Source organism: Flavobacterium sp. W21_SRS_FM3, from assembly GCF_052113625.1.
Lineage (GTDB): Bacteria > Bacteroidota > Bacteroidia > Flavobacteriales > Flavobacteriaceae > Flavobacterium.
Genome location: NZ_JBGQOD010000007.1, coordinates 57672 through 115342, shown reverse-complemented (window position 1 = coordinate 115342; position 57671 = coordinate 57672). Strand labels below are relative to the sequence as shown.

Below are 57671 nucleotides of genomic sequence, written 5' to 3'. Positions count from 1 at the left end.
ATGGAAATTCCTGAGGATGCACCAAAATCAGTTGTAGAAATGGTATTTATTTACAATGTAAATGGTGTCAATAAAGAATTCAAAGAAGCAGATTTGATGGCCATTCCAGAGGGAGCAACATTTGTTGATCGAAAAGATAATGTAATAACTGAGGGCTATGTTCCACCCATCCATGATTTCACAATGATGAAAGATGGTTCAGATTACAAAGATGAGTTACTACAAGAACCTAAGTTAATCATGGCGGTGAGTTATGATCTGTCTATTGCCGATGAGGCAGGTATGTCTAAACTGAAAAAGCTATACGGTGAGGCTACGGCCAAAGGCTATAAAATGATTGGAATGACAAATTCATCACAAGAACAAATTACAAAAGCCAAGAAAAAATATGGACTTAATTTTGATTATTATACTTGTGACGCGATTGCTTTAAAAACTATTGAGCGAGCAAATCCAAGTATTGTAGTCCTTGAAAAAGGGACGATCAAACAAAAGGTACATAATAACGATATTGAAGATTTGAAATTGTAAATTCCAGTCTATTGTAAGTCTTACCATTTGAGAATTATTTAAGGCAAGGCTTTAAAATCCATTATTACACCCCAACTAAAATGTTAAAATACTTTTTTAATAAACTAGGCTACGCATTACTTACTCTTTATGGCGTAATTACGGTGATTTTCTTTTTATTTAATGTTTTGCCGGGTGATCCTGCGAGAATGATGCTGGATCAAAATGAAAATTCAGAGCAATTAGCTCTCATTAAGAAAAAGTATGGTTTTGATCAACCTATTGCTACTCAGTATTTGTATTATCTTAATGACTTATCTCCTATTTCATTTCACAGTAATGACATCGAAGATTATACTTATTTAAGCGAGGGAAAGTACAACGCTAGCACGCTCTTCACCATTGCTAATACAACTGTGGTTATAAAGACTCCGTATTTGAGAGAAAGTTTTCAGAAAAGCGGAAAAAAAGTTTCTGAAATAATTGGAAATACCTTACCAAGTACTGCAATATTAGCGCTATTTGCAATTGTCATTGCAATTGTTTTTGGCGTAATTTTAGGTATCATATCTGCATTGCATAAAGACAGTTGGATTGATCGTACCATTGCGCTGATTAGTACATTAGGAATGAGTATTCCTTCCTTTTTTAGTGCCATTTTGTTTGCATGGCTGTTTGGTTTTGTATTACAAAAATACACCCACCTTAATATGACTGGGAGTTTATATGAAGTAGACGATTTTGGGAACGGCAGTTATATTCAATGGAAAAATATTATTTTGCCGGCAGTAGTCTTAGGAATTCGTCCGCTAGCAGTAGTTATTCAGCTAATGCGTAATTCACTTTTGGAGACTTTTGGACAAGATTATATTCGTACAGCCAGAGCCAAGGGATTATCAGAATTTCAAATCATTCGCAAACATGCTTTAAAGAATTCCTTAAATCCTGTAGTTACGGCAATATCTGGTTGGTTTGCTTCAATGTTAGCTGGAGCAGTATTTGTAGAGTTTATCTTCGGCTGGAATGGTTTAGGAAAAGAAATTGTAGAAGCATTGAATAATTTAGACCTTCCTGTAATTATGGGGTCAGTTTTAATCATTGCTACTACCTTTGTGGTTATCAATATCCTAGTTGACGTAATTTATGCTTATTTAGACCCTAAAATCAGACTTTCATAGTTAAAAAACAAGTCAAATTCCGACTCATTAAACTGCAAATTAGATCTTTTATTAAGAATAGCATTAGTTATAATTTATACTATTACGTTTTCATTTTAACGTATCTGCATCAAAACTCCTATTTTCTTTCAAAATATTGCTTAAATTCAAAAAAAAACAATCTTTGATAACCATTCAAATTGTTTGTTTAACTTTGTTAAAAATAAAAAAAATGAAAAAATTACTAGCTATCGTAGTTGCTTTCGTAGCCATATCTTGTGCTAAATCTAACGCACAAAAAACTTCTTTTTCTAAAGAAGCTTTATCAGAAACACTCTTGGACACTCAAGACCAACAAATCGCTTTTCAGGATATTCTTAAAAAGTATGAGGGAAAAACATTAGTAATTGAAGTTTGGGCTTCTTGGTGTGGGGATTGTGTGAAAGCAATGCCTAAAATAAAAGAATTACAAGCTAAAAATCCAGATGTGGCTTATGTATTTATCTCTATGGATAAAACGGCTGACAAATGGAAGTCTGGAATTGAAAAACACGATTTACAAGGAGAGCACTTTATGGCTAATGACCAAATGAAAGGTGTGTTTGCTAATGCAATAGATCTAGACTGGATCCCAAGATACATTATCGTTGATAAAACAGGTAAAATTGCTTTGTATAGAGCTATAGAAACTGATTTTGATAAAATCAATGAAACTTTAAGTAATTTAAAGTAACCCATTAAATAGAACTAAAAACGAATACCCACCATATTAAAAAAACTAAAATGAGAAAGAAAATAGTAGCTGGAAACTGGAAAATGCACAAAAATGCTGAACAGACTGAGGATTTATTAAATGATTTAATTGGTAAAATTCCAACTGATTCTGATACACAAATAATAGTTGCACCTACCTTCGTAAACCTAGCCTCTGCTGTTGATCACTTAGAGTTTATCAATATTGATGTTGCTGCTCAAAATATGCATCAAGCGGAAAGTGGTGCTTTCACAGGTGAAATTTCAGCTGATATGTTAAAAAGTATTGGTGTTGACATTGTAATCCTTGGGCACTCTGAGCGTAGAGCAATTTTTAATGAAACGGATGCTTTGATAGCAAGCAAAGTAGACACGGCGCTTACTCATGATATGAAAGTTATTTTCTGTTTTGGAGAAGAATTAAAAGACAGACAAGATAAGCAGCATTTTAATGTAGTACAAAATCAATTGAAAGATGGATTGTTTCACATCGACAAATCAGCTTGGAAAAACATCATTTTAGCTTACGAGCCTGTTTGGGCTATCGGAACTGGAGAAACAGCTTCACCAGAACAAGCACAGGAAATGCATGCGTTCATTAGAGAAATCATTCGTATGAACTTTGGAAATGAAATCTCTGATGAAATTTCAATCCTTTATGGTGGAAGTGTTAAGCCTGAAAATGCAAATGAAATCTTCTCTAAACCAGATGTTGACGGTGGTTTAATAGGTGGAGCAGCATTAAAAGCTGATGATTTTGTGGCAATTATCAACGCAATCTAAAAAGAATCTTAAGTACAGAATATAAAAGCGGTAATTCATTTTACCGCTTTTTTTATTTTTATAATATTCCATAAAAGAGAAATGCTACCTTTGCAAAAAAATTACACATGTCAAATATTTATATCGGATACCATTTTAACATTGATCCAAAAGAGGCAAGCAATCGTGAACAAGCCATAACTTTAGGATCAGAAATATTAATCGCAGAATTAGGAGAGACCGCTTTTGAAAGTTTTACAGAAACAGAAAGTGGCGTTTCGGCCTTCGTACAAAAAGAGTTTTGGAATGAAAACATCCTAGAAAATGTACAAATTCTAAATTCTGAAGAGTTTAAAATTGACTATACTTTTGAAGAGATTGATCAAGTAAACTGGAATGAAGAATGGGAAAAAAACTTTGAGCCAATTGATGTAGATGGAAACTGTCATGTACGTGCCCCTTTCCACCCTAAAACTGATGCCGAATTTGACATTGTAATTGAGCCAAAAATGAGTTTTGGAACAGGTCATCACGAGACGACACATATGATGATTCAGCATTTATTAGAAATGGATGTTAATGGAATGAAAACCTTAGACATGGGATGTGGAACAGCGATTCTAGCTATTCTTGCCGAAATGAAAGGTGCGCAACCTATAGATGCTATTGACATTGACAACTGGTGTTATTTAAATTCAATTGAAAATGCTGAACGTAATAACTGTAAACACATTACTGTTTATGAAGGTGAGGCAGCTTTATTGAAAGACAAAAAGTACGATTTAATAATTGCTAACATCAACAGAAATATTTTGTTAAATGATATGCAAAGTTATGTGGACTGTTTAAATCCAAAAGGCACCTTATTACTAAGCGGATTTTATGAAGAAGATATCCCTTATATTGACGCCTCTTGTAATGAAAAAGGCTTAACATATGTTAAAAAATTTCAAAGAAACAACTGGGTTTCATTAAAATACGTAAATTAGTATCTATAATTTATTAATTACGAAATCTAAAACGTACAACTATGAGTACTAAAGAAAAAGTAAGAGAAAAAGTTAGTCGAAAAGAAGCGCCCACTTTAAACAATGAAATAGTAGTTTATAACGATGACGTGAATACTTTTGACCATGTAATTGAAACCTTAATACGGGTTTGTGATCATACAGCTGAACAAGCAGAACAATGTTCTCTTATTGTTCATTACAACGGAAAATGTACCGTAAAAACAGGACCATTAGACAAATTAACGCCTCAATGTACGCAATTGTTAGAAGCAGGCATTAGCGCTGAAATTGTTTAATACCTTACAATACCGTCAATAATTTGTAATTATTTTATTGATAATTTAAAAAACAATCTAATTTATTCTATATTTGAATAAATTAGATTGTTTTTTTTTATGGAAGAATATGGTAAAATATTGATTATTGCAATGCCTCTATTTTTAGTACTTATTATCATTGAAAAAATATATGGTATGTACAAAGGTGAGGACAATGTACCGCTAATGGATGGGGTTTCCAGCGTAAGTTCAGGGATAACTAATGCTGTAAAAGATGTGTTAGGTTTGAGCCTGACTTTTATTTCGTACGATTGGATGGTTTCTAAAATTGCTTTATTTGAAATGGAGGCAAATATTATCACTTATCTAGTCGCTTTTGTTATTATAGATTTTTATGGCTACTGGAATCATCGGATAGCACACCAGGTTAATTTTTTCTGGAATAAACATGCCGTCCACCATAGTAGTGAAGAGTTTAATTTAGCTTGCGCATTACGACAATCAATATCTACCTTTATCAATTTATTCACCTTTATCTTAATCCCTGCAGCACTAATAGGTGTTCCAGCCAAAGTAATTATAATAACGCTACCTATTCAATTATTCTTGCAATTTTGGTACCACACAAAACACATTAAAAAAATGGGGTTTTTAGAAAAAATCCTTGTTACACCTTCGCATCACAGAGTTCATCATGCGATTAATCCACAATATATTGATAAAAATCATTCACAAATATTTATTATATGGGATAAATGGTTTGGAACTTTCCAAGAAGAATTAGAGTCTGTACCTCCTGTCTTTGGAATTACAAGACCAGCAGAAACTTGGAATCCTATCAAAATAAACTTTCAACATCTTAATTTACTGATTGCCGATGCGTGGCGATCTAAGAACTGGAAAGATAAATTTACAATATGGTTCAAGCCTACAGGTTGGAGACCAGAAAATTTTGAAGAACTTTATCCTGTCAATAAAATCACAGATGTTTATAATTTTGAAAAATACGGAATGGATAATTCGGTAAAAATGAAATACTGGGCGGTAGCCCAAGTATTAATCACACTACTTTTTGTAAGTTATTTATTTGACAACATAGGGACCATTGGTCTTCCCAATATCTTTGTATATGGTGCCTTTATATTTGTAACCATATACAGCTACACAGAATTAATGGATAAAAGTAAATTCTCAGTGTACTGGGAAGCGTTACGTTTATTTTTTGGAATGGGAATACTTATTTATTTTGGCGGTTGGTTTGCTTTAGAAACTGCTTTCCCCATTATTACCTATCTTATTATTTCTTATTTTCTTTTTTCACTAGCGATGTCAATTTATTTTACCCTTTTTGAATTTAAAACGACAAAATCAATGCTTATCAATTCTTAACAAACCACTATGAAAACTGCCACATTATTAAAGAGCTACCTTGCCGTAAGTAGTATCTATCTTCTTATCATTCTTTTAGGACAAGAAAATATTGCTTGGCACATAAAGCCTTTTTTATTGCCATTTTTAATTACGGCAGTTTATGTTACTGAACATTTTTCATCTAAAAAATTTCTAATAGCAGCGCTTACATTTTCATGGATAGGCGATATTATTTTACTTTTTACAGATAAAGGCGAGTTGTATTTTATTTTTGGATTAATTGCTTTTTTAATTTCGCATCTTATTTATATAGTGTTGTTCAACAAACAAATAAAACCTAAAAACACTCGAAACAAAGCTGTTTATTGGGTAGGTGTAACAATTATTATCGTTTACTTGATGGTCATGCTCTCTGTATTGTTGCCCAGTCTTGGTGATTTAAAAATCCCTGTTTTTGTATATGCTATGGTAATTTCTACAATGCTCTTATTTGCGTTTAAAGGATTTTTAATTTGGCATAAACCTGCTAATTGGTACATTTTAACAGGAGCAATCGTATTTGTAAGTTCTGATAGTATTTTGGCATTTGACAAATTTTATAGCCCTATAGTAATGAGTTCCTTTTTTATTATGGTCACTTATTTACTTGCCCAATATTTAATTGTAACTGGTATATTGAAATTAAACCAAAAAAAATAGCATCCCCTATTAAGAGAATGCTATAAATCATCTAAAAACATATCCTTTTAATGAGGTAGTTTGTCTTTAAAAACACCATATAGATAGGTACCAAATAACGCACCAAAAAACACAATAAATATACTCCAGAAACCAGCACCTAGCAATATAAAAATAGGTCCAGGACAGGCTCCTACTAATGCCCAGCCCAGTCCAAAAAATATACCACCAATCCAATATCTTGCATTGCCCTGTTCTTTATCAGCAATTGCGATTGGTGTACCATCGATGTCTTTAATATTTTTTCTCTTTATAATTTGGATGCCAATCACACCCGTTATTACGGCCGTCATTATAATACCGTACATGTGAAAAGATTGAAATTGAAACATCTCATAGATGCGGTACCATGAAACAGCCTCCGACTTTGTTAAGACAATTCCGAAAACAAAACCTACTAGTAAATATTTTATTACATTCATCATTTAAAAAATTAAGGGGAAGATTAAATAAGCCATTATCAAGCCACCAATGAAGAAACCTACAACTGCTTTTAAAGAAGGAATTTGTAAGTTACTTAAACCAGAAATGGCATGTCCTGATGTACAACCACCAGCGTATCGCGTACCAAAACCAATTAATATACCACCAATAAGTAAAATTGCAATCCCTTTTGGGGACTGAAAAACAGAGGGACCAAAAAGCGCGTCAGGTGCTAATTTACCATTTGGTGCATCAATTCCTAAGGCTGCTAGTTGATAAATTGTTTCTGGGTTAATCGTAACGTTTGAAGGATCGCTCATAAAATTCACTGCAACAAATCCACCAAGCATCGCACCTAGAACCACAACTAAATTCCAGCGTTGTGATTTCCAATCAAAATCGAAGAAAGATACTCGCTTACCTAAGCCCACAATGGAACACATAGAACGCAAGTTAGAAGACATACCAAATGTTTTACCAAAATAAGTTAAGCAAAGCATAATTGCACCAATAAGTAACCCGGATATGTACCAAGGCCAAGTTTGAAAAAAAACGGTCATAATTTATGTATTTGCCGCAAAAATAAGGATTCTTATATTTAATAGTATACCATTTTCATCACAAATATTTATTATAGTAGTATTCTCCTTTATAGTTCTCATTATCTTTGTACATAAATTAGGAAAAAAAATTTCAAACCAAAATAATCATGAAAAAAGCAGTGCTTTGTTTTACCGTACTTTTATTTATGAATTCTTGTGTAAGTACTAAATCTACACTAAAAAATGTAGATGATAATGCGCCTACTCCTAGACTTTCTTCAGAAAACACATTCATTATTACAGAATACAGTACCGATAAAAAATATGGTTATGATAAAGATTACCCTATCAATGTTTTTTACTACAGTACTCGAAATGAAACAATCAATCAAGAACGTTATTTAAATGCATTGACGGGACCTAAAGGACAAAAAATTAGCTTTAAAAAATTAGAAAGTTGCTGTCCCTTCCCTACAAAAAGAAGTGAAATGGGTGCTGGCTTTTTAGATATTTATGAAGTACAATGGGCAGGTTTAAACAAACCTATTCTATTGTATCTGAACATTTATGAAAAAGGGCATTTAAAAGTCCCAGTGGGTTTTGGCTTAAAAAAAATCGCTCAATAAATTTTTGATAGCCCTGATAGCAGCGGTATCCTTATTGTTTTTTCTTTAAAAACAATAAGATACAAGTGGATAGCAGGAAAAAGCTACTGAAAACAGCTACAATTCATTCTATAAAAAATGTTAAATCGTAAAGGCTACATGATAAATCATAGTTACCTTTGCAACTTTAAAAATACAAGTTTATGAACATACAACATATACCCCAGATTAAACACACCAATAGCGGTAATTTCTTTTTATTAGCAGGACCATGTGCTATTGAAGGAGAAGAAATGGCTCTGAGAATTGCTGAGAAATTAGTTGGAATCACTGACAAATTAGCAATTCCTTACATATTTAAAGGTTCATTTAAGAAAGCTAACCGTTCTAGAATTGATAGTTTCTCAGGAATTGGAGATGAAAAGGCGTTAAAAATCCTTAGGAAAGTATCGGAAACTTTTGGAGTACCTACGGTCACCGATATTCATACTAATGAGGATGCTGATATGGCTGCTCAATATGTAGATGTGTTACAAATTCCAGCTTTTTTAGTGCGTCAAACTGATTTAGTTGTGGCTGCTGCCAATACGGGAAAAGTAGTCAACTTAAAGAAAGGACAATTTATGAGTCCCGAAAGTATGAAACATGCCGTTCAAAAAGTTCTTGACTGCAATAATCAAAAGGTTATGGTTACAGATCGCGGAACAATGTTTGGATACCAAGATATGATTGTTGATTATAGAGGAATTCCTACTATGCAGCAATATGCCACTACTGTGCTTGATGTAACACACTCACTACAACAACCAAATCAAACGGCTGGTGTTACAGGTGGAAGACCCGATATGATTGAAACTGTTGCAAAAGCAGGAATTGCTGTTGGTGTTGATGGTATTTTTATCGAAACGCACTTTGACCCTGCTAATGCAAAAAGTGATGGCGCTAACATGTTACATTTAGATTATTTTGAATCTTTAATGACAAAATTAGTTGCTATTAGACAAACCGTTAATCAATTTTAAAATTTTATAATACGTTCTTTGAAAAATATATTTTTTTACATGGCATTTGTAACATTGCTTATTACAAATGTTGGACAGGCTCAAGAAGTCATTAAAGTACAAGATAATTATACAGCTCACAATAAAGGGAAATTCTTTGTATCGTGGGGAGGAAATAGAGAAAGTTATAGCAAGTCTGATGTGACATTTAAAGGGGATGATTACAACTTTACGTTAGATAATATTACTGCACATGACAAACCAAAGGGCTGGCACGTAGATTATATTAATCCTACTAAGATGACGATTCCTCAAACTAATTTTAGAATGGGGTATTTTATAAGTGACCATTATAGTATTGCTATAGGTGTTGACCATATGAAATATGTAATGACACAAAATCAAACGGCCAATATCACAGGAACTATTGCAGCTAATACAGGATACGATGGGATTTACAATAACAATCCTATACAACTTACAGAAGATTTCTTGATGTATGAACATACTGATGGTTTGAATTATGTTAATACAGAATTCTCCAGACATGATGATATTTCTTCTTTATTTAAAATAACTAACACAGATAAAATACAAGTTAATTTGACTGAAGGTTTAGGTATTGGAATGTTGTATCCAAAAACAAACACAACATTATTAGGAAAAGATCGTCATGATGATTTTCATATATCAGGATATGGAACTTCACTGAAAGCAGGATTAAACCTTACTTTCTTTAAACATTTTTACATTCAAGGAGAGTTAAAAGGTGGTTACATAAATATGCAAGATATTCGCACTACTCAAAGTACTGCTGATAGTGCTTCTCAAGACTTTTTCTTTTTTCAAAGAATTATCGCTTTTGGAGGAATATTTAGAATTTAGTCCACAAATACTTACTGATATCAAAAGGAGGTTGTTTAATGAACAACCTCCTTTTTTTTTTATTATGTTAGCATACAACTAGTAAACTCTAAAAAAATGCAATTAGTTTGTTACTGTGTTTGTATTATATACTAATTTATACCTAATTTAGTATTTACATCAAATTATTCATTTGCAATGTCGTAAATTACTGATTTAAATTTAAAATTTTAATCATTAGCTATTGCGAAAAAAATAATTTAAGAGGGGGCAACAATGATAAGAGGTGATCAAAAAATTACTGTAGCTGTGTGTGAAGCATTCAATAAATTTGAAAAATTTTTTGATGCTACTCCCGATCTGTTATGTGTTGCTGGTTTTGATGGTTATTTTAAAAGGATAAATCCTGCCGTGTCAGAATTATTAGGTTATAGTAATGATGAGTTGCTGTCCCGCCCCATAAATGATTTTGTACATGATGATGATAAAAAAAGCACCTCTAATGCACGAAACGATCTCAGGAGTAAAATACCGTTATTTAATTTTGAAAACAGGTATTTAACTAAAAATGGCGCTATAGTTTGGTTATTATGGACCTCACTACCTATAGAAGATGATCAACATGTTTATGCTATTGCAAAAAATATAACTTACAAAAAAGAATTAGAAGAAGAGCGCAATTTGAATCTCGCTGAATTGACTAAAATAAATAGTGATTATAAGCAGTTAACCTACACCTCTGCTCACGATTTAAGATCACCTGTTAACAATTTACTCTCTGTCTTTGAACTATTAGATACATCTACAATTAAAGATAGCGAAACACTCGAATTTATTGCCATCCTAAAGTCTACATCAGAAAGTTTAAAGCAAACTTTAAATGAACATGTTGCTTTACTAAATAAAAAAAATGATGATAATGCACATCTTGAAGATGTAAGTTTAAATGCTGTTGTAAATGAAGTTTTATTATCTATTAATGCTTTAGTTCAAAATTCGCAAGCACAGATTCGGATTAATTTTGAAGCTTTAAAAATAATTCGTTTCAATAAATCGTATTTAAAAAGCATCTTTTTAAATTTAATAACCAACGCTATAAAGTATTCTAAATCAGATGTTTTGCCCGTAATTTCTATTTACACAGAAATAAAAGATGGCCGTAAACAATTGATTGTCTCTGATAACGGAATTGGGTTTGATATGGAGAAAGTAAAAGATAAAATATTTGGTTTACATCAAAAATTCCATAATCATGTTGACAGCAATGGAATAGGTTTGTATTTGGTTTATAACCACATTACTAGTCTAGGAGGTCACATAACAGTAAAAAGTAAAGTGAATCAAGGAGCTAAATTCATCATAACATTTAAGGATTGAGAAAAGATTAGCCCGATAGTTTTTAAGTTTCCATAAAGTTAGAGGCAAGGCAAAATAAATATAAACGGAGCTAATAACTTTAAAAGTTTAAAATAAGTATGATACCATTTTCCAAAATACCAAAACAAGTTCCTGTCAGTAAAAAGTTTTCACCAATCGTGGTACTTCAATATATTGTATTGCTGTCCCTCATTCTTTATTTTGGAAAAATTCTTTTAATTCCGCTTAGTTTTTCACTTCTAATCAGTTTTATACTCTATCCAGTATGTAAGTGGCTGGAAAAAAAAGGATTTAGCCAGGGATTATCTATATTCATTTCATTATTTATTATTCTGCTTTTGAGCGGGGGCTTGCTATATTTACTCTTTAATCAAATGAGTGAGTTTTCAAATGAATGGGAGCCTTTTAAAATTAAGCTTCTAGAAAGCCTGAATCAATTAAGTAGCTATGTTACAGAACGATTTGAAATCAGTTTAGACGAGCAACTTCTATTTTTTAAAAATGCCATCAACAACTCGGGAGCAGAAGCTTTCTCTTTGCTACGAAGTTTAATCTACTCCGTATCTGAGTCTGTTTTTTTTATTTTAATCATCCCGGTTTTCTCAGCATTAATTCTGTACCATCGTCAAATGCTGGCTAATGTACTGTACCATTTGTTTCCTGCAGAAAGAAAAGAAACAATACATGAGATTTTGGTAGAAACTATTAATGCCTACTACAATTTCATAAAAGGCATGCTTGTTGTTTATTTGATCGTCGGACTCTTAAACAGTATTGGTCTTGCCATAGTTGGTGTTCCACATCCGTTTATGTTTGGATTCATCGCATCAATACTGACCTTTATTCCTTATATCGGGATTATGATTTCCTCCCTTTTACCTATAGCTATTTCTTGGATAACGTATAACTCTATATGGTATCCGTTAGGAGTAATTATCGTATTTTCAATTGTACAATTACTAGAAGCTTATGTAATTTTTCCATTTGCTGTGGGTAACCGCTTAAAAATAAATACGCTTGTCATCATTATCATGATAACCGTAGGCGGCATATTATGGGGCGCTGCAGGAATGATTTTGTTTATTCCGTTCGTGAGTATCATAAAGCTAATTGCTGATCGTACAGACCGCCTAAAATCGTTGTCGGTTTTACTAGGAGATGGAAAACACTAACCTAACTATTGATTATTTAAATTTTAAAAGCATGCTTTTATCACACAAGAAAGCCACAAGTTTATACTTGTGGCTTTCTTGTATCTTAGTTGCGCTATAGTTCTTTATTTTAGAATACCGTTTTGATCAATTAGATACATTAGCGATGCCATTGTAGCAGCTCCTAATTCTAATTCTCTTTTATCCACTGCATCAAATTTGTCGTTTGCAGCATGATGGTAATCAAAATAACGTTGTGAATCTGGTTTTAAACCAGCTTTAACGATGTTTTTTGACGTTAACGGACCTATATCAGAACCACTATGGCCTTCTACAAAACTGTGAATTAAATACGGTTCAAATAATTTACTAAAGCCAGTAATTTTATTAAAATTAGCCTCATTACATTCTAACGAAAATCCTCTAGGACTAAAACCTCCTGAATCACTTTCTAGAGCAAATATGTGATTTTCATTATTAGCTTGAGCTAACTCTTCATATTTTTTTCCGCCTCTAAGACCGTTTTCCTCATTCATAAAAAGCACAACACGAATAGTATTTTTAGGTTTGTACCCAAGGTTTTTAAAAATATTCACCACTTCCATACTCTGTACTACTCCTGCCCCATCATCATGTGAACCATCTGCTAAATCCCAAGAATCTAGATGTCCACCCACGACCATAATATTATTAGGTGTTTCTGATCCTTTAATTTCTCCAACTACATTATAGGACAATACATCGTCAAATTGCTGACACGATTGTTTGAAGTAAAATTTCAAACTTGGATTTGCTGCTAATTTTTTACTTAGTAATTCGGCACCATTAGTACTTATCGCTGCTGTAGGAATGTATTTTGATTTAGGAAGATCACCATAACTTTGTGCTCCAGTGTGTGGGAAATCATCGAGTCGTAAATTCATAGAACGTACAATTGTTCCCACTGCTCCTAGTTCAGCTGCTTTTTGTGCACCAGCATAGCGTTGGTCTACTGCACCCGAATAGGCATGGAAAGATTCTATTTGTGCATTATCCATTGGTCGATTGTAAAAAACAATTTTCCCTTTTACCTTAGCTGCACCTAAAGCTGTTAATTCATCAAAACTTTGTACTTCAACCACTTCTGCTGTGAGGCCATTTTTATTCGTTGCAATTGAGCCACCCAAAGCACATATGGGAACAGTAACCTTAACTTTCCCATCCAGGATATAGGCTGTTTCTTTCTCTCCTCTTACCCATTTTGGCACCATAACTTCTTGCAAATACACTTTGTCAAAACCCAACTTTTCCATTTCCGCTTTAGTGTATTGTACTGCCTTTTCAGCATTTGCTGAACCTGAGAGACGGGAACCAATGTCATTTGAAAGATGGTCAAGCCATGCATAACATTTAGAATTAGTTAATGAAGCGTTATAAATATCTTTTAGTCTTTGCTCCTCTTTATTTTGAGCAAAAATAGTTGTTCCGCTTAAAAGCAATAGTGCTAAAAATGTGGTTTTTCTCATCGTTTATTATAGTTAGTATTATTCAGATTTTTTAATAGCTGTACGTGCGCTAATTCCGTTATTGTTAAAAGCTTCTATTTGAAAATAATAGGCATCTGTACGATCTAAACCGTTAAAATAGTATTCGTTCTTCCCGTATACCATTATAGAACCGTACATTTTATCAGGTGATTTTCCAAAATAGATCACATAACCATCGGCCAAAGGTTCTTGCTGCCATTTGAACCAAACATTACGTCTTTCTCCTTTTTTTCGCGGTTCTGCTCGTAAAGGAACAAAATTATTTACAGTATTCGGAATTTTACCACTCCCTTTTCCAAAAGCTCTAAAACCTGAAAGAGCAAATTTACCTGTTGGCATTCCTCTATTTTCAATTTTTAAATAACGAGCACTAATTGGACTTTCTAATTCGATATAATCATGTGGCACATCTTTGTCATTCTTGCTTTTGTCCACAGCAACTTTCCAGTCTTTATTATTGTCCGAATAATATAAGACGTATTGATGTCCAGTAGTTTTTTCTGGTTTCCCCATTAACTCCACATCTTGATCGGCAAAGTTAATTTGAATAGCGTTAACAGTACTTTTTTCTCCTAAGTCTGAAATCAGCCACTCGACTTTTGCTGCTGTTTTTGCGGACCAATACGTTTTTATATCTTCATTTACAGCATTATTCGCTTGATACCCTCCTAAGGTTGAAGAAACCTGAACTGGCTTATTATAGTTCAGTAACATCCAGCCAGAAAAATTATCGTTTAAATGGTTTTTATTTTGCGAGGGCAAAAAAGTAGGATAATCGCCGTAAGCAGTATTTGAGTATAAAATTCCGTCTTTATCAAAACCCGCTGGCCAAATTCCGATACGTCTTTCAAAATTGTTCTTGGTACCAATAACCATTGTAGAAACATGCCAGAAAGCATCCTTGTCATCTTGATAGGTTGCTCCATGCCCTGCTCCTCTAGCAAAACCTCCTGGTTTATAAGAGAAAGGATTGTGAGACTGATACTCAAAAGGACCTAACGGTTTATCACTGACATAAACACCATCACCGTAACCACTAAACTCAGTTCCTGGACCACCATATTGCAGGTAATATTTATTATTGTATTTGGTCATAAATGCACCTTCCATGAAAGGCTGCATAAAAGTGTTGTCATTATTTTCACCAAAGCGCTCCCAACCATGTTCATCATCATTTAGCGCAATTAAAGGGATGACTTCTCCTTCTGGCTGAAACGTTTTTCTATTTAATTTGACACCATAAAGTGGGTATAGATTACTAGAACCATAATACTCATACAATTCATCTTTCTCTTTATCCCAGAAAATAGAGGGATCCCAAGCCGCGGCTTCTGATTTGTGAACTAATTCTTTCCAGTCATCTTTAGAAGGGTTGGTACTCATCCAGATTGGAAATTCCTTACCATGTGTTGAACCTACAACAAGCAGAGTATCATTGACAAATGATAGTGAAGGCGCGCAAAGTTCGTCGTAAACGTCATGCTCTGGTCTTAGAAACTTTCTAGAAATAAATTTCCAATCAAGCATGTCTTTACTGTGCCAATACCCCCATTGATTTGTCGAAAAAAGATAGTATTCTCCCTTAAAAAAAGTAATCACCGGATCAGCAGTAGCGCGGTGTTTTCCCTGCGTAACAAAATTAGGAATTGGACAATAACCATAATCAATATTAATTGGGTTACAATAGGTTTTTTGTTGGGCTTCAGCCTGAACAGAAAGAAAAAGTAAGCCTACAAGCAGTAATTTTAAAAAAGTAATCTTAGTGTTTTTCATAATTAAATAGCATTTTTTAATCTGAATAACTCCAATTGGATTTCCAATAGTCCAAAAAAAATCCTGCAAGAAGTACATTACTTGCAGGAGTTAAAGGATAAGTTAGTGGTCATTAACAAATCAATAAAGTACGCTAAGGCACATTACTAAAACTTCTAATAACTATTTAACTGGTTCGAAACTAATTGCTGTTCCTCCTCCTGGTGCCAAGTTCAGATTGATTTTAGATTTATTCGTTACTTCTATCGTTTTGATTTTATAAGCGATAGGATTCTTTTGCCAATCGGCATTTTTTGCATCTTCATAGATGATCGCTTTATACTTTTGCCCTTTAGTCAAGAAATCCAATTTGATTTCAGATTTTCTAGCGTTTTCATCTGTAATTGCCCCTAGGAACCAAGATTCTGATCCTTTGGCTTTTCTAACTACTGTTAAATAATCTCCTGGTTCTGCTTCAAGGTATCTACTCTCATCCCAGTCAGCAGCTACATCTTTAATAAATTGGAAAGCATCACTGTATTTTTCATAGTTTTCCGGCAAATCAGCTGCCATTTGTAATGGCGAGTACATCGTTACATATAATGCCAATTGCTTTGCTAAAGTAGTATGAACCTGCTCAGTCTTAGTTTTATCGTAATAACTCATTTTGATTTCGAAAATACCTGGGGTATAATCCATTGGTCCTCCCAATTGTCTTGTGAAGGGCAATATAGTCTCATGCATTGGTGGATTTCCCACACTCCAAGCATTAAATTCATTCCCACGCGCAGCTTCAGCAGCGATGTAGTTAGGGTAGGTTCTTCCATAACCTGTAGGTCTTGTAGACTCATGAGAATTAAGCATTATCTTATAATCTGCAGCACGTCTGGCAACAAAATTGAAATGGTTTACCATCGTTTGTCCATCATGAAATTCTCCTCTTGGGATGATCTTACCTACATATCCTGATTTTACCGCTGGATAATCATATTTAACCATGTTTTCGAAAGCACGATCCAAATGACGCTCATAATTAGCAACCGAACCTGAAGTTTCATGATGCATGATCATTTTTACTCCTTTTGATTTGGCGTAAGCCGAAATAGCTGCAATATCAAAATCTGGGTAAGGTGTTACAAAGTCAAAAACTTCTTCTTTCCAATTCCCAAACCAGTCTTCCCAACCTACATTCCAACCTTCGACAAGCACACCATCAAAACCATTTTTGGCTGCAAAATCAATATACCTTTTGGTGTTTTCAGTTGTTGCACCGTGCTTACCAGACGGAATTAAATCTTGTGTTAAGGAGTTTTGAGCGTTTTGAGAACCTGCAAAATCCCAAGTGGACTTCCCAACGTGCATTTCCCACCAAATTCCAACGTATTTCATAGGTTTAATCCAAGAAGTATCTTCTATTTTAGAAGGCTCATTTAAATTCAAAATCATTTTTGAACTAACGATATCTCGCGCATCATCGCTAATCATAATTGTTCTCCAAGGGGAAACACAAGGCGCTTGTAAATAAGCCTTATCACCAATAGCGTTAGGAACTAACTGAGCATTTAAATGGTAATTAGCCACATCAACATTAAGGTGCATCACGGGATAGTTAACCACTGCTGCTTCAAAAATATTAACATATAACCCAGCTGGCGATTTCATCATCAATGGCGACTGAACAATGTATTTACCCGGAATTGATTTGACACCAATACCATTGTTCATGTCAATTTTAGAATTATCAATTTCTGACAATTTTGTTTCATTGTACTCATATTCATTACTATCAAAATCTCCTGGAATCCAAAAAGTTTTGTAGTTTTCTGTCAAATTAAATTGCGTTACTTCATCTGAAATAATAAAATAGTTCAGTTCAGCTTGTTTTGGGAAATCATATCTAAAAGCAATTCCTTCATCAAAAACTCTAAAAATAATATTCATTTTTACTTTAGTGTCTTTTTGAATAAGCGAAACTATTAATTCATTATAATGATTAACAATCGAAGCCTGCTCTCCTAAAACTGGTTTCCATGATTCGTTAAATGTGGTATTTTTTGATCCTTGAATACTGAAATTTGCATCAAGAGCTGGTTTTTCTTTTAACTTGATTCCCATTGCACTTTCTTGAACAACGGCTTTGTTTTTAAAATTAACATTATAACTCGGTTGCCCACTAGCAGTAAGACTAAAGTCTACAGTAATTTTTTTGGAAGGTGATGCTACACTCTGAGCTTGCAGTAAGCTCAAAGTAAAAAATAGAATACCTGATAAAAAATGTTTCATGTTTTTAATTTTTTTGTTTTTAGAGAAGCTAAAATAGTAAAACCATATTAAATAACGGCGGGCACACTACTAGACTTTCCTTTTTAAAAAGCCCTTCGGTATTCAAACCGAAGGGCCAACCAAGTTGAAATAAAAACCAAACTATTTATTTAACTCAAAACCAACTTTACTTTCTGTATCAGAGCTTCCACCAATGAAAACTTCAAATTGTCCTGGTTCAGCTGCAAATTCCAAATCAGAATTATAAAATTGCAAATCTTCAGATGAAATTTGAAAAGTCACTGTTTTTTTCTCCCTTTTTTTAAGGGCTATTTTTTGAAATCCTTTTAACTCTTTTACTGGTCTTGTAACAGAACCAACTACATCTCTTAAATACAATTGAACTACTTCTTTTCCGTCATAATTTCCAGTATTTGTAACGTCAACACTAACATTGATCTTGTCGTTAAAATTCATCTTCTCAGAAGAAATTTTTAGATTAGAATAGTTAAATGTGGTGTAACTCAACCCAAAACCAAAAGGATATAATGGTTCGTTTCTTTCATCAATATAATTAGATTTGAATTTTTCGAATTTCCCTTCTTTATTTCCTAGTGGTCTACCGGTATTTTTGTGACTGTAATAAATAGGTACTTGACCTACACTTCTCGGGAAAGTCGTTGTCAATTTTCCAGAAGGGTTTTCATCACCAAATAAAACATCTGCGATTGCGCTTCCCGCTTCACTTCCTGCAAACCAAGTATTCAAAATTGCGGGTACCGTTTCATTCTCTTGTACTAAAACTAAAGGTCGCCCAGTAAACAAAACTAATACAACCGGTTTTCCTGTTTTTAGTAATTCTTGCAATAAGTCTTTTTGCGCTTGTGGAATTTCGATATTCGTTCTGCTACTGCTTTCTCCACTCATTTCAGCAGATTCTCCAAGCGCTGCCACGATAACATCAGATTGATTCGCAATTTTTAATGCTTCTGCTAATAATGCCTCTTTTGTTCTATCATCACGATGTAATGTTTTTCCGAACATAGTCGCTTTTTCTTCAAATGCAGCATCATAATCTAGATTACTTCCTTTGGCGTAAAGCACATTTGCATTAGCTGCAACTTCTTTAATTCCGGCTATCAAGGAAATTGATTTATCCATATTAGTAGCCACACTCCAGGTACCAGCCATATTTTCTTTGGCATCAGCCAAGGGCCCTATAACAGCAATAGTTCCAGACTTTTTTAAAGGCAATACTTGTTTTTCATTTTTAAGTAAGACTAATGATTGAGCAGCGATATTTCTAGCTTCTGCTCTATTTGATGTTGTGAAAACTTCGGTTTTAGCTCTTTTTACATCGCAGTATTTGTAAGGGTCTTGAAAAAGTCCAAGATCATATTTAGCATTTAAAATAAGACGAACCGCATTATCAATTTGCTCCATAGTCACTTTATTTTCTGCCAAAGACTTCTTCAAGGTGGTCAAAAAACCTTCTCCTACCATATCCATTTCAATTCCAGCATTTAATGCTAGAGCAGATACCGTTTGTAAATCGCCCATTCCATGTGCCATCATCTCAGGAATACCAGTATAGTCCGTTACAACAAAGCCTTTAAAGCCCCATTCTTTTCTTAGTACATCAGTCATCAACCATTTATTTCCTGTTGCAGGAATCCCGTCAATTTCATTAAACGAAGCCATCACTGAACCTGCACCTGCATCAACAGCTGCCTTGTAAGGAGGAAAGTATTCGTTGTACATTTTTATTTTACTCATATCAACGGTATTGTAATCCCGTCCCGCTTCGGCAGCACCATATAAAGCAAAATGTTTTACACAGGATAAAATAGAATTGTTTTTTGAAAGGTCATCTTGTTGGTAACCGTTGACCATTGCTTTTGCAATTTGGCTTCCTAAATAAGCATCTTCACCAGATCCTTCTGAAACTCTTCCCCAGCGTGGGTCACGAGAAATATCAACCATTGGTGAAAATGTCCAGTTGATTCCGTCAGCACTGGCTTCTTGAGCGGCAATTTGAGCACTGCGTTCAATTAATTTCATGTCCCAAGTACAAGATAATCCAAGCGGAATAGGAAATGTAGTTTCGTAACCATGGATTACATCCATTCCAAAAAGCAATGGAATTTTCAGACGGCTTTTTTCAACAGCTACTTTTTGAACTTCTCTAATCTTTTGTGCCGACTTAATATTAAATAAACCGCCTACTTTACCTTCTTCGATATTTTTGGCCACATTAGAACTGTTAGCAGCTCCTGTGGTGATATCTCCTGATGTAGGTAAATTTAATTGTCCTATTTTCTCATCTATTGTCATTTTTGCCATTAAATCAGCCACAAACTCAGCTTTTGGTTTAATCGCAATTGCTTTTTTAAATGCTTTTTTTTGGCTGTAGCCAAATAGAGAAAAACATAAAAACGCTATAATTAATTTGTTATTCATTTTGTTATTTTTTTGTTTGATGGAACATCCAATCGTAAATTTCTTTATTGTCGTATACTCGAGTCCAGCTGTCATGACCTGCATTATCAAAAATGGTAAGAGAGATGTTAGGATTGCATTTCTTCAATTTTTTATAAATTGTAATGGAATAGTCCACATTGACCACATCATCCACTAGGCCGTGAAAGATCTTTGTAGGAATCGCTCCTATTTTACAGTTTTCAATCATTGGAACACGATCTACAAATCCAGCAATAGGGACTAAAGCAGCAAACATTTCAGGATGTGCAAAAGCTAAATTCCATGCTCCCCAGCCTCCCATACTTAATCCAGTTAAATAAATTCTGTTGGGATCAATGTTGTTCTCTTTTTGAATTTTTAAAATCAGTTGGTACAATACTTCCGAATCCCAATATTCATTTTCTGGACATTGAGGAGCCAGGACGTAAGCATCCAATTCGTTTGACTTTAAATATTTAAAAGGACCATGCACTTTTACTAATTCAATATCAGTTCCTTTCTCACCAGACCCATGTAAAAAAATTAGCAGTGGTTTTTTCTCTTTAACACTTTTAGGTACATGCAAAGCATAATTTAGTGTGTGCGTAGTAACTATTTCGGTATTGAATTTTCCTGTAATATTTGTTTGAGCACTGGAGTTTACTGAAAATAAAAGCGTTATTCCAAAAATTAAATATTTAAACATTTCTTAAAAGTTATATTTCCCAGAATGAAAACCTAATTTTAATAAACCTGGTTTCACTTCTGGAGCGTTCATAAATAATTTCCATAATAGACCTGAACGATAGTTTTCGATCATAGGTACAATAGTCCCTTGATCTATAGCTAAATACCTTGGAGTAACCCAGTTATAATGAGGTGAGAAAGCATCATACGGTCCTGCTATTCCCACATATTCAGGTTTTTTTTCATCATATAAATAATGTAAAAATTTCAATGATTCAGCTGGCGTAAAAGGGAATGAAGATAAGGCTGCAGTGGGTGAAATAACACCTAAATCGTTATTCGGCTGATGAGCTGCATATCCAGTAGATCCGTCAGCGTTTCTCGTATAACTAGCTGTTAAACCCCAACATTTTTCAGAATAACCTTTCCATTGTTTCGGATTAACAACTGCGTGCTGATGCATGATTTTTGCATGATTTTGCGTCAGCGTCCAGTAGTTAGCGTATTGATCGTTCAAATTAGTGGGATCTAAACCTAGGTAAGAATAGTGCGACCAAAACATAGGTCCAACATTTCCACTTGCCCCATTATAATTAAATACTACGGGAATACCATATTGTGATGCTCCACTTTTAATGGCTCCGCTTCTAGCCCAAGCTTTATGGTATGCAGCAACAGAAATAGGATGTGTAGGAGATGAAACTGCCATTACATAAGTAATTAAACATTCATTGTAGCCTTCTAACTTGAAATTCATTTCCCATCCATAATTAGGAGACCAGTGCCAGTATAAAGCTTCTTCTCCTTTAGTATACCAATCCCACTCTACTCCTTTCCAAAGTTCATCAGCCTTAGTAGCCAAAGCTTTTTCAGCCGTAGTTCCATTTTTAAAATATTCTCTAACAGTCAATAATCCTTGACACAAAAATGAAGTTTCTACTAAATCTCCACCATTATCTTTTGTACCAAAAGGGATTACTTTTCCGTCGTTACCATTAATCCAATGCGGCCAGGCACCGTGAAAGCGTTCTGCTTTTTCAAGAAAATTCATTGCCGTAGTCAATCTGGAAACAGCTTCTACTCTAGGCACAAAACCTCTATCAACTCCTGCTATAATGGTCATTAAACCAAAACCAGATCCACCTGTTGTAACTATATTTGATTCAAAAGCAGGTTCATTTGTATAATAGCGTTCTCTCGCTAATTTCGAATTAGTTTCAGCATATTCCCAAAAATATTTAAGTGCATCTTTTTGAACTTGGTCAAGTGCTTCAGTATCTGTCAATGGAGTAACTGTTGCATCTGGAGTAGTAGGTAGTGGTGTACCTCCATTTGTCCCTTTTTCATCAGATGATGATGAACAAGAGTTAAAGAGACTTATTATTAACAAGCATATTGAAATTTTCATTTTCATAAAATAATATTGTTCATAATTTAAGAGCTAGTTTTTTAAAACTAGCTCTTACAATTTTTATCTGTTGTCTTTTTCTAACTTATAGAGTGCTACTACTTCATTATCAGTTAGTACAGTGTTATAAATTCTAAACTCGTCCATTAATCCTGTATAGTTTAACATCCATCCATCAGCAGCACCCCAAGGAGCTCCTAAATGTTGTTGAAAACCTCCAATAATGAATTTAGAAACATTTGAATTTGCTAATTCGCCATAAGCAACTCCTCCTGTAAGAGGATCGCTAGCATATCGCTTCGCTAATGAAGTTGGCAAATCAAGTTTTTTTCCATCTATATACATGCTATAAGTAGAACTAGTTCCGTTATACATCCATACTACATGCTTCCATGATCCAAACATATTAGGCAATAGGTTTGTACCATTGTGTTCTATAAACTGACCTGACCACGGAATACTAGGCGTGACATCCTTTTGAATGTGATTCTTCATTAACATAGTAGTTGCTGGCCCAGTACCTTCAATCAATGTGAAGATATTACCCCAAAAATCAGTAGTTTTCGGCAACATAAATAATGATTGTGCTCCTCCAGTATGTGGATTGGTATTAATCCACATAGAAACAGTGATACTCTTCACTTCTTTCAAGGAACTTGCAACCGTATTATAAGCAATAAAAGAACTTGAAGATCCTTTATAAGCCTGTCCCTTTATTCCAGGTGCATAGGTTACAGCGGTCCCAAGACCACCACTTATTCCGTTTTTTGAATCTGTTACGCTATTTTCAAAACTTACTTTTGTAATCAAATTACTAGAGGCAATGTCATCAGAATTATCGTATCCACCAATGGATTCATAAGGAATCGGGCTGTTTACTTTATCAATACTATCCTCATTACAGCTTATAAAAAACTGTGACATAAGAACTGAAGTAAATAAGTATATATATTTATTGTTTTTCATGTTTACTGTTGTTTAAAATTAATACCCTGGATTTTGTGTAGACAATCCGTTTGATTGAGTAATGAAAGCTTGTGGCAACGGAAATAATTCATGTTTTCCAGCAACAAATGTTTTACCATCAATTGCAAAGGCAGCAACAGCCTGACCAGTTCTTACTAAATCATAAAAGCGGTCATGTTCAAAAGCCATTTCTACTCTTCTTTCTTTCCAGATAGCCATTCTCACATCTGCTTTAGAAACTGCAGTTGTATTACCTAGTTCCGCTCTTTTTCTAATTTGGTTTAATAAAAGAATTGCAGCAGGAGTTTGATCTAGTTCATTTAACGCTTCAGCCTTCATCAATACTACTTCAGCATATCTCAAATATTTGATGTTAGCATCCGTTTGCCAAGCATCAGTATAAGCAGAAGAATATGCTTTATAATTGTATCTAGGATTTTCAACCGTTGTAGGTACTACTCTACCATCATATAACGTGGTTCCCGCAAAAATAATGGTTGCATTTTTTCTGACATCACCTGGTTCATAAGCATTTACTAAACTTTGAGAAGGTGTATTGAAACCCCATCCCCATCCACCAGCACCACGGGCACCTTGAGTTGCAGAATACCCCTCAATACCTTTAGCTGGAACTGCACCAGTACTTTGAATTTCGAAAATAGACTCTGCATCATTTTCTCCAGCAAGTCTAAACATAGACGCATAATCTGGTACGATTGAATATCCTGTAACCATATTACAGTTGTCAACTACTTTTTGCCATTGCTTTTGATATAAATTTACTTTCGCTAATAAGGCGTAAGCAGCTCCTTTTGAAGCTCGTCCTTTTTCTGAAGCTGCATATTGTGATTTAGTAGGTAATGCGGCAATAGCGTCTGCTAAATCATTTTCGATAAAAGCATATACTTCAGCAGAAGTTTTACGTGTCAGTTGCATAATTCTATCTTCATCAGAAGAAGGGTTTGGCAAATGATCTATAATTGGAACTCCTCCGTAGGTTTTTACCAATGTGAAATACATAAAAGCTCTTAAAAATTTAGCTTCACCTATTAGCCTAGAACGTAAAGCTGGATTTGCTTTGTCTAATTGAGGTACAATATTGAGTGCCTGATTGCATCTATTAATACCTTCATAATTAGCACCAAAAATTTCACTAGTTGATGGAGTTGAAGGATTATAAGTCAACGCGTCCATAACGTCTTTATCAGAACCTGTATCACCTGGAGAAGAACCTTTATCAGCATCATCAGAAGCAATACTTGTCACTCCTATCCATGAAAATGACGTCATATTCCAGTCTAAGAATTTACTGTAGATTGCAGTAACAAAAGTAGTTGCCCCTTCATCATTGTTAAATAAAGCAATATCTTTTGTCGAGATAGATTCTGTTTGATCAACATCTAAATAATCGTTTGAACATCCAGAAAAAAAGTAGGCGGATAGTACAAATAGTGATATATATATCTTTTTCATTGTATTAAAATTTTAAATTAGCACCAATTACGAGTGATCTTAAAGTTGGGTAGGCATCTAGCTCAATACCTTGACTACCATAAGGGTCCCCATTACCATTTAATTCTGGAGAAAAACCAGAGAACTTTTGTGTAATAAATGGGTTTATAGCGTTTACATATATTCTACAATAATTCAAGAAGCTGTTCTCCACTAATGGAAGTTTGTATCCTAAACTAATGTTATTTACTCTGAAGAAATCTCCAGATTCTAGATAATAGGTAGAAGCAACTGGAACTTGATTAAATGGTGCAGGCTTTGAAGCTGAAGTGTTGTTTATTGTCCAGAAATTTGTGGCTAACGATTCTTCTATATTTTCTCCTGAAAAACGCTGTGCTTTTTTACCATTGTACACTTTTGCTCCAGAAGTTCCATATCCATCAATAGACAAATCAAAGTTCTTAAAATTAACTCCTAGAGTAACTCCATAAGTTGAACTTGGCAAAATAGAACCTGTATATTTTTTATCTTTATTAGCATCTAAAGCATCTTGAGTTACCTTTGTACCATCTGCTGAATAATATAACATTTTACCATTTTCTGGATCAAAACCAGCATAATCATACATGTAAAAACTACCCAATGGCTTTCCTATAGATGTATTATCTAGTAATTTAGTCCATTGTCCATTTCCTAAACCTCCTCCATTAATTGGTGCAAGAGTAGCATCTTTCAAACTTTTTAATTCATTTGTATTATTAGAGAAATTTCCTCCAACCCAGTAACTTAATTCTTCAGAAACTTTGTCATCCCAACGTAATGCAACTTCGTATCCTTTATTAGAAACTTCTCCAACATGAGCTGGTGAAGCAATACTTATTCCAGATGTGATGTAAGGTTTAGTATTTAGAATCACATTTGTTGTAGTTTTATCGTAAACATCAAACGAACCTTTTAACCTACTATCTAGCAATTCAAAATCTAAACCAGCAGAAGCTTCTTCAGTAATTTCCCATGATAAACTTGGGTCAACTTGAGAATTAATTGTCGTTCCTTCATATAATATTGAACCACCTAAATAACTACTTAAACCAGAAGAGTATGCTTGATTATTAAGTGGGACATTTTGGTTCCCTAGTTTACCCCAACCCCCTCTTAATTTTAATAGATTGATTCCTTTAACATTTGCCATGAAATCTTCCTTACTTACAACCCATCCTAAACCAAATGCTGGAAAAGTTCCCCAACGGTAATCTTTACCAAAATTAGAAGAACCATCACGTCTAATTGTACCCGTAATCAGGTACCTGTCCATTAATTTATATTGAAAACGTCCAAAATAAGAAGCCAACTTAGTTTCATTAAAAACTTCATCCTTATAATTTGTAACATTTGCTACCTCATTAACGTCTTTTAAAGACCAGTAATTAGCATTAGCATTTACATTTTTTCTAGAGATTGTTAATTGTTCTCTTGCCCCTTTGATAGAGGTTTCGATACCTCCTGTTAATTCAATATCATGGATTTCCCCAAATACTTCATTATATGTAATGTAATTTGATAAGTTCCAATTAAAATATTCGTTTCTACCTTTTGTTAATAAGTTAACATTGGCCGTTGCATTGTATTGAGATCCCATTCGACTAGGATCAGCAGCTAACCAAATGTTTTTAGTATCTTCAAAATTATAGTTCTTCCACGTATAATATTCACCATTAAATTGAGAAGTAAATTTTAACGATTTTACAATTTCATAATCTAATTTTAAACCTCCTTGTAAGATTACACTTTTTTGTTCTTCATCAAAAAAGTCTAATTGTGCAACTGGGTTCCCTACATTGTTAAAAGAGGACCCTGTAGTGCCTGCAAACCCATCATTACCAACAAATGATACACCATATTGCCCCATTGAAAAACGTACAGGAATAATAGGTGATTGCTTATAAGCATTCGTAAATGCACTCAGAGGCTTAGGCGTTGAATTAGTTACCCCCAAACTGAAATTTTGATTTACTGTAAGTTTTTTAGAAATCTTGTACTCATTATTGTTTCTAAAAGTAGTACGACTATAATCTAACCCATTAAGAACCGCTTTCTCTTCATAATTTCCTAAACTAAAGAAATATTTTATGTTTTCTGTAGATCCAGAAACAGATATATTATTTTGTGTATACACACCGGTTCTAGTAATTTCATCGAACCAATCTGTATTTACAGGTTGATCCTGAGAAAACGTTGTTGTTTGTAAGGCGGAATTAGAATAATAAGCATATTTATTACTTCCTGCCATTTTTACTTTTTTCAAAGGCTCTCTAAAACCAGCGAAACTTTCAACTTCAACGGTAACACCGTCACCTTTTCCTTTTTTGGTTGTAATGATAATTACTCCGTTCGCAGCTCTAGTACCATAAATAGCTAATGCAGATGCATCTTTTAAAATTTCATATGATGTAATATCATTTGTATTAATGTTATTGATGTTTTCAGTAGGCATCCCATCTACAATATACAAAGGTGTTCTTCCTCCAAGTGCTGTACCTAAACCTCTAATAATAACCGAAGGAGTACTTCCTGGTAAATCTGATGAAACTACTTGTACTCCAGCTGCTTTACCTTGTATGGCTTGTGAAGCATTCAATACTTTAGTTTTAGAAATTTCCTCAGCTTTTAAAGAAGTAACTGCTGCAGTATTGTCAATTATTTTTCTTGTACCATATCCAATGATTACAACTTCTTGCAATGCTGTATCTTGAGATTCTAACATTGTTATGGTCATTGGATTTAATGTCGCTTTGATAGAAACAGCTTCAAAACCCAACATACTTATTTTTAATACATCCCCTACAGAGGCGTTAATATTAAAATTTCCGTCAAAATCAGTATCAGTATTAGAAGTCGGTGAAACCACAATTGCTCCTGGTATTCCAATTCCTTGTTTATCTAGTACTTTTCCCTTTATTACTTGACCAGACATATATGCTGGAAGTAGAATGAGTGCTAAAAAGCTAAAAATAAAATTTCTCATGTATTAATAATTTGTTAAAGTTAGTTGAGCCAAATTAGACAATTACAACGTTATAGTAACTAAATGAGAAATACTACATAACTACATCAGAAGCCATAAAAACCAGCAGACATCAATGATTTCGAGCATTAAGGAGCCTTTGAATGAAAGTCGATTATACCTATATGATGTAGTAATGATGTGTTGTAATTGTGTTAAAAATTACCCTAAAAAATAAATTATCTATAAAAAAAGAAGTGTTTTTATAACGATAATAAAAACTTTGATAGGTTATCGTCGGGTACGAGTTGTAATTTTTTCCTTAATCTATAACGATGTAATTCAACTCCTCTAAATGAAATATTCATTAAAGGAGCAATTTCTTTCGAAGAAAGATTCATTTTTAAATAGATACAAAGCTTAATATCCTTTGGAGTGAGATTGGGATATTTTTGAGAAAGTTTAATAATAAATTCATTGTGAATCTGATTCAAGTTAGTTTCAAAGGTTTCCCATTCGTGCTTATTAACTGCATTAATTTTGATCGCTTTTTTAATTTCACTTTTGAGTTTGTTTAAATCTGTTTCACTATCTAAAATAGCTTGGATACTTTCAATCATTTCACTTTGTTTAGCAATTGAAAGTGATTTACCAGCAACCTCTGATGATTTAGACTGCAGTTCTAATTCCAAAATATGTTTTTCATATTCTTGGCTGTTCAATTCATTCTCTGCCTTAAGTTCCATTTCTAGAATTTTCTTTTGATGTCTTAGTTCTTCTTCTCTCAAAGCGAGTTTTTGAACGTACCTCATTTTATTCCATTTGTAATAAACATACAAAATTGAACCTATAAAAAGGAAATACAATAAAATCATCCAAAAGGAGAAATACCAAGGTTTTGAGACTTCAAAAGTAAAATTGGAAATCTTGTTGTACTGCAATCCATCATGATTGAATACTGTAAAGATATTAGTACCGCTATCTAGATTATTCAAAATAATTTGTCCGTCATTTATAGGTGTAAAATTCTTAGAATCATTTACCTTATAAAATAGACTAGGTTTTGTTGCACCGTAAATTCCAGAAATAACGTGAATTCGTATTTCTGAATTATATTTAATTTTAGAATTATTAGCAACTAATTGTTGATTGTTAAAGGCTTCAATTTTTAGTTGGGGTACTTTACTATTACTATTGTTAAGCTGTAGCAAAATAAATCCATCATCTAAATTCAATAAATAATTGTCTCCATCTTTGAAGATCTTTAAATTATCATTGATTATTTTCCCTTTGTAGTATTTCTCCTGAATCAGACTTCGTACAAATGCATTTCCTTTAGCATATACCTGATATAGTAAACCGTCCTGCAGTATGATAAAGTGGTTATCATCAATTTTCACGATATCAGATACATTTACAAAATTAGAATTAAATAAATCATTCTTTTCTAGCTGATTTGAGATGGAATTAAAAGTGTACCAGCTGTTATGAATCAAAAACAATATATCATTTCTAAATTCAAATAATTTTACACCAAAATCGTTTGTAATACCACTCTTTTGGGTGATATTCTCAACTTTAGTTTCGTATTTGTCATTGTATTTAATACGGTACAATCCCCTATAATTATCAGCAGCCCAAATTTCATTCTTTTTATTTTGAGCGACGTACTTTATGGGCTTTAATAGATTTTTCAGCATTACTTTTTCAGAAGAATTCCTCAAGTCATCATATATATAAACCCCACTATAAGTTGCTTGCAAGTACGAATTATCAACATTACTTTTGATCAAATTCCAGCCGCCATTAATGCCGTTAAATTTCGAATAGTGTCCCTTCTCGTATAGATAAGTACCTTCGTTATGTCCAATTATATACTTATCCCCTATTTTATTTATATTCCAAGCCTGCCCTTGCGAACTAGGTACTAATGAAAATTGATTTCCTTCATAGGTATAAACACCATGATTAGATGCTAACAAGTAACCTTTTCTTGTCTTGACTACAGAGTAAACAGATCCCAGTGTGCCCGAATTATCATAAAAAATAGCCGTAGGTGAATTTACTTCTATATAAGCAATACCGTTATCTAACCCTAACCAAACATTGAATTCCTTATCTTGACCTACACTTAAAACAGAGTTATTCATCAATACATTATCACGGTTAATATTGATAAAGGAATTATCGTTAAGATTCACTAAATAAACGCCATTACTTGCAGTACCTATAATCAGTTTATCCTTTTTGAGAAATTTAGCGATGTTGATACTCGCATTTTTCAACCTCTCATTCAGCGGATTTTTCCATGGTTGTATTACTCCATTCGTCACTACATAAACACCATTTTTTTTGGTAAAAATATAAGTACTCCCCTTGTATTTTTCTATGGCATGAATCACATTATTTTCTAAAACATCCCAGCCTTTGATTTTAACTAATTTATTTCCAATTAATTTTTGTACACCATCACTAACTGTAGCCACTAGCAATTCATTATCCACAACAAAACAATAGGAAATAAGAGGCGCAAGAACTACTTTTTTTAAAGCTTTAGAGTCGTAAATAAAAATTTCCTTAAACGACTGAAAATATATTTTCCCATTGAACTTAAAAATTTTCCAGATCTCTTCATTTTCTTTTTCGTCAAATACCTTTCTGCCCTTAGAAATAGAAACGTATTTCATCTTGCCCTCTTTACGATACCAGTAACCAAATTCTTTATAGGAACCAGAGTATATAATATCTCCATCAATATAAATGGAACGAATAATAGTTTTATTTGGAAGCATGTACTTTTCCCATTTTATACCATCATAACGTAGTAAATAATGATTATTTGCAAAATACATCGCATTATCCTTCCCTTGAGCAACATTCCAAATCTGATTGTCACCTTGGTAATCCGATTTGTTGTAATTTTCTACAAAAGGCAGTAAATCCTGAGCATATAATTGGATGGATAAAAAAAAGAAAAAGAATAGTGGTATTGTCTTAGCTTTCAATTCGAGAAGGTTTTTATTTTCAAATATAATTACATTTATCCGATTTTAGGGTATAAAAAAAGCTTCTCATGGAGAAGCTTTGCATAAAATAACACTTCTATATTTTAAGAAAGTAGTGCATAAACTTGATTAGCTATTTCTAATTCCTCGTTAGTAGGAATAACCATAATCTTAGTTTTAGAATCTAAAGTGTTAATCTCTCTAATTTCCTTAGAGCGAATTTCGTTTTTCTGATCATCGAGATGAATACCAAAATAATCCATATCTGTACATACTAATTTCCTGATATAAGAAGAATTTTCGCCAATTCCTGCTGTAAATATAATCGCATCTAAGCCATTTAAAACTGCGGCATAGGAACCAATGTATTTTTTTATTCGGTAGGCATTCATGGATAATGCTAGCAAACAATCCTCATTACCAGCCTCAGCACTAGCTTCAATATCTCTCAGGTCGCTAAAGCCAGTAAGACCTAGCATTCCGCTTTTTTTAAGTAAAATAGCATTTACTTCATCAGCTGTATAGCCTACGGTATTTATCAAATAAAATATTAGGGAATGATCAATATCTCCGCTGCGTGTACCCATAACTAATCCGTTTGAAGGTGCAAAACCTAACGAATGATCTATGCTTACTCCATTTTTAATCGCAGTCATACTGCAGCCATTACCTAAATGAATAGTGATAATTTTGTCACTATTTTCTAAATATTCCATGGCTTTTTCAGAGACATATTTATGACTTGTTCCGTGAAAACCATATAACCTTATTTTATTTTCTTTTAGAAAGTTATTTGGAATAGCATATTTATGTGCTACTACTGGAATAGTTTGATGAAAAGCAGTATCAAAAACAGCTACTTGATTTGCTGATACAAAAATTTCTTGAGCAACATTGATCCCTTCCAAATTAGCAGGATTGTGCAGTGGAGCCAATTCAAAAAGTTGCTTTATTTTGTCTTTTACCGCTTGATCTATTACTACAGTGTCCGAAAAACTAGCACCACCATGCACAACACGATGTCCTACCGCATCTATCTCGTCAGTGCTTTTAATTACTCCAATATTGTCGTCCATTAATAAATGAGCAATCTTTTCTAAACCTATTTTATGGTTGGCAATGGCTACAGTTTCTTCTACTTTTGTAGTGGTAGTCACATAAGTAAAATTTGAATTTTCTAAACCTATTCTATCAATCATACCACTACAAATCACTTCTTGACTAGGCATATTGATTAATTGGTACTTTATCGAAGAACTTCCTGAATTTATTATAACTATTTTCATTAAACTAAAATTTAAAATTTAAAGATTAAAAAGAGTCAGATATTGAAATACAAAACAACTAGTTTTTAAATTATTATATATTTCAATCTTTTTATAAAACTTTACAATCCTTGTGCTTGAATCGCTGTGATCACTACTGTGTTGATAATATCATCCACAGTACAACCTCTACTTAAATCATTAACTGGTTTATTCAAACCTTGCAACATCGGTCCTATAGCTAAGGCCCCTGTTTCTCTTTGAACGGCTTTATACGTATTATTTCCAGTGTTTAAGTCTGGAAAAATAAGTACACTGGCTTGTCCCGCTACTTCAGAGTTTGGCATCTTACTTTGTCCAATTTCCATGTCGACTGCAGCATCGTATTGAATAGGTCCTTCGATTTTTAAATCAGGGCGTTTTAAACGAACAATTTCAGTCGCCTGACGAACTTTCTCTACTTCATCCCCTTTTCCTGAAGTACCTGACGAATAGGACAGCATGGCAATTTTTGGCTCTATACCAAAAGCCATACTAGAATCAGCAGAAGATATCGCAATTTCTGCTAGCTGTTCTGCAGTGGGATTAGGATTGATCGCACAGTCACCAAATACTGAAACTCGATCCTCTAAACACATAAAAAATATAGAAGATACAATACAAGTATTGGGCTTCGTTTTAATGAATTGTAAGGCTGGTAAAATGGTATGTTGCGTGGTGTGAGCAGCTCCAGAAACCATTCCATCTGCATCGCCTTTGTACACCATCATGGTTCCAAAATACGAAACGTCTTCCATTAAATCTTTGGCCATAGCCATAGTAACATTCTTTTTTTTACGCAACTCATAATAAGTGTTGACGTAATCTTCATAATGTACTGACTCAATAGGATTTATAATTTTTACTTTCGAAAAATCAAAAGTAATTCCTAATTCTGCCACCTTCGCTTCAATTTGTTTTTTATTTCCAATGATCGAAATATCCACTACATCCATCGTCAACAAACGAGAAGTAGCTATTAAGATACGTTCATCATTCCCTTCCGGCAACACAATATGTTTCCGGTGTTTTTTAGCTCTTTTTACTAGATTGTACTGAAACATTTTAGGCGTCATCCCTTCCGCTTCAAAAGCGCTTAATTTTTGCGATAGATTATCGATATCAACATACTTCTCAAAAGTAGCAATGGAGGTTTCTATTTTTTGCGTATTATCAGCATATATCTTAGACTTTATGTTTCCAATTCTGTTCGTAATACTATAGGTGCCTCCTTCGACTGAAATAATGGGAACAATACTAGTTAGACCTTCAATTAATTTTAGAATACTGTCTTCAGGTATGATATTCCCTGTCAATACAATCCCCGAAATAGTAGGGTAATTAGCAGATTCATTAGCTTGGAGTGCTCCTAATATAATATCCGCTCGATCTCCAGGAGTAATTACTAAAGCGTTTTCTTTTAAATGAAGTAAGTAGTTGCGCAATTGCATCGCACCAACACTAAAATTACCAATTTCATTATTTAAAAATTCTTGACCAAAAAGAACTTTAGCATCCAGTTCATCCACAATTTCCTTTATCGTGGGATTGTTCAAGCTAGAAATAATCGGAATGGCATTGACCAAAACTTCTGTGGGCAAATTATTTCTCAATCCATCTGTAACCACTTGTATATTTTCAGGTTGCACCTTATTAGCAATTACTGCTAGCACCTCTACTTCTTTCACTTTGAATGAATCATAAGCTAAATACAAACTATCAATTAACTCTTCTAAAGTTTTTCCAACTCCAGAGCCAACTATAATCGTAGGTATTCCAAGATTCTTGGCAATTAGAACATTCATATCTAGTTCTATGACAGTGCCTTCTCCACTAAAACTAGTTCCCTCTACTAAGACAAAATCAAATTGTTCTTCTAAACGTTTGTATTTTTCAATAATGAGGTCGAGCACCTCGCCTATTTTTCCTTTATTTTTCTTTTTAATTAGTTTGCTTTTGGTGATTGCAAAAGCATCTTCAAAATCAATATCTAATTTAAAATGTGAAATTACAGTTTCTATATGGTTGTCTAATTTACCATGTTCAAAATCTTCTATAATAGGTCTAAAATAACCCACTTTAGCTGTTTTACCAATCAACATACTCATCAAGCCCAATGTTATAATAGATTTACCACTATTGTGCTCTGAAGTCGCTATATAAATTGCCTTATTCATTTCTAATTATTTTTTAATATTCAAATTAAAATCATTCAATCTTATTATTAAACCGAATATTTAGTTCTACTTAAGTGCGGCGCTCGAGGCTTTGCTCCCTATTAGCTACTATACCTTGTTTACCATCTTAAAGTTTTGTACTAAAACCATTTTCGCTTTTTAAAGTAAATTACCATTATAATTCCTATCACCACCATCACTCCTATTACAGCATAATAGCCATTTTGATATTTAAGTTCAGGCATGTGCTCAAAGTTCATACCATAAACCCCTACAATAAAGGTTAACGGAATAAAAATGGCCGAAACGATCGTAAGTGTTTTCATGATCTCATTCATCTTATGAGACTGCGAAGAGAAAAAGAAATTAGAAGCACTTTCTAACATCCCCATATCAGAGTCAATTTGTTCTAAAAGCTCTAAACTTTTTTGATGCAAACGAGAAAAATAACCAAAGGTTTCTGGTTCTATAACACTGAAATCTTCATCTTCCTTCAGACTTTTAATTGCGTACAAAGAATCGCGAAGCGGAATGATGGCTCGTTTTAAAAAATTAAAGTTGTCACGGTGTTTCTCAATTCGTATTAAAATCTTGGGATCAGCACTATTCTTGGAGAGATTAATTAACTCTTCTACCTTGTCTTCTTCATTTTCGATGGTGATATAAAAATTTTCCATCACCGCATCTAATAATAAGTACAGTAAGAAGTCGGCCTTTTTAGTACGTACACTCCCTGAATAGGTTCGTATCCGCTCTCTAATATGCGAAAAAAAGTCACTTCGTTTTTCTTGAAAAGAGATTAACACGTTATTTTTTATAAGAAAACTAATTTGCTCAACACTGATGTTATCTGAATTTTCAGTAGGCAACATTGATTTAATATTAAAAAATAGAGTGTCTGGCGATTCCTCTAATTTAGTTCTTCGAGTCGTATTTAAAATATCAGATAGTAAAAAATTATCTATTTTAAAGAAAGCACCAATAGCTTCAATAATCTCAATCTCGTTGAGGCCATGAAGATTCAGCCAATTCGTTTTTTGATTATTAATTGTGCTCTTTAAATCTGCACTATCAATATCCTCATATTCAATAAAGTCAGTATTATCATAGACAAACAATTGCATCTCAGATTCCATCTTTCTATGCCTTCCCGTATATTCCAGATGATTGGGCTGTGACTTGCGTCCTTTTTTAAACTTTATCTTTCTCATTCAAAAATGTATATGAAGTAATATTACAAAGATATATAGAAATTATCATCCTAAATCATGAGATTAATCATGTTTACCAGATAAATTAGATGCCGTTATTGCTTACTAATTACAACAGTTCTTTTCAACTATGCTATAATTGTAAACAAAAAAAACCGTTCACTACTAGTGAACGGTTTTGATATGATGTAAGAAACGCAATAAATCACGTTTCTACAGGAAATAATTATTTTACTTCTTCGTAATCTACATCTTGAACATCATCTCCTTGAGCATCAGCTTGTGGCTGTGCATCAGCTTGACCTTGTTCTCCTTGAGCGTACATTGCTTCAGTAGCAGTTTTCCAAGCAGCGTTGATGTTATCAAGTGCAGTTTGGATTGCAGTAAGATCTTGAGATTGGTGAGCCATTCTCAATTCAGTTAAAGCATATTCAACAGCAACTTTGTTTTCATCAGATAATTTATCACCAAGTTCTTTTAATTGAGTTTCAGTTTGGAAGATCATTCCATCTGCTTCGTTCAATTTTTCAGCTCTTTCTCTAGCGATTTTATCAGACTCAGCGTTAGCTTCAGCGTCTTGTTTCATTCTTTCGATTTCTTCAGCTGTTAATCCAGAAGAAGCTTCGATACGAATATCGTGAGATTTTCCAGTTCCTTTATCAGTTGCAGAAACTTTGATGATACCATTAGCATCAATGTCAAAAGTTACTTCAATTTGTGGAACACCTCTTGGTGCTGGTGGAATACCATCTAAATGGAAACGACCAATAGTTTTGTTATCAGCAGCCATTGCTCTAGCTCCTTGTAAAACGTGGATTTCAACTGTTGGTTGAGAATCTGCAGCTGTAGAGAAAACTTGAGATTTTTTAGTTGGGATAGTGGTGTTAGACTCAATTAATGTAGTCATAACTCCACCCATAGTTTCGATACCTAAAGATAAAGGTGTAACGTCAAGTAACAATACATCTTTTACATCTCCAGAAAGAACTCCACCTTGAATAGCTGCTCCAATTGCAACAACCTCATCAGGGTTAACGCCTTTAGACGCTTTTTTACCAAAGAATTTTTCCACCTCATCAGCGATTCTTGGCATACGAGTAGAACCTCCTACAAGGATTACTTCGTCAATATCAGAAACAGATAAACCTGCATCTTTAAGCGCTTTAGCAACTGGTGCCATAGAACGTTTAACTAATGAGTCAGTTAATTGCTCAAATTTAGCTCTAGATAATTTTTTGACTAAGTGCTTAGGTCCTGAAGCTGTAGCCGTTACGTATGGTAAGTTGATTTCAGTTTCAGTAGAAGATGACAATTCAATTTTAGCTTTCTCAGCAGCTTCTTTTAAACGTTGTAATGACATTGGGTCAAGACGCAAGTCAATACCTTCTTCAGCTTTAAATTCGTCAGCTAACCAGTCAATAATTTCGTGGTCAAAATCATCTCCACCTAAGTGAGTATCTCCATTTGTAGACAATACTTCAAATACTCCGTCTCCTAATTCAAGAACAGAAATATCAAATGTACCTCCACCTAAATCGTAAACAGCAATTTTTTGATCAGTTCCTTTTTTGTCTAATCCGTAAGCCAATGCCGCAGCAGTTGGCTCATTGATTATACGCATAACTTTAAGACCTGCAATTTCACCAGCTTCTTTTGTAGCTTGACGTTGTGCATCATTAAAGTAAGCAGGAACAGTAATAACTGCTTCAGTAACTGTTTGACCTAAATAGTCTTCAGCAGTTTTTTTCATTTTTTGAAGAGTCATTGCTGACAATTCTTGAGCAGAATATAAACGTCCATCAATATCCACACGTGGCGTATTGTTATCTCCTTTTACAATCTTGTAAGAAACTCTTTTTGCTTCAGCCGAAACTTCACCAAAACCTTGTCCCATAAAACGTTTAATAGAAGCAATTGTTTTGGTAGGATTTGTTACCGCTTGTCTTTTTGCTGGATCTCCCACTTTAATTTCTCCACCTTCAACAAAAGCGATGATAGATGGTGTAGTTCTTTTTCCTTCTGCGTTAGGAATAACAACTGCTTCATTACCTTCCATTACAGAAACACAAGAGTTTGTCGTACCTAAATCAATTCCGATTATTTTACCCATTTTTAATATATTTAATTTAATGTATACTCGTTTTTATTACTTGATGACTATAAAGCAATCTTTGTGCCAACGCAAAACCCTCTTATCAATTGTCAGTTTTTGTTAAAATGGCGGAAAATAATCTGCCAACATGACATTTTATCCCGACTGTCACTGCTGTTAGTAAACCAATTGAAGCTGACAGTTGTACTATTTACCAGACTCTTTAGAATAAGGAGCAAATCCAGCTATCCGCTTTATCTTTATTTCCGCCGCGGCGGAAATAAAGGATGCCGCTTCTATCTGGGCTAAAAAATCACCTATACATAATAAGCTATAAGACAATTTTAACTCCGTTTACGGTTACCACATGAAAAACTTGCTTAATTTTGAAAACATAGCTTTAACACAAATACTAACCTATAAATAGTTCCTAATACAAATGGAGAACCCTACAATAGCAGCAAACAGCTTTTCTTTTTTAAATGATCTCGCTTTAAACAACAATAGAGATTGGTTTAATGATAATAAGCCTCTTTATATTGAAGCACAAGATAATATTATAGCTTTTGTGGACCAACTAATCGTTCTGATGAATAACCATGATAATATTGAAAATGTATCTGGCAAAAAAAGTATGTATCGTATTTATAACGATGTGCGTTTCAGCAAAGATAAACCACCGTATAAACCTAGATTTGCCTTTAGCTTGCAACGAGCCACTAAATTAAAGAGAGGTGGCTATTATGTGCATATCCAACCTGGGAATAATTTCTTAGGCTGTGGCTTCTTTTCTCCTAATCCCGAAGACTTAAAAAGAATTAGAAAGGACATAGAAATTAATCCGTCGATTTGGCGTAAAATTCTCAACTCAAAATCAATTAAAACTAATTTTGGCGAAATGGCAGGAAATAAAGTGCCTACTTTCCCTAAAGGATTTTCAAAAGATCATGAGGCAATTGATTTAATTCGTCACAAACAATTTATCTTTCGTCATGCATTTACAGATGAAGAAGTTTTAGATAATGATTTTATCAATAAAGTCGATGCTATTTTTAAAACTATAAGACCGTTTTTTGACCATCTTAGTACTGTTCTTACAACTGATGTCAACGGTGAGAGTCAAGTTTAAAATTAAAATTCCAGCATTCATAAATAGCGTTTCGATAATTTAAGCTTTAATTTCACGAGAGTTTTTTTGACAAAAAAATCTATTTTTATGTACATAAGCTTAAGTACAGGCATCTTTTTCAATTAATAAAGAAGAGTCTCTAGTAAATCACTTATATTTACTTAAAAATTCAACATAGTTAAGGGGGAATAACACGTAATGAAATTATACCCTATCCTAAATTCATCTTCAAATACCAGTATTATGGACCGTCATGAAAAAAATAAAGATGAACTCTTACAGGAGTTATTGGACTTCCAATACAAGTTCGATGCCTTAACGACCGACTACAACAAAGATGCTATCAAATACGCACAGATAGAACGAGAATTACTATTAGCAAACAAAGAGCTCTCCAGTCAAAATGATGAAAAAGAAAAAAGAGCCGCTGAATTAATTATTGCAAATCAAGAACTAAGCTTTCAAAACGACGAAAAGGAGAAACGAGCTGCTGAATTAATTATCGCTAATAAAGAGCTTTCTTATCAAAACAATGAAAAGGAGAAAAGAGCAGCTGAATTAGTTATTGCTAATCAAGAACTTGCTTTTCAAAATCAAGAAAAAGAAAACAGAGCTGCGGAATTAGTGATTGCTAATCACGAACTCGCTTTTCAAAATCAGGAGAAAGAAAACAGAGCTGCTGAACTAATTATCGCTAATAAAGAGCTTTGTTATCAAAACGATGAAAAAGAGAAAAGAGCTGCTGAACTTATTATAGCAAATAAGGAGCTTAGCTATCAGAATGATGAAAAAGAGAAACGGGCTGCTGAATTAGTTATTGCAAATAAAGAACTGGCCTTTCAAAATGATGAAAAAGAAAAAAGAGCCGCTGAGCTAATCTTAGCCAAAGAACAAGCCGAGGAAAGTGATCGTATTAAGTCGGCTTTTTTGACCAATATGTCACACGAGATTAGAACTCCTATGAACGGTATTTTGGGTTTTGCTACTTTACTTAAAGAGGCAAACCTAAGTGGTACAGAACAACAAGAATATATTAGAATAATTGAAAAGAGTGGCGACCGCCTACTCAATATTATTGACGATATTGTTGATATTTCGAAAATCGAATCAGGATCTATGGAGGTACATTTAAAAAACTTTAACATAAACGAACAAATAGATTCCATATATACTTTTTTCCAACCAATAATGGAAAGTAAAAAGATTGCCTTTTCTTCACAAAAATCTCTAATAGACAGCAAAGCCATAATCAATACAGATCGTTCAAAAATTTATGCTATTCTTACTAACCTCGTTAAAAATGCTATCAAGCATTGTAAAGAAGGTTCTATTGAATTTGGTTATAGCGTAGTGAACAATAACAATGAGCAGGCATTACAATTTTCAGTAAAGGACAATGGTGACGGAATTCCTATTGATCGGCACGAAGCTATTTTTGAAAGATTTACAAAGGCTGATATTAGCAACAAAATGGCTATTCAAGGAGCAGGTTTAGGACTTTCCATCGCTAAAGCTTTTGTAGAGTTATTGGGAGGAAAAATATGGCTGGAAAGCGAAGAACAAAAAGGTTCCATATTTTATTTTACTGTTCCCTACAATCCACAGCTGGCCAACTAACTTTTTATAGATAGTCAAATAGATTCACTATTTCTCAAATTGATTTACAGCATTTATTTTATACAAGAATATTCTATGCAGTAACTTTTTTTTACTACATTTAATTTTTAGAGAAAAATGCTTGATTTAGAAAACTCCCCTATAATTCCTTATTTACATGCTCGCTAAGCATACAGCCAAATACAAATAACGCACATAAATAATAGTAGTTGAAATGAATAATAATCCCGCTTCCAGTTTGTTAGCAACAGTTGCTATTGACGCTGTTTTAGATTCCCACATTAAAATGGCTGCTTGCCTATCTGATGAGCAATCTCGTCTAGATTCCACAGCAATGAAGCACACTCCTATTTGCGACTCTAGTATTCCTTTCAGAGATTTAACAGATGCTACTGCAAAACGAGAAAGTATCGGGCGACTCATTACTAAACTAGACGTTACAACTAATATTAGATACCAGCGAACTCCAGAAGATACTTACTGTAATGTGTACTCCTACGATTATTGCTATTTTTCAAAAGTGTACTTACCCACTGTTTGGTGGACTGATGAAGCAATAAACAAAATGCGCGATGGTCATGAGATAGAAGCCATTTATGGCGAAACGGTGCAAACCATCTATTCTAGTGCTATTCACGATTGGTTTTTACAATGGGGAGAAAATTTTGGCTGGAAAAGGATTTTTAGCGTTGATGAAATGCAGCAGTTGGTAAATACTAATGGCGGCATAGGGATAATTTGTGCTAAAAGAAAACAAAGAGGACTCTCTGGACATCTCGTTCCGGTGGTTCCAGAAACTGCTGTAAAAAAAGCCTATCGTGAAAATGGTGTCGTCATATACCCATTACAATCACAGGCTGGTAAACTGAATTACAATTACTTTTCTAAAGCCAGAAAAGACTGGTGGAATAACAAACTTTACTCCTCTTCCGTATTCTATTATCATGAGTAAAAAATAAAGACCGAAACTGAGCTAAAATCGATCGGTACCTCTTTCAAAATTTAGAAGGCTTTTTAGTTTAAAAAAAGCATCAAATTTAGTGCTGTAAAAACTCATTCTATTACAAAACACGAGTAACTATACTGCTTTCACCTTCAAACGAATAGGATAATTATTGATTAAAATAATTGTATTTTATTTATTCAAAAGTGCCTCTGCTTTTTTTCTTTTATTTTCCTTGCATTTTGTGCTTGCAAATAACATAAAAATGCAGTACTATTGCAGCTTGGAAAAAACTAGAATAGCAAAAACTAAAATTTAGCCATTCATCTACTTAAATCATTGCTTTAAAAGTAATTAGAAGTAATTCTGATTTTATAACCACATTATAAAATTTTGCTTTAATCAATAGTTCAGTCGATACAAAGACCAAAATTCTCAGACTGAAATTAAATTCCTATAATTTAAAAGTAAAATAGCGTTACAGCTACTAGTCAACAAAGATTCTGAATACATTGAGATAATGTATTTGAACATAGGATGAACTATAGCTTTTTGGTCACCAATAGTACAAAATCAATTAATAATTAAAAAATAGCACTCGTATAAATGAAAGAAAATCAGACACAAAAATTTTATTGGGGAATTGGATTAGAAAACGAAACCTATATGCAATTTGAAGAACCCTTAATCGTATCTGGTGAATTTATACAACAAAAAATTGGTTTTGAAAAGTACAGTATTGACTACAGAAAATGTTATAAACCTAATAGTTTAGCCCCTTTACTAGAACAAGCTTTTAGTACTCATAAAAATTACAAGGTTAGCCGAATGATTAATAGTCATTCATTAGAAAAAATGGATGTAAATTTCCAGCATAAAACCATCCCTGTATTAGACGCTATAATACACACTAATGATAGCACCGTAGTTAAACCTGCTCCTATTGCCAATCCAGAATACCTTGGACAGTCAATTATGGAACGTTTTCTAGAAAACCAACCTTACAATATTCAAAGTATGATAACTCAGAGAGACAAAACCATGGGTTCTGTGCACTTTGATGGTGATTCTATCGAATTTGTGACCAAATATTTTGAAAATAGAACTGTAGTTGAATCTTGTAATGAATTAAGAGCAACTAAAAAGTTATTTCTTGATAAAATCAATGAATCTGCTGTATTTGATGAAAAATTAAATTTTCCAGATTACAATAAGGGTCTAAATATGTTCATGACTAATCAAGAAAACTTAGTGTTATTTAACAATGGAACTTACCATTTTCATATTACCCTGCCCACTCTTACAGAGGATAGCCGAATAGTTGATTACGATGCATTTGATAAAACTCATGCTAATGCCATTTATATGTTGCAATGGTTTGAGCCTTTCTTCATAGCTACATTAGGAAGTCCTGATATTATGGGTGTTATTAGTAACCAAGTTCACTCTGACAAAAATTTTACTTTAGGCTCGATGCGTAACGCCATGTCTAGATACATAGGTGTAGGTACCTACAATAAAGCAATGCCTAAGGGAAAAATTCTTACCTATAAAGTAGATGATTTTAGAAAACTATTGAAGTTTGAAAAAGAAGACAACATCTGGTGGAGAGATCAGATCGAAAAGGAGATGGAATATGAACTCCTGCCTGAAGTGGGTCTGGATTTCAATCAAGAAAAAATGTATCAAAGTGGTTTTGAGTTTAGAAGCTTAGATGAATTCCCTGCTTCTTACTTAAATGATGTTTTATACGCAATTATCTTAATTTGTGAACATGCGCTAAACCTTCCCGATATTAAATGGGGACATGATAGTGTGGTGTGGAATAATTTAGTCTTCAAAACGCTTAAATTTGGTTATGCTACTGAAGTTACTGCCGAAGAAAAAACGGAATTACTAGATTTATTAAAAATAATAGATCCATTGAGTCCAAGTTGTAATACTCTTACAGCAGAATTTGAATCAATAGTGTTATTAGATGAGTTTTTCTTTAAAATCCTCGAAGTGCTCCACAACAAGTACAAAGACAATAACATTTGTATTGGCACTATGTATGGAAAAGAAGCAAGTTCATCACCTACATGGGAAAATTTTAATAAGTACCAAACAGAGCAACATATTTTGCAAATAACTGCTTTGGCTACAGCAAAAGAAATTTATTCTGAACAGCAAATTGACTATCTATGCAAGCCGACTATTAATCTTAATACAGATAGGAATTACGCGACTTATCTTTAAATTTTAAATTTTATCTATTTTTTAGCAACAAAAAATTACGCTATTTAAATTATTCAAATTCAGCACTTTAAACTTACTCTAAAGTATGAATACAGTTTTACTACTATCCAATTAAATGCCGAAAAATTACTGTGGCACAGTTGTTGGATTTACAGAAAACGTATATACAAATGAATGAAAATAATTAAATAAAATTGTAAAAAATAGAAATCATGAAAACTTTAAAATTAACTGCCGTTGGAATAATTCTACTTGTATCAAGTGCATCACATGCACAACTTTCAATAAATTTAAACATAGGAACAGCTCCTACGTATCAAAATTCATCGAATGTAGCAGTAGGCTATTACTACCTACCAGACATTCAAACGTATTATGACGTGCGTGCGAATCAATATATCTATTTAGAAAGAGGTAACTGGATACACTCTAGAAACCTACCTTACCGATATAGAAATTATGATGCTAGAAATGGATACAAAGTGGTCTTAAAAGATTATCACGGGAACCAGCCTTATAGAAATTTTAATAATGACCGTACTCGTTATTATGAAGGATATAGAGGAGACAATCAACGCATTGTTCTAGATCGAAATAACAATCGTGTAGTATATGGTAAAGACAAATCGAAAGATTGGAGAGATGACCAATACGCTTCTAATGATCACAATCATAATGAGCGTCATGGATATGAAAAATACCATAAAAATAGACGTTAGTCTGAATAACATTTGATAAAGAGAGCTTCATTATGAAGCTCTCTTTTTTTTTGTTCCTTATTACTATTCCTTTAATTCTGTATGGTTATACTATTTTAAAAATAGCCGTAATCTTTTATTATTGGCTAAGAAATCAAAAAAAGTTCATCTAAAAATTGTACTTTTCCGTTTTAAATTTGAAAACGTATAATAATCAATCGTACAAATATGTTTACACTAGAACAGATCAAAGCAGCGTATGAAAAAGTAAAAACTGGGCCTGACTTTGCTACTTATATTCAGGAGCTAATTAATTTAGGGGTGAAAGGCTATGACACTCATACGAAAGACAGTCGCGTTGTTTATTACGGAGACAACAATCAAGAAGTAAGTACTGACAAAAAGCACGAAGATTTTCCCGTAGCGACTATAGTGAATAAAGAACGTTTTATTGAGTATCTGGTAATGCATCAAGGAGGTCAAAGTGATTACTTTACTTTTTGCCAGCAAGCGGCGCAATGCGGCATTGCTAAGTGGCGCATTGATATCATAGAAATGACCTGTACCTACATTACAGGGCAAGGTGATCCGCTGCTAATTGAAAAAATTCCGGTTTAAAATTCCTTATACTTATTTCTAATGCTACTATACCATTTTGTATCGTAGCTATGCCGACAATCCATATTATAAAAATAAAAAAATGACAGCTTTCAGTAAAAAATTATCGTTTCGTTGGTCAGATCTTGACCCCAATTTTCACGTTCGTCACAGTGCCTATTATGACTTTGGTGCACAGCACCGTATCGAGATTTTAGAATCTCTTGGATTGACCATGAAAGTACTACAATCTAATAGCTTTGGTCCTATCTTATTTAGGGAAGAATGTGTTTTTAGAAAAGAAATTAAATTATCAGATACTATTTTTATGCATACTAAAGTATCTCAAATGCGTGAAGATGCTTCTCGATGGTCTATAGTACATGAATTTAAAAATGAAAATGATCAACTGTGCGCTACCATTACAGTAGATGGAGCTTGGATGGATACGCAACTTAGAAAAATTGCCAAGCCTACTCCTGAAATTGCTGTACAAGCTTTAACTAGTTTTCCCAAAAGCGAAGATTTTATATCCTTATAATTTTAAGTACTCTTCAACTTCTTACTACCACAGTAAGATTTTACACCAAAAAGCTGATTATCATTAATTTTAATGGTTAATCAGCCTTTTTTTTCTATATTCGAAAAACAAGTTAAATCATAACCCAATAGTATATGAAGTCCAAAGTAGGAATTGTATTATCAGGAGGTGGTGCACGTGGTATCGCACATTTAGGAGTATTAAAAGCATTGGAAGAATTCGGAATTGTACCCACACATATCTCTGGAACCAGCGCTGGAGCGATTGCAGGAGCATTTTATGCTGCTGGTTATTCAGTAACTGAAATTGTGGAAATATTAAAAAAAGGGCAGATTTTTAATTTCTCAAACTTTCTTATAAAACGGCAAGGTTTATTTGCCATGAAAGGCTTCCAGGGGATTTATCATGAATACTTAAACGACAATACTTTTGAAGACTTAAACATCCCTTTATACGTCGCTGCTACTGACATTTTAAAAGGTGAATTAGTTTATTTCTCCTCTGGAAATTTATCAAAATCCTTAATGGCTTCTTCCTGTATTCCTCTAGTTTTCCAACCTGTTAGTTTTAATAATTCTCTTTATGTGGATGGTGGTGTTATAAATAATTTTCCTATTGAACCACTAACAGACCAATGTGATATAATCATTGGTAGTTATGTCAATTCTATTAAAAAGGAAGTAGATGAGGTACACATGAACAATATAGTTGACCGCTGTTTCCATCTGGCAATGAAAAGTTCTGTTCAAAGTAAGATTGATAGCTGTTCTCTTTACATTGAACCGCCTAATATGAGCCAATTTAGTATCTTCAATCTGCGTAGAGCGGATGAAATCTTTGAATATGGCTATAAGTTCGCACTATCTTTAGAAAAAGAAATCAAAGAGTTAGATATTAAATTTTAAGAACTGAAACTATTAAAAATCATGAGTAATTATAACATTGGTTAGTAGTTTTTTCTTTTTGTACCCTACTTTAATTAATAAATAATCACATCTATTTATAATGGAGCAAATCAAATAGCTACTGGAGTCAAAAACATTAAAATAGTCGTATTAAGTAGTTAACAAATATGTCGTGCTACTAATTCATTCGCCATTAAAACTGACTCTTCACCTTAAAAAACAACTGATTTTCAGTAATTTAAGATATAAAAAAGGGGTATTTCCTTTTTTAATGCTTAAATTTGAGATGCTAGCTATATTTCATCACTTACCTAACTGTATAGCTTACATTCTTTGACTGTTACTTAACATTTAAGCTATTAAAACTTATTTAACTCTAAAACCTAAAATTATGGAAACTACAATTCAATTTGTCCAAACAGAAAAAAATAGTAATGCTGAAGATTTGGTTATAGAAAAACTGGAAAATTTATCAAATCACTACAGCTGGTTAATTAAAGCCAAAGTTTTTTTCAAAGAAGTTAAAGACTCCAAAGGGAAAGGGAAAATATGCGAAATCACCTTAAGCTGTCCAGGTCCCCAAATTTTTGCATCATCAGATGAAGAAACATTTGAAGCTGCAGCCGCAGAAACCATTCGCGATTTACAAGTACAACTTAATAAACGTAAGGCAGATATGAAGCCATACTAATTTACTGATAACACCATTTTGTTTATGTATTTTTTAGCTATACATTTAACTTTCATAACTTTAACCGAAAGTCATCCTATCATTTCTTAAAAACAGTGTAATAAATGAAGATTTTAAAATTAGTAACTATTTTAATTATCCTGTATTCTAGTTCCAGTTTTATTACGTTAAATAAATGCATTGACCGTACAACGGATACTGAATTTTATGCCATAAAAACCTATCTTTTCGATTCAGAACGGCAACTTGAAGAAACCGAACTGTATCTGAAAAATGCTTATTTACCTGCTTTGAAAAAACTAGGTTTTAAAAATATTGGTATTTTTAAATCAAACGCAACAAAGACGGACCCTTTACAAAAATTAATTATTGTAATTCCGTTGCAAACATTAGAAAAATACCTTCAGCTAGACGAAAAATTAGCAAAAGACAAATCGTATTTAAAGGCTGGGGCTAACTATATTGAAGCCACTTTTGACCATGCTCCTTATGCCCGTATCGAAACCGTCTTTTTAAAAGCATTTATTGATCACCCTAAGTTAAGCCTTCCTGACTTAAAAGGAAACAGAGTTAACCGCATTTATGAATTAAGAAGCTATGAATCGCCCACTGAAGCCTATTTTAAAAATAAAGTAGATATGTTCAATGCTGGTGGCGAAATTGACCTTTTTGAACGTCTTAAATTTAATGCTGTGTTTTATGGCGAAGTTATCTCAGGAAACAATATGCCTAATTTGATGTACTTAACGACTTTTGAAAACCAAGAAAGTCGTGACGCCCATTGGAAAAAATTTGGAGCCGCTCCAGAGTGGAAAAAATTATCTGCTATGGAGAAGTACAAAAACAATGTTTCCCACATAACAATAACCTATATGCATCCCACAGATTATTCAGACTATTAAAGATTCACTCATTCTAAAAAAAACTAATATTAGTTAACCTTAGTGTCACTTTAGCCTACTAAATTATATGGAAACATTTAAACCTTTTTTTAAACTTGCTGCGGGCGTCGGATTGTTTCTTTTTGCGATGTATTTACTAGAAGAATCTTTAAAAAATCTATCGGGACGTAATTTTAAACTATTTCTGCAACGCATTACTAAAAACAATATTGGAGCAGTAACAGGAGGTGCAATAGTGACTGCTGTACTACAAAGTAGTTCTATGGTATCTTTTATGGTATTAGCCTTTGTAGGTGCTGGGGTTTTCACGATGAAGAATGCAATGGCCATTATCTTAGGTGCTAATCTGGGAACAACATTAGACAGTTGGCTTGTAGCCACTCTCGGGTTTAAAGTTGACATCGAAGTGATTGCTTATCCAACCGTTTGTTTGGGAGGATTAATACTGATCTTTTTTGGTAGCCGAAAAACAGCTAAATACCTCTCCTATTTTCTCTTCGGTTTTGGATTGCTATTTATAGGGCTTTCCTTTATGAAAACGGCTATGGAAGCTCAAGTCAAAATAATTGATTTTGCACATTATGCTCAGATGCCTTTGGCGGTTTTTCTACTGATGGGATTTATTATCACTTTATTAGTGCAATCCAGTTCTGTGACAATGGCGCTAACACTTAGTGCACTTCATGTAGGAGCCATTAGTTTTCCCATAGCAGCTGCAATTGTACTTGGTTCAGAGACGGGTACTACCATTAAAATTGTATTAGGAGCTATAGGAGGAAATTCATCTAAAAAAAGAGTGGTTTTGGGGAATTTACTTTTTAATGTCTTCGTAACTGTAGTAGCATTTATATTGCTACACCCCATATTAAATTTAATTACCAGCGTCTTAAACATACAAGACCCATTAATAGGCTTGGTCACATTTTCAACCTTAATCAACTTATTCTCAATCCTTATTTTCCTACCCTTGCTTGATGTTTTTGCACAGTTTCTAGAACGGTTCTTTAAAGATGCTAACAATACCGCAACTGCCTTTATAAATCATGCGACCATTGCTGAGCCTATCACCGCCTTAGATTTATTTAAAAGAGAAACCGACTATTTTATTTATAATTCCATGCAATATAATTTGGCTTTATTTAAAATTGGAGATGACAATTTTCAAACTAATGCTGAATACGAAACCATCAATGAAAATAGAAAGTTTAGTTTAAAAACAAAAGAAGAGAAATATGACTTTTTAAAACAGCAACAGGGAGAATTACAAGCATTTTATTTAAAGTTAAGACCTAAATTAGCCACAGAACAATTCTCAGAACTCAATCAATTAATTTCAGCAGTACGCAGTGCCATGCATTCGGTAAAAAGTATTAAAGACATAGGTAGCAACATTCTCAATTTAAGTCATTCGTCTAAGGATATTAAATACAACTTCTTTCTCCACCATAAAAAGGAAACGGAGTTATTATATCTAAAACTGTATGCTTTGCTGACGCAAAAAGAAGATGCTGAATTTGCTAATCTTCAAGCAATTTTTGATTCCATTGAAAACAACTACAGTTCAGCATTAAATGATTTTTACACCGATGCTCAAAATGCTACTATCGAAACCATAGATATCACCACAGTAATTAATTTCAACAGAGAGTTGTTCACTTCTAATAAGGCAATCTTAATAGCAATAAAAGATTATTTGTTGAAAGAAAAACAAGCTGAAGGTTTTAACGAACTTCTCGTTTATAAAACGTAATTATTTGAAGTCATGACTCTAAAATCGAATAATTTTATAACATAAACCCTATAATTTATAAAACACTTTCGGTTTAAATTTTCATCTTTGTGGTTAATTTCGATGAAATCCGAAAATAAAAGTGCATTCCAGTTATTTTTAGACCTATAAATCAGCTACTCTTGAAAAAATATTTGCAAAAAAGTTTAAAAATATTCCTCTGGACAATAGGAAGTATTTTTGCATTACTCTTACTGATCCTAATTCTTATCCAAGTTCCTGCTGTTCAAAATATAGCCAAAGAAAAAGTAGTTGCTTATTTACAGGAAAAAATAAAAACCAAAGTTTCTGTCGACACATTACAAATTGGTTTTCCCAAAAAAATTATCTTAAAAGGAGTTTATTTTGAAGGTCAAAAAAGAGATACACTACTAGCTGGTAAGGAACTTTCCGTAGACATTAGCATGTTTCAGTTAATGAACAACAAAGTAGAAATTAACGCAATAGATCTTCAAGGAATAACCGCTAATGTAAGTAGAGACCGTAACGCCGTTTATAATTTTGATTACATTATCAAAGCTTTTGCAACTGCTGATCAACCAAAGAAAGATTCTACACCTATGGAATTCTCTTTGGAAAAAATAAACTTGGACAATCTAAAGATTAATTATAACGACGCTTACAGCAAAAATGATTTGTATTTTAATCTAAGCCATTTGGACACGCGAATAAAATCGTTTGATCTCAATAAAATGGATTTTAATATCCCAAAGATCACTATCAAGGGACTTACATTAAGACTGGAACAAGGTATTTTAAAGGAGATAAATAAAGCTACAGAAGAAGTAAAGAAAGTTGCCTCTGATGATGATTTTAGTTTGGAACTAGGAGAAATTGATTTGTCAAAAATAGACATTCAATACCGAGATGAAAAATCAAAATTAGCCACTACCCTAGCCTTTAAAAAATTAGGTGTAAAATTCAGTAAAACGGATATAAACAACCAGTTCTTCCTGATAGACGCTATTAATCTAACAAATGCTAAAGGAAAATTAACTTTAGACAAAGTACTCGCTCTCAAAGACACACAACAGACTACAACAGTTGCCGCTAATCAAAATAAATGGGAATTTAAGATCAAAGAATCTACTTTTAAAAATGTAGACTTTGATTTTGATGACAATAATGCCGCAGCAGTACGCAAAGGTATCGACTACAAGCATTTAAAGATCAAAGCACTATCATTTGATGCTAACAACATACATTACAGTCCGCTAAGTATTGCTGGAGAAGTGAATTATTTTACCGTAAAAGAACAAAGCGGATTAAATATTCAGTCTTTTAAATCCGACTTTTTTTATGGTCGAAAAAATTCCTACCTAAAGAATTTATACCTTAAAACACCTCAAACACTTTTAAAAGATGCCATTGAAGTAGGATATCCTTCTATTGAAAGCATTAGTTCTAACTTAGGGGAACTAAGCATCAATGCTGATCTAAAAAATAGTCGTTTGGGCTTTAAGGATATTTTGATTTTTGTGCCAACACTTGCTAATAGCAAACCGTTTAATACAAATCCTGAAGCAATATTGTTAATCAATAGTAAAGTGACCGGAAAACTAAAGCAGATAGAAATTCCTAAATTAGAAATCAGCGGAATAGGTACTACAAAAATTGCCGCCAGTGGAACTATTACAGGATTACCTGACGTTAATAAAGCCTATTTTGACTTGGATATTAAAGAGTTCCAGTCGTCGGCAAAGGACCTGAACAAGTTTGTACCAAAATCAACCATTCCGAGCAATATTCAGTTACCTTCTCAATTCAATGTAAAAGGGAAATTTAAGGGAACTATTAATTATTTCAACACTAATCTAATTCTGGGAAGTTCCTATGGTGGCGCAAAGATTAACGCCATGTTTGACCAAAGAGTCAAAAATAAAGAAAAGTATGATGCACAAACAGAACTTCAAAATTTTGATTTAGGAAAATTACTTAAAGACAAAACGATTGGGAAGTTAAGTTTAAATGCAACTGCTAAAGGAACCGGTTTAGACCCTAAAACTGCCAATGCAAAAATCAAAGGAACTATATTTAAGTTAGATTACAATAAATACACTTACCAAAATTTAAACCTTAACGGTGCTATTGCTAACGGATTATTCAATGTAGCTGCTGATATGAATAATCCTGATCTAACATTTGATTTAGTGAGTAGTGGTAGCTTTCAAGACAAATATCCACAGGCAAAAGCTAATTTGAATATCGATATTGCTGATTTAGAAAAACTAAATTTACATGCAGGTCCGCTTAAGATTAGAGGGAATATGGCTGCTGATATTCAGTCTGCTAATTTAGATTACCTCAATGGGAAATTACACATTGTTAATTTAACTATTGCTGATGCTAAAGAGCAATTTGTTACTGATTCTATTAGTCTTATCGCTACGTCTACTAGAGATACTAATGCTGTGGTATTGAAATCCCCTTTCATTAATGCTTCTATCAAAGGACAATACAAGCTAACAAAAATTGCAAACGCACTTCAGCATTCACTTGCACAATATTACAACACTACTGCTACAGCGGCAAAAGCGGTTAATGAAAAACAAAATTTTGAATTCAAAATTGGCGTTACTGATAGTCCGATTTTGTTAAAGTTAATACCAGAGATAAAAAGCTTAGAACCTATCGCAATTTCAGGAAGATACAATTCAGTAAATGACTCCATTGTACTCAAAGGTACTATTCCTAAACTCGTGTACGGACAAAACACAATTACTAATGCGGTATTGAATGTTGATACGAAAGACAAAGCTTTGCTTTACAGTTTTATAGTTGATGATATTCAAAACAATCAATTCCAGTTGCCTTACACTGCCGTTACAGGTCAGTTAAAAGAGAATACTGCAAATTACACTGTGCAGCTAAAAGATTTGAAAGATGTAGAACGCTACTTGTTAGCGGGTACACTGCAGGCGAAGTCGGGAGATAATGAGCTTCACTTAGATGCTTCAAAATTAGTGTTGAATTACGAAGATTGGAAGATTGATCCTAATAATGCGATTCGCTTTGGTTCAAAAGGGGTTTATGCAAATCAATTTGACTTGAGTAAAGACGGTAGTCATCTTAAACTACAATCTACCGCTGATAAAAAAAATGCCCCTTTAGCAGTAGATTTTAAAGATTTTAAAATTGAAACGATCAGCAGTATTGTCGAGAAAAGTGATTTACAAATCAGCGGAAATATTAACGGGAAAGCCTTGGTAAAGAACTTAACAACTTCTCCAGAATTCACATCAGATTTACTAGTAGATAATTTTGCATTTAAAAAAGATACTGTAGGAAACATTGAAATTCATATCGACAATCAAGTAGCAAATACCTACAGCACTAAGGTGGCCATCAATGGGCAAGGCAATCAAATGGATTTAAACGGAACTTACACCACTGGAGCGGGGGTTTTGAATATGAATTTAGATATTGCAAAATTAAATCTAAAAAGCATTCAAGGCTTTACGCTTGGAAACCTAACTGAAAGTACCGGATTCTTAAACGGCCAATTTACAATAACTGGAAAAGCCAATCAACCTGATGCTATAGGAAACTTAAAATTCAATGATGTTGGTTTCAAAGTAACCCCTTTAAATGCCACATTCAAATCAATAGATGACAAGATTAAGTTTACGGCTGGTGCCATTTCATTAGATCATTTTACCATTAAAGACGAAAAAGACAATGATTTAGTTATCAACGGTACCATTGACAGTAAAGATTTTATGAATCTTGGATTTAACCTAACCGTTGATGCTGACAATTTTAAAGCAGTAAATTCACAAGCAAAAGACAATGATTTGTACTATGGCGAAATGTATTTAGACAATCATTTACGCATCAAAGGCGATTTAAACAACCCTGTAATTGACGGAAATATAAAAGTAAACAAAGACACTAAATTTACCATTGTCTTACCGCAATCAGATCCATCTATAGCAGATAGAGAAGGTATTGTAGAATTTATTGATCAGGATAATCCTTCTTTAATAACAACTGTGGCAGTGGATGAATCGTTGAGCCAAACCGAAATTAGTGGTATTAATGCTTCTGTAAATATTGAGGTAGATAAAGAGGCTGAGTTGTCTATTGTAATTGACAAAGCGAATGGTGATTTCTTAAAGTTAAAAGGAGAAGCACAACTAAATGGAGGAATAGATCCATCTGGGAAAACAACGCTTACTGGTAGGTATGAGTTGAAGGAAGGAGCTTATGAAATGAATTTCAATTTAATTAAACGAAAATTTGATATTGAAAGCGGTAGTTATATTCTTTGGACAGGAGAACCTACTTCTGCAGATATTAATATTACTGCAGTTTATCGCAATGAAGCGGCCCCTATTGATTTAGTTGGTGATCAGTTAGGAACAGTAAGCGCCGAGGTTAGAAATACGTACAAGCAAAAAATCCCTTTTGAAACCGAACTAAAAATGAATGGGGAATTAATGAAACCAACGATCAGTTTTGATATCATTTTACCCGACGGTAATAATAGTGTTTCCACTGAAATCATTAATGCAACACAAGCTAAATTAGCACAGCTTCGTCAACAACCAGACGAATTAAACAAGCAAGTATTTGCTTTGCTGTTACTCAATCGCTTCATAGGTGAGAATCCTTTTGCAAGTGAAGCTGGTGGAACCACAGTAAGTTCATTAGCAAGAGCAAGTGCCAGTAAAATTTTATCACAACAACTAAACAATTTAGCTGGTGATTTGATTAGTGGTGTCGAACTTAATTTCGACTTAAATTCAACTGAAGACTATACTACAGGAACTTTAGAAAATAGAACTGATTTGAATGTGGGTATTTCTAAGAAATTATTGAATGACCGTTTAAAAGTAACCGTTGGAAGTAGTTTTGGACTGGAAGGACCACAACAACAAAATCAAGAAGCCAATAATATAGCTGGCGATGTAGCGGTAGAATACCAACTCTCTAAAGATGGGCGTTATAAATTAAGAGCGTACAGATTGAATAAATACCAAGTGGCGCTACAAGGTCAGGTGGTTGAAACGGGAATTGCCTTTATTCTAACTTTAGATTACAATAAGTTTAAAGAGTTATTCCAGGCTAAGAAAACCACTAAGGAAGCTAAAAAATCTAAATAATACCCTTTTCAAAAAGCAATACAATGAATAAGAATCATATATTATATCTTTCCTTTTTTATCCTGTTTATAGCAGGCTGTAGTGGTACACGTTACCTACCAGAAGGGGAATTATTATATACCGCTGGTAAAGTAAAAGTAGAAAGTGATCAAACACCAAAAAAGGAACGAAAAGCATTAGAAACAGCAATGGAACAATTACTGCGCCCTAAACCTAATGCTTCATTTTTAGGAATGCGTCCCAAATTGTTTTTCTACAACCTCGCGGGAGAGCCTACAAAAGACAAAGGTTTTCGATACTGGTTGCGAAATAAAGTGGGAGAACTTCCTGTTTTATACAGTAAAGTGGATTTAGAATACACTAAAAAAGTATTGCAAAATTACGCTGAGAACAATGGTTACTTCAATACAAAATCAACCGCTGACTCCACTCGAAGAGGAAAAACAGCAACAGCTACCTATACTGTTAATCCCAAAAGATTGTACCGCATTAGAGACGTGAAATTCCCTGAAGATTCCGCTGTACTTACGACAGCTGTACGGCAAACAATGCGTCGTACCTTATTAAAAAAAGACGATGGTTACAGCCTAGATGTTATTAAACTAGAAAGAGAACGTATCGACGCCCGTTTAAAAGAAAAAGGCTTTTACTATTTTAGTGATGACTATTTAAAAGTGCAGGTGGATAGCACAGTAGCTGACCATCAAGTTGATTTAATTTTAAAGGTAAAGAATGAAACTCCTGCACTGGCAAAAAACCAATATAGAATTAATGATATCATTGTATATCCTAATTATACTATTGGTGCTGATAGTATTAGTAATTCAGCCGAGGCAACAACGACTTACAAAGATTTTACAATCATCGATTCAGCAAATACTTTTAAACCTCGCATCTTTGATCGTACATTGTACTTCAAAAAAGATGATTTGTACAATAGAACAAATCACAATTTGTCGTTGAATAGATTAGTGAATTTAGGCACATTCAAATTTGTAAAAAATCAGTTTAAAGTGGCTAATACTACTGGTAATTATTTAGATGCCTACTATTACCTGACGCCGCTGCCTAAGAAATCCATAAGAGTAGAAGTTTTGGCTAAGACCAACTCTGCTAACTATACTGGTACCGAATTAAATATTAATTGGAGTAATCGCAACCTTTTAAAGGGTGCTGAGTTGCTGACTATTTCGGCTTTTGGAGGTGTTGAGGTACAAGTTTCTGGACAAAATAATGGATTTAATGTATACCGTTTTGGTACTGAAGCTAATTTAGTTTGGCCTAGAATTATTTCCCCGTTCCATTTTGAATCAGCCAGCGGATTTGTTCCCAAAACAAAAGCGACTTTAGGATACGAATTTCAAAATCGTACTAAGCTGTATTCTTTGCAAACTTTTAAAGGTTCTTTTGGTTATTTGTGGAAAGAAAATGAACGAAAAGAACATTTGCTTAACGTTACTGAGATAACATTTGCCAGCCCGCAAAACGTAAGCGACTTGTATAACGAACAAATAAAAACCACTCCTTCACTGGCCAAAGTAATCGAAAAACAATTAATTTTTGGTCCCACTTATTCGTATACCTATACGAATACGATGCAAAAAAGAAAAAAGAATACCATTTATTACAAGGCTAGTATTGATCTTTCAGGAAATATTACGGGACTAGCAACAGGCGCAAATATTAAAAAAGGAGATACAACAAAAATTTTCAATGTGCCTTTTAGCCAATTTATTAAAATTGAAAATGAATTTAGACATTACTTAAGATTAACTGAAGATTCACAATTAGCCAGCCGTTTTATTGTAGGTGCTGGATTTGCTTATGGAAACTCAGACGAAATGCCCTTTATAAAGCAGTTTTTTAATGGAGGTACTAATAGTATCCGCGCATTTAGAGCCCGTTCTATAGGACCTGGAAGTTATGATGGAAGTACTAATACGAGTGCTTTTTTACCAGATCAATCTGGAGATTTAAAATTAGAGTTCAATACAGAGTACCGCGCTAAACTATACGGACTTGTAAAAGGGGCTTTATTTGTGGATGCAGGAAATATCTGGTTACTAAAGGAAAACACAGAAAAACCTGGTGCTAAATTTTCTAAAGACTTTTTGAGCGAATTAGCAGTTGGAGTTGGTGCAGGATTGCGTTTTGACTTTTCATTCTTAATCTTACGTACTGACCTAGCCTTCCCTATTAGAAAACCCTATCTACCACAAGGGGACCGCTGGGTTTTAGATAAAATCAATTTTGGAAGTGGGTCCTGGCGCAATGACAATTTAGTATTTAATCTCGCTATTGGATACCCATTTTAGACAAGAAACAATACCGCATATACAAAAATCAGTACCGTCGTTGTACTGATTTTTTTTTAGCCAAAAATTTGATTTCAAACACAATAAAGACGCTACTTCCTTAAAATAGACAGACAATGATCATTAAAGAATTATTATTATAGTAATGAAAACAGTAATAAATAGTTAACATTTGACAGCAAAGAATACAATTCATTGCCATATTCAATTATCTTTGTCAAAAAAACTAGCTTACTATGGAAGAATGCATTTCGGTTTTTGACATGCTTAAAATTGGTGTTGGTCCCTCAAGTTCGCACACGCTAGGACCATGGCGTGCAGGAGAGCGCTTTTTAGAAGAACTAAGAGAAGAG

At 33.6% G+C, this 57671-nt stretch carries 43 protein-coding genes (2 of these 43 cut by a window edge); 27 read left to right on the top strand and 16 right to left on the bottom strand.

What is annotated here, in order from left to right; all coding sequences use genetic code 11:
- The 8 genes from ACEN2K_RS11635 to ACEN2K_RS11600 all read left to right on the top strand — a co-directional run.
- Nucleotides 1–531 carry the final stretch of a BT_3928 family protein gene (locus ACEN2K_RS11635; protein WP_441759496.1) on the top strand. The gene continues 570 nt to the left of window position 1, outside the view, so 531 of the gene's 1101 nt are visible here — the last part of the coding sequence; the start codon falls outside the window, past its left edge; the stop codon is at nt 529–531.
- A gap of 80 nt (nt 532–611) precedes the next feature.
- Nucleotides 612–1688: an ABC transporter permease gene (locus tag ACEN2K_RS11630; RefSeq protein ID WP_441759495.1), complete on the top strand. Its 1077-nt coding sequence runs from the start codon at nt 612–614 to the stop codon at nt 1686–1688.
- 211 nt (nt 1689–1899) lie between these two features.
- Nucleotides 1900–2400, top strand: coding sequence for a TlpA family protein disulfide reductase (locus tag ACEN2K_RS11625; protein WP_441759494.1), 501 nt, complete (start codon nt 1900–1902; stop codon nt 2398–2400).
- A gap of 50 nt (nt 2401–2450) precedes the next feature.
- Entirely contained in the window at nt 2451–3203 is a 753-nt protein-coding gene (gene tpiA, locus ACEN2K_RS11620; RefSeq protein ID WP_441759493.1) for a triose-phosphate isomerase, read from the top strand.
- A 107-nt stretch (nt 3204–3310) separates the two neighbouring features.
- A complete protein-coding gene (gene prmA, locus ACEN2K_RS11615; protein WP_441759492.1) occupies nt 3311–4171 on the top strand; it encodes a 50S ribosomal protein L11 methyltransferase in 861 nt (286 codons plus the stop codon).
- Between the two features lie 41 nt (nt 4172–4212).
- Nucleotides 4213–4488 carry an ATP-dependent Clp protease adaptor ClpS gene (locus tag ACEN2K_RS11610; protein ID WP_441759491.1) on the top strand — a complete coding sequence of 92 codons (276 nt, stop codon included), beginning with the start codon at nt 4213–4215 and terminating at the stop codon, nt 4486–4488.
- 99 nt (nt 4489–4587) lie between these two features.
- Nucleotides 4588–5859 carry a sterol desaturase family protein gene (locus tag ACEN2K_RS11605; protein WP_441759490.1) on the top strand — a complete coding sequence of 424 codons (1272 nt, stop codon included), beginning with the start codon at nt 4588–4590 and terminating at the stop codon, nt 5857–5859.
- Nucleotides 5860–5868: 9 nt separating this feature from the next.
- A complete protein-coding gene (locus tag ACEN2K_RS11600; RefSeq protein WP_441759489.1) occupies nt 5869–6540 on the top strand; it encodes a lysoplasmalogenase in 672 nt (223 codons plus the stop codon).
- A gap of 47 nt (nt 6541–6587) precedes the next feature.
- On the opposite strand, the gene ACEN2K_RS11595 is transcribed toward ACEN2K_RS11600, so the two are convergent.
- Nucleotides 6588–7001 carry a DUF6691 family protein gene (locus ACEN2K_RS11595; protein WP_441759575.1) on the bottom strand — a complete coding sequence of 138 codons (414 nt, stop codon included), beginning with the start codon at nt 6999–7001 and terminating at the stop codon, nt 6588–6590.
- A 3-nt stretch (nt 7002–7004) separates the two neighbouring features.
- A complete protein-coding gene (locus ACEN2K_RS11590) occupies nt 7005–7562 on the bottom strand; it encodes a YeeE/YedE family protein (RefSeq protein ID WP_441759488.1) in 558 nt (185 codons plus the stop codon).
- A 149-nt stretch (nt 7563–7711) separates the two neighbouring features.
- Between ACEN2K_RS11590 and ACEN2K_RS11585 the strand changes: the two genes are divergently transcribed.
- The 5 genes from ACEN2K_RS11585 (at nt 7712) to ACEN2K_RS11565 (ending at nt 12563) form a co-directional block, all read left to right on the top strand.
- A complete protein-coding gene (locus ACEN2K_RS11585) occupies nt 7712–8170 on the top strand; it encodes a 2-dehydro-3-deoxyphosphooctonate aldolase (protein WP_441759487.1) in 459 nt (152 codons plus the stop codon).
- A 182-nt stretch (nt 8171–8352) separates the two neighbouring features.
- Nucleotides 8353–9171 (top strand): 3-deoxy-8-phosphooctulonate synthase, encoded by an 819-nt coding sequence (gene kdsA, locus ACEN2K_RS11580; protein WP_441759486.1) that lies wholly within the window; start codon nt 8353–8355, stop codon nt 9169–9171.
- A gap of 18 nt (nt 9172–9189) precedes the next feature.
- Nucleotides 9190–10035: a hypothetical protein gene (locus tag ACEN2K_RS11575; RefSeq protein ID WP_441759485.1), complete on the top strand. Its 846-nt coding sequence runs from the start codon at nt 9190–9192 to the stop codon at nt 10033–10035.
- Between the two features lie 255 nt (nt 10036–10290).
- Entirely contained in the window at nt 10291–11391 is a 1101-nt protein-coding gene (locus ACEN2K_RS11570; RefSeq protein WP_441759484.1) for a PAS domain-containing sensor histidine kinase, read from the top strand.
- 98 nt (nt 11392–11489) lie between these two features.
- Nucleotides 11490–12563 (top strand): AI-2E family transporter, encoded by a 1074-nt coding sequence (locus ACEN2K_RS11565; RefSeq protein ID WP_441759483.1) that lies wholly within the window; start codon nt 11490–11492, stop codon nt 12561–12563.
- A 104-nt stretch (nt 12564–12667) separates the two neighbouring features.
- Here the strand turns inward: ACEN2K_RS11565 and ACEN2K_RS11560 are convergent, their stop codons facing one another.
- From ACEN2K_RS11560 to dnaK, 14 genes are all read right to left on the bottom strand, one after another.
- Entirely contained in the window at nt 12668–14047 is a 1380-nt protein-coding gene (locus ACEN2K_RS11560) for a M28 family peptidase (RefSeq protein WP_441759482.1), read from the bottom strand.
- Nucleotides 14048–14065: 18 nt separating this feature from the next.
- A complete protein-coding gene (locus ACEN2K_RS11555) occupies nt 14066–15841 on the bottom strand; it encodes a discoidin domain-containing protein (protein WP_441759481.1) in 1776 nt (591 codons plus the stop codon).
- Nucleotides 15842–16003: 162 nt separating this feature from the next.
- Complete coding sequence (locus ACEN2K_RS11550) at nt 16004–18103, bottom strand: glycoside hydrolase family 97 protein (protein WP_441759480.1); 2100 nt, start codon at nt 18101–18103, stop codon at nt 16004–16006.
- Nucleotides 18104–18244: 141 nt separating this feature from the next.
- Nucleotides 18245–20542, bottom strand: coding sequence for a beta-glucosidase BglX (bglX, locus tag ACEN2K_RS11545; RefSeq protein ID WP_441759479.1), 2298 nt, complete (start codon nt 20540–20542; stop codon nt 18245–18247).
- Nucleotides 20543–20546: 4 nt separating this feature from the next.
- Nucleotides 20547–21248 carry a prolyl oligopeptidase family serine peptidase gene (locus tag ACEN2K_RS11540; RefSeq protein WP_441759478.1) on the bottom strand — a complete coding sequence of 234 codons (702 nt, stop codon included), beginning with the start codon at nt 21246–21248 and terminating at the stop codon, nt 20547–20549.
- Between the two features lie 3 nt (nt 21249–21251).
- Entirely contained in the window at nt 21252–22643 is a 1392-nt protein-coding gene (locus ACEN2K_RS11535; RefSeq protein ID WP_441759477.1) for a glucoamylase family protein, read from the bottom strand.
- 57 nt (nt 22644–22700) lie between these two features.
- Nucleotides 22701–23603 carry a LamG-like jellyroll fold domain-containing protein gene (locus ACEN2K_RS11530; RefSeq protein WP_441759476.1) on the bottom strand — a complete coding sequence of 301 codons (903 nt, stop codon included), beginning with the start codon at nt 23601–23603 and terminating at the stop codon, nt 22701–22703.
- Nucleotides 23604–23621: 18 nt separating this feature from the next.
- Complete coding sequence (locus ACEN2K_RS11525) at nt 23622–25076, bottom strand: RagB/SusD family nutrient uptake outer membrane protein (protein WP_441759475.1); 1455 nt, start codon at nt 25074–25076, stop codon at nt 23622–23624.
- A 4-nt stretch (nt 25077–25080) separates the two neighbouring features.
- On the bottom strand, nt 25081–28080 hold the full coding sequence (locus ACEN2K_RS11520) for a SusC/RagA family TonB-linked outer membrane protein (RefSeq protein WP_441759474.1): 3000 nt from the start codon (nt 28078–28080) through the stop codon (nt 25081–25083).
- A 242-nt stretch (nt 28081–28322) separates the two neighbouring features.
- On the bottom strand, nt 28323–31064 hold the full coding sequence (locus tag ACEN2K_RS11515) for a histidine kinase (RefSeq protein WP_441759473.1): 2742 nt from the start codon (nt 31062–31064) through the stop codon (nt 28323–28325).
- 104 nt (nt 31065–31168) lie between these two features.
- Nucleotides 31169–32350: an acetate/propionate family kinase gene (locus ACEN2K_RS11510; protein ID WP_441759472.1), complete on the bottom strand. Its 1182-nt coding sequence runs from the start codon at nt 32348–32350 to the stop codon at nt 31169–31171.
- A 101-nt stretch (nt 32351–32451) separates the two neighbouring features.
- Nucleotides 32452–34545, bottom strand: a complete 2094-nt coding sequence (gene pta / locus ACEN2K_RS11505) for a phosphate acetyltransferase (protein ID WP_441759471.1) — start codon at nt 34543–34545, stop codon at nt 32452–32454.
- A gap of 140 nt (nt 34546–34685) precedes the next feature.
- The gene (corA, locus tag ACEN2K_RS11500; RefSeq protein WP_441759470.1) at nt 34686–35756 is read right to left on the bottom strand and encodes a magnesium/cobalt transporter CorA; all 1071 of its coding nucleotides are present in this window, start codon (nt 35754–35756) and stop codon (nt 34686–34688) included.
- Between the two features lie 226 nt (nt 35757–35982).
- Nucleotides 35983–37866: a molecular chaperone DnaK gene (dnaK, locus tag ACEN2K_RS11495; protein ID WP_441759469.1), complete on the bottom strand. Its 1884-nt coding sequence runs from the start codon at nt 37864–37866 to the stop codon at nt 35983–35985.
- 421 nt (nt 37867–38287) lie between these two features.
- Here dnaK and ACEN2K_RS11490 point away from each other — a divergent pair, with 421 nt between their 5' ends.
- The 14 genes from ACEN2K_RS11490 to ACEN2K_RS11425 form a co-directional block, all read left to right on the top strand.
- Nucleotides 38288–38977 (top strand): DUF2461 domain-containing protein, encoded by a 690-nt coding sequence (locus tag ACEN2K_RS11490; protein ID WP_441759468.1) that lies wholly within the window; start codon nt 38288–38290, stop codon nt 38975–38977.
- Between the two features lie 198 nt (nt 38978–39175).
- Nucleotides 39176–40594 carry an ATP-binding protein gene (locus ACEN2K_RS11485; RefSeq protein WP_441759467.1) on the top strand — a complete coding sequence of 473 codons (1419 nt, stop codon included), beginning with the start codon at nt 39176–39178 and terminating at the stop codon, nt 40592–40594.
- 214 nt (nt 40595–40808) lie between these two features.
- Nucleotides 40809–41546: a hypothetical protein gene (locus tag ACEN2K_RS11480; protein ID WP_441759466.1), complete on the top strand. Its 738-nt coding sequence runs from the start codon at nt 40809–40811 to the stop codon at nt 41544–41546.
- A 597-nt stretch (nt 41547–42143) separates the two neighbouring features.
- Nucleotides 42144–43775: a hypothetical protein gene (locus tag ACEN2K_RS11475; protein ID WP_441759465.1), complete on the top strand. Its 1632-nt coding sequence runs from the start codon at nt 42144–42146 to the stop codon at nt 43773–43775.
- Nucleotides 43776–43987: 212 nt separating this feature from the next.
- Nucleotides 43988–44494 carry a hypothetical protein gene (locus ACEN2K_RS11470; protein ID WP_441759464.1) on the top strand — a complete coding sequence of 169 codons (507 nt, stop codon included), beginning with the start codon at nt 43988–43990 and terminating at the stop codon, nt 44492–44494.
- A 207-nt stretch (nt 44495–44701) separates the two neighbouring features.
- Entirely contained in the window at nt 44702–45091 is a 390-nt protein-coding gene (locus ACEN2K_RS11465; RefSeq protein ID WP_441759463.1) for a DUF1398 domain-containing protein, read from the top strand.
- A gap of 82 nt (nt 45092–45173) precedes the next feature.
- Nucleotides 45174–45611: an acyl-CoA thioesterase gene (locus tag ACEN2K_RS11460; RefSeq protein ID WP_441759462.1), complete on the top strand. Its 438-nt coding sequence runs from the start codon at nt 45174–45176 to the stop codon at nt 45609–45611.
- Nucleotides 45612–45745: 134 nt separating this feature from the next.
- Nucleotides 45746–46516 carry a patatin-like phospholipase family protein gene (locus tag ACEN2K_RS11455; RefSeq protein ID WP_441759461.1) on the top strand — a complete coding sequence of 257 codons (771 nt, stop codon included), beginning with the start codon at nt 45746–45748 and terminating at the stop codon, nt 46514–46516.
- A 391-nt stretch (nt 46517–46907) separates the two neighbouring features.
- Entirely contained in the window at nt 46908–47207 is a 300-nt protein-coding gene (locus tag ACEN2K_RS11450) for an HPF/RaiA family ribosome-associated protein (RefSeq protein WP_441759460.1), read from the top strand.
- Between the two features lie 104 nt (nt 47208–47311).
- A complete protein-coding gene (locus ACEN2K_RS11445; protein WP_441759459.1) occupies nt 47312–48109 on the top strand; it encodes an NIPSNAP family protein in 798 nt (265 codons plus the stop codon).
- 67 nt (nt 48110–48176) lie between these two features.
- Nucleotides 48177–49859 (top strand): Na/Pi cotransporter family protein, encoded by a 1683-nt coding sequence (locus tag ACEN2K_RS11440; RefSeq protein WP_441759458.1) that lies wholly within the window; start codon nt 48177–48179, stop codon nt 49857–49859.
- Nucleotides 49860–50020: 161 nt separating this feature from the next.
- A complete protein-coding gene (locus ACEN2K_RS11435; RefSeq protein ID WP_441759457.1) occupies nt 50021–55003 on the top strand; it encodes a translocation/assembly module TamB domain-containing protein in 4983 nt (1660 codons plus the stop codon).
- A gap of 23 nt (nt 55004–55026) precedes the next feature.
- Nucleotides 55027–57318, top strand: a complete 2292-nt coding sequence (tamL, locus tag ACEN2K_RS11430; protein ID WP_441759456.1) for a translocation and assembly module lipoprotein TamL — start codon at nt 55027–55029, stop codon at nt 57316–57318.
- A 236-nt stretch (nt 57319–57554) separates the two neighbouring features.
- Nucleotides 57555–57671 carry the 5' portion of an L-serine ammonia-lyase gene (locus ACEN2K_RS11425; protein ID WP_441759455.1) on the top strand. 1311 nt of this gene lie beyond the right edge of the window, so the window shows 117 of its 1428 coding nt (coding positions 1–117); the start codon lies at nt 57555–57557; its stop codon lies off the right edge, out of view.

Coding starts and splice junctions, on each gene's coding strand:
- ACEN2K_RS11520 (WP_441759474.1), bottom strand. CDS start 28,080: ATGAGAAATTTTATTTTTAGCTTTTTAGCACTCATTCTACTTCCAGCA.
- ACEN2K_RS11540 (WP_441759478.1), bottom strand. CDS start 21,248: ATGTTTAAATATTTAATTTTTGGAATAACGCTTTTATTTTCAGTAAAC.
- ACEN2K_RS11625 (WP_441759494.1), top strand. CDS start 1,900: ATGAAAAAATTACTAGCTATCGTAGTTGCTTTCGTAGCCATATCTTGT.
- ACEN2K_RS11530 (WP_441759476.1), bottom strand. CDS start 23,603: ATGAAAAACAATAAATATATATACTTATTTACTTCAGTTCTTATGTCA.
- prmA (WP_441759492.1), top strand. CDS start 3,311: ATGTCAAATATTTATATCGGATACCATTTTAACATTGATCCAAAAGAG.
- ACEN2K_RS11525 (WP_441759475.1), bottom strand. CDS start 25,076: ATGAAAAAGATATATATATCACTATTTGTACTATCCGCCTACTTTTTT.
- ACEN2K_RS11455 (WP_441759461.1), top strand. CDS start 45,746: ATGAAGTCCAAAGTAGGAATTGTATTATCAGGAGGTGGTGCACGTGGT.
- ACEN2K_RS11465 (WP_441759463.1), top strand. CDS start 44,702: ATGTTTACACTAGAACAGATCAAAGCAGCGTATGAAAAAGTAAAAACT.
- bglX (WP_441759479.1), bottom strand. CDS start 20,542: ATGAATAACAAATTAATTATAGCGTTTTTATGTTTTTCTCTATTTGGC.
- ACEN2K_RS11510 (WP_441759472.1), bottom strand. CDS start 32,350: ATGAAAATAGTTATAATAAATTCAGGAAGTTCTTCGATAAAGTACCAA.
- ACEN2K_RS11570 (WP_441759484.1), top strand. CDS start 10,291: ATGATAAGAGGTGATCAAAAAATTACTGTAGCTGTGTGTGAAGCATTC.
- ACEN2K_RS11480 (WP_441759466.1), top strand. CDS start 40,809: ATGAATAATAATCCCGCTTCCAGTTTGTTAGCAACAGTTGCTATTGAC.
- ACEN2K_RS11445 (WP_441759459.1), top strand. CDS start 47,312: ATGAAGATTTTAAAATTAGTAACTATTTTAATTATCCTGTATTCTAGT.
- ACEN2K_RS11560 (WP_441759482.1), bottom strand. CDS start 14,047: ATGAGAAAAACCACATTTTTAGCACTATTGCTTTTAAGCGGAACAACT.
- ACEN2K_RS11440 (WP_441759458.1), top strand. CDS start 48,177: ATGGAAACATTTAAACCTTTTTTTAAACTTGCTGCGGGCGTCGGATTG.
- ACEN2K_RS11585 (WP_441759487.1), top strand. CDS start 7,712: ATGAAAAAAGCAGTGCTTTGTTTTACCGTACTTTTATTTATGAATTCT.
- ACEN2K_RS11490 (WP_441759468.1), top strand. CDS start 38,288: ATGGAGAACCCTACAATAGCAGCAAACAGCTTTTCTTTTTTAAATGAT.
- ACEN2K_RS11565 (WP_441759483.1), top strand. CDS start 11,490: ATGATACCATTTTCCAAAATACCAAAACAAGTTCCTGTCAGTAAAAAG.
- ACEN2K_RS11535 (WP_441759477.1), bottom strand. CDS start 22,643: ATGAAAATGAAAATTTCAATATGCTTGTTAATAATAAGTCTCTTTAAC.
- ACEN2K_RS11470 (WP_441759464.1), top strand. CDS start 43,988: ATGAAAACTTTAAAATTAACTGCCGTTGGAATAATTCTACTTGTATCA.
- ACEN2K_RS11485 (WP_441759467.1), top strand. CDS start 39,176: ATGAAATTATACCCTATCCTAAATTCATCTTCAAATACCAGTATTATG.
- tpiA (WP_441759493.1), top strand. CDS start 2,451: ATGAGAAAGAAAATAGTAGCTGGAAACTGGAAAATGCACAAAAATGCT.
- ACEN2K_RS11610 (WP_441759491.1), top strand. CDS start 4,213: ATGAGTACTAAAGAAAAAGTAAGAGAAAAAGTTAGTCGAAAAGAAGCG.
- ACEN2K_RS11550 (WP_441759480.1), bottom strand. CDS start 18,103: ATGAAACATTTTTTATCAGGTATTCTATTTTTTACTTTGAGCTTACTG.
- ACEN2K_RS11605 (WP_441759490.1), top strand. CDS start 4,588: ATGGAAGAATATGGTAAAATATTGATTATTGCAATGCCTCTATTTTTA.
- kdsA (WP_441759486.1), top strand. CDS start 8,353: ATGAACATACAACATATACCCCAGATTAAACACACCAATAGCGGTAAT.
- ACEN2K_RS11590 (WP_441759488.1), bottom strand. CDS start 7,562: ATGACCGTTTTTTTTCAAACTTGGCCTTGGTACATATCCGGGTTACTT.
- ACEN2K_RS11555 (WP_441759481.1), bottom strand. CDS start 15,841: ATGAAAAACACTAAGATTACTTTTTTAAAATTACTGCTTGTAGGCTTA.
- tamL (WP_441759456.1), top strand. CDS start 55,027: ATGAATAAGAATCATATATTATATCTTTCCTTTTTTATCCTGTTTATA.
- corA (WP_441759470.1), bottom strand. CDS start 35,756: ATGAGAAAGATAAAGTTTAAAAAAGGACGCAAGTCACAGCCCAATCAT.
- dnaK (WP_441759469.1), bottom strand. CDS start 37,866: ATGGGTAAAATAATCGGAATTGATTTAGGTACGACAAACTCTTGTGTT.
- ACEN2K_RS11475 (WP_441759465.1), top strand. CDS start 42,144: ATGAAAGAAAATCAGACACAAAAATTTTATTGGGGAATTGGATTAGAA.
- pta (WP_441759471.1), bottom strand. CDS start 34,545: ATGAATAAGGCAATTTATATAGCGACTTCAGAGCACAATAGTGGTAAA.
- ACEN2K_RS11600 (WP_441759489.1), top strand. CDS start 5,869: ATGAAAACTGCCACATTATTAAAGAGCTACCTTGCCGTAAGTAGTATC.
- ACEN2K_RS11595 (WP_441759575.1), bottom strand. CDS start 7,001: ATGAATGTAATAAAATATTTACTAGTAGGTTTTGTTTTCGGAATTGTC.
- ACEN2K_RS11460 (WP_441759462.1), top strand. CDS start 45,174: ATGACAGCTTTCAGTAAAAAATTATCGTTTCGTTGGTCAGATCTTGAC.
- ACEN2K_RS11630 (WP_441759495.1), top strand. CDS start 612: ATGTTAAAATACTTTTTTAATAAACTAGGCTACGCATTACTTACTCTT.
- ACEN2K_RS11450 (WP_441759460.1), top strand. CDS start 46,908: ATGGAAACTACAATTCAATTTGTCCAAACAGAAAAAAATAGTAATGCT.